Raw genomic sequence first — 56733 nt, 5'->3', positions numbered from 1 at the left:
GGCCCGCCCGGTCGACCTCCAGCACATCAGCGCGGCCCTGGTCGCCCGCCGCTCGGTGTGAGGGGAACGGCGGCGGGCGGGGCCGCGCGGGCCGGTCAGTGGACCGTGCTGAAGCTGCGCCAGGGCAGGACGCTGGGGGGATTGAAGTCGCTGAGGCCGGTCGCGAGGTACGTCGTGCCCGGGCCGGTGCAGTCGAAGGTGCGGTACAGGACGATGTCGATCAGGGTCTCGTTGAACACGGCCTTGGCGCCCGAGGGGGCGAGGCGGTGGCAGCCCTTCACCGGCGGGCTGTTCACCGCGATGTCGACGTTCCGCTGGGTCGTGTAGATGACCGGCCCGACCGCGGTCCGGCCGAGGCCGGAGCAGCCTGCGACGGTGAGGGTCAGGAGCGCGGCCCCTGCGGCGACGCCGAGGCGGCGGCGTCGGTGATCGGTCACGGGCATGGGCGGGTCCTCGTCTGTCTCGTCCGGGCTGGTCCGTCGGCACCGGTGCCGCGTGTGCCACGGAGCTGCGTGCACCACGGGGTACGTGCTGACGCTGGTCACCCTGCCCGCTCCCCGGGGGCCCGGCACCCGGTGCGCGGCCGGGCGGGCGACAGCCGCGACGACGAGGACCCACACCGTGTTCATATCGGTTGATATTGGGCATACCGTGGTAATAGCGGCTGACTCGCTCGGGTCGGATCGTTCCGTCCTTCAGGGGGCCGTCATGGTCCAGGATCTCGTAATCGCGCTGGTGGCGGCGGCCTCGGCGGGCACGCTCTACATGGCGGCGGCCGCCAAGATCGTCAAGCAGTACGAACGGGGCGTCGTGCTGCGGCTGGGCAGGCTGCGCGACGAGGTGCGCGGGCCCGGTTTCACCATGGTGGTCCCCGGTGTCGACCGGCTGCGCAAGGTCAACATGCAGATCGTGACGATGCCGGTGCCCGCCCAGGACGGGATCACCCGGGACAACGTGACGGTACGGGTGGACGCCGTCATCTACTTCAAGGTCGTCGACGCGGCGAGTGCCGTGATCCAGGTGGAGGACTACCGGTTCGCGGTGTCGCAGATGGCGCAGACCTCGCTGCGGTCGATCATCGGCAAGAGCGATCTGGACGACCTGCTGTCCAACCGGGAGAAGCTGAACCAGGGGCTCGAGCTGATGATCGACAGCCCTGCGGTCGGCTGGGGCGTGCAGATCGACCGGGTGGAGATCAAGGACGTCTCGCTCCCGGAGACGATGAAGCGCTCCATGGCGCGCCAGGCCGAGGCCGACCGTGAGCGGCGGGCCCGGGTCATCAACGCGGACGCCGAGCTCCAGGCGTCGAAGAAGCTCGCCGAGGCGGCGGGGGAGATGTCCGCCCAGCCGGCCGCGCTCCAGCTGCGCCTGTTGCAGACGGTGGTGGCGGTGGCGGCGGAGAAGAACTCCACGCTGGTGCTGCCGTTCCCGGTGGAGCTGCTCCGCTTCCTGGAACGGGCGCAGCAGTCCGCGCCGCAGCAGCCCGCACCGGAGCAGTCCGCGCCGCGGCAGGTGTCGCCGCCGCAGCAGGAGCGGCAACAGTCGCAGCCGCAGCAATCACAGCAGTCGCAGCCGCGGCCGTCGGCCGTTCCCGCGCGTCCCACTCGTTCGGAGCCGTTGGCCCGGCACTGAGCGCCGAGGCGTCGATCCGCCGGACGGCCATGTTCCGCTTCCCCTTTTCCCGGTCCTCGTTCCGCTCCGGGACGGGCCGGACCGTTGCGAGCCGTGTGGCTCTTGACCTGCTGAAACATGGGTGCGCGATCGGTTGTCACACCCCCCGCCTAGACTCGGCGGAGTTGTAAGGATCAAGGTGCCCACGGGGGCCGGAGCGGGAGGGGAGGGAACGGATGGCCACGCCACGAAACCGGCAGGACGCCGCCGTCCGTCTCCTGCGGTGCGCCGCGGTGTTCCTGCCCGCCTCGATGCCGAGGGACGGACGCGTCGCCTTCTGGGATCCGGACGGCGGGCCGCTCCCGGAGCCGGGCGACGTCTGCGGACCTCCCGCGGAGCCCGGAGCCCCGGCGCCCGCCCCGAGCACGTCCGAGATCGCCGTCGTCCGCAGGGACGGCCCGCAGGACGACGTCCGCCGGCACACGGTGCCCGCGGTCCTGCTGTCCGTGGCCGACGCCCTGCCCCTGCTGGTCCGGGGCCGGCACCAGGAATCCGCCCACGCCGCCACGCGGTGCTGGGGCGCCGCCGCGCTCCAGGCGCTCAACCTGGTGGCGCGCGGCAGACTGCTCCCCGGTCTGACGGGCGACGACCACGACGCCTGGAGGGCCGGCCCGCGCGACGCCGAGGACATCGCCCACCTCCGGGCGATCGCCGCCGCGCTGCCGCCCGAGGGGCACTCCGTACCGCTCCCGGACCGCACACCGCTCCGGGTCCCCGACCCCGAGTGGCTGATCGGGGCGTTCCTCGACGCGGTCGCCGACACCCTGCCCCGCACGCCCGCCGCGGCGCACGCGATGGGGGCGCCCTTCGCGGCCCGCGAGGCCCAGCACCTGCCGGATGCGCGGGACTGGGCGGTCGAGGTCGCGTCCGGACTCGACGCGGGGGTGCGGATCTCGCTGCGCCTGGACCTCTCGGCGTACGAACTCTTCGACACGCACGCCCCGGCCGACGCGCACGCCCCGGCCGACGCGCACGCCCCGGCCGACGCGCACGACCGCTCCAGCGGCGCGCGGCGGGCCGCCGCGGCCGTCGTCCAGGTGCACAGCCTCGCCGACCCCACGCACGTCACCGACGCCGCCGCGCTGTGGAACGGCGGGGCGGGCGAGCCGTTCGGTCCGCGGGCCAGGGTCGACGCCGTGCTGGCCCTGCGCCGCGCCGCCCGGGTCTGGGCGCCGCTGGAGCGCCTGCTGGACCAGCCCGTGCCCGATGTCCTGGCCATCGGGGAGGACGAGCTGTACGAACTGCTCGGCGACGCCGGGCCCCGGCTGGCGGCGGCCGGGGTCGGCGTCCACTGGCCCAGGGAGCTGGTCCGTTCCCTCACCGCCTCCGCCGTCGTACGGCCCGCCCCAGGGTCGGCCACCGACGGCACCTCGTTCTTCGACGCAGAGCACCTCTTCTCGTTCGACTGGCAGCTGGCGCTGGGCGGCGAGCAGCTCACCGAGAAGGAGATGGACCTGCTCGCGGAGGCCCACCGCCCGGTGGTGCGCCTGCGGGACCGGTGGGTCGTCGTCGACCCCGCGCTCGTGCGCAAGGCGCGCAAGCGTGAGCTCGGACTGCTCGACCCGGTCGACGCCCTCGCCGTTGCCCTGACCGGCAGCGCCGAGGTCGACGGCGAACGGGTCGAGGCGGTGCCCGTGGGGGCGCTCGCCGCGCTCCGGGAACGCATCACCGCCGACGCCGCCGCGGTCGCCCCGCCGCCCGGCCTCGACGCCACGCTCCGCGACTACCAGCTGCGCGGCCTCGCCTGGCTGGACCGGATGACCTCGCTCGGCCTCGGCGGCTGTCTCGCCGACGACATGGGCCTGGGCAAGACGGTCACCCTCATCGCCCTCCACCTGCGCCGTGCCCACCCCTCGCCCACCCTGGTGATCTGCCCCGCCTCCCTGCTGGGCAACTGGCACCGGGAGATCAGCCGGTTCGCCCCCGGCGTCCCCGTACGCCGCTTCCACGGCACCGACCGCACGCTCACCGGGACCGACGGCGGCTTCGTCCTCACCACGTACGGCACGATGCGGTCGAGCGCCGCCCGGCTCGCCGGCCACGGCTGGGGGATGATCGTCGCCGACGAGGCCCAGCACGTGAAGAACCCGCACTCCTCCACGGCGAAGGCGCTGCGCACCATCCCGGCCCCCGCCCGGGTCGCGCTCACCGGCACCCCCGTGGAGAACAACCTCTCCGAGCTGTGGGCCCTGCTCGACTGGACCACCCCCGGGCTGCTCGGCCCCCTCAAGGCGTTCCGGGCCCGGTACGCCCGCACCGTCGAGAACACCGGTACGGCCGCCGGGCCCGACGACGACGAAGCGGTCGAACGGCTCGCCCGGCTGGTGCGCCCCTTCCTGCTGCGTCGCAGGAAGTCCGACCCGGGGATCGCCCCCGAGCTGCCGTCCAAGACGGAGACCGACCACCCCGTCTTCCTCACCCGCGAGCAGGCCACGCTCTACGAGGCGACGGTCCGCGAGACGATGGCGTTCATCGAGGCGTCGGAGGGCATCGCCCGGCGCGGCCTGATCATGAAGCTGCTGGCCTCGCTCAAGCAGATCTGCAACCACCCGGCGCAGTATCTGAAGGAGGAGCCGACCCGCCTCGTCGACCGGTCGGGGAAGCTCGCCCTGCTCGACGAACTCCTCGACACGATCCTCGCCGAGAACGGCTCCGTCCTCGTCTTCACCCAGTACGTGACCATGGCCCGGCTGCTCTCCGCCCACCTCACCTCGCGCGCCGTCCCCTCCCAGCTCCTGCACGGCGGCACACCGGTCGCCGAGCGGGAACGGATGGTGGACCGCTTCCAGTCCGGCGAGGTCCCGGTCTTCCTGCTCTCCCTCAAGGCGGCGGGCACCGGGCTGAACCTCACCAGGGCCGCCCACGTCATCCACTACGACCGCTGGTGGAACCCGGCCGTCGAGGAACAGGCCACGGACCGGGCGTACCGCATCGGCCAGACGCAGCCCGTGCAGGTGCACCGGCTGATCGCGGAAGGCACCGTCGAGGACCGGATCGGTGAACTGCTGGAGGCGAAGCGGGCCCTGGCCGACACGGTCCTCGGCACCGGCGAGGCCGCGCTCACCGAGCTCAGCGACCGCGAGCTGGCCGACCTCGTCTCGCTCCGGAGGCCGGCATGAGTCCCCGGCCGGAGAACCCTCCGCGCGCCGTTCGCCCCCCGCGCACCGGCCGGGCCGAGCGCACCGCTGCCCGCGGACCCGTCGCCCCCGCCGCCTCCCGGACCGCCGTGCGCCCGCGCCCCGGCCCCGACGACCTGCGGCGCACCTTCGAGGCCGTGCCGCCCCGCACCTGCGACGGTGACCAGCCCTTCGCGGACAGCTGGTGGGGCCGCGCCTGGGTGGCCGCGCTGGAGTCCCTGTCGATGGACGAGGGACGGCTCTCCCGGGGGCGGACGTACGCGGACAGCGGCAAGGTCGCCGCCATCACCGTCACCCCCGGCCGGGTCGTCGCCTACGTCCATGGCAGCCGCCCCCGCCCCTACCGCTGCGAACTGCGGCTGCGGACCCTCACCGACCCCGACTGGGACACCTTCCTCGACGAGGTCGCCGCCCGGCCCGGCCACCTCTCCGCGCTGCTCGCCAAGGAGATGCCGCACTCGCTGGTCGACACCGCGGCCGCCGCGGGCATCGGGCTGCTGCCCGCCGCCGACGACCTCGACCCCGGCTGCACCTGCCCCGACCACGGCTGGCCCTGCAAACACGTGGCCGCCCTCTGCTACCAGATGGCCCGGCTCCTGGACGCCGACCCGTTCGTTCTCCTGCTGCTGCGCGGCCGGGGCGAGCGGGAGCTCCTCGAAGAGCTGGGCCGCCGCAACGCCGCGCACTCCGCCAAGGAGCGTCCGGTGAGACCCGACACCCCCTCCGTGCCGGCCGACGAGGTCCTGAACGGGCGCTTCCTCCCGCCGCTCCCCGCCCCGCTGCCGGTCCTGCCGCATCCCGCGCAGACGCCGTCGTACCCCGGCCCGCCCGGTGCCCGCGATCCGCTGGCCCTGGACCATCTCGCCACGGACGCGGCGGCCCGCGCGCACGCGCTCCTCACCACCGGCCTCGACCCGCTCGCCGGACTCACGCCCTGGCAGGACGCGGTACGGCTGGCCGCGTCCCGTCACACCGCCGGACTCACCGCGACCACGCGCGCCCTCTACCGCGAGCTCGCCTACGCCACCGGCCGGACCACCACCGACCTGGCCCGGGCGGTCGCCGCCTGGCGCCAGGGCGGGGCCGAGGGGCTGGCCGTCCTGGAAACCCCCTGGGACCCTCCGGCCGGCCCCTTCGACCGGGCCCGCCCCGCACTCGCGGCCGCCGGCTTCCCCCGCTTCCAGCCCTGGCACAACCACCTCACGCACCCCGGCGGCACGCTCCAGCTCCGCTTCGGCCACGACGGACGCTGGTACGGCTACGAGTCCGAACCCGAGGAGGACGACTGGTGGCCCCGTGCCGCCCCGGACTCCGACCCGGTGAGCGCGCTCATGGAACTCGGCGGCTGACCCCGCCGCACGGTACGAAGCGGAACGGTACGGCGCGGCAGGGCGCGGCGCGGCACGGAACGGCGCGGCGACCCGGCCGGTCCCGTTCCCGGTCCCGTCAGCGGGGCAGTACGGCGTCGACGACGTCCCGGGCGAAGTCCGGTGGCACCGGCTCGCGGCGGAGCAGCACCCGCATCCAGACGGCCCCGGCGATCAGGTCCAGCAGCAGCATCGGGTCGGTGCCCGCGGGGAGTTCGCCGCGGGCCAGGGCGCGGGCGAAGACCGGCTGCTCGCGGGAGAACCGGTCGGCGAAGAAGTCGCGGGTGAGGGCGGCGAGTTCGTCGTCGGGCAGGCCGGTGCCCGAGGTCAGCGCGCGGGCGACGGGTTCCGTGCGCCCGTTGGTGAGCAGACCGATGATCTGTTCCACGAGGGCGATCAGATCCCCGCGGAGACCGCCGGTGTCGGGGATGTCGACGTCGAGCACCCGGGCGTGGATGAGCGCCGCCCTCAGCAGGGCCGGCTTCGAGGGCCACCAGCGGTAGATCGTCGTCTTGTTGACCCCGGCGTCCTGGGCGACGGCCTCGATGGTGAGCCGGGCGTACCCGCGCTCCGCGAGATGGCGCAACGTGGTGTCGAAGATCGCTTCGGCGGCGCGGGGCCCCTTGCCCGGACGGCGGTTCACGATCGGGTCGGGCATGAGCACTCCAGAGAAAAGCAACGCAACGTTGCGTTGCATTGTAGGGTGGGGTCACTTCACTGCGACGTTACGGGGGTCCGGCATGGCGGAGGCGGCGGTTTCCAAGACGGTGACCTGGGGGCTGTTCGCCGCCTGGGTGGTCAATGACCTGGAGGAGCTGGCCACCATGGCCCGCTGGGCGCGGTCCGCCCGGCCGCGGCTCCAGGAGCGGTTCCCGGCGGTGCCCGAACGGGTCTGGGAGCGGATGGAGCTCTCGCAGCGCGATGCCGCCGTCGCGATCGGGCTCATGGGCGGGCTCATGGCGGCGGCGTCGGCGGACGGGGCGCGCACCGGCGGCCGCAGCCCGTTCTTCCGGTCGGTGCTGGTCGGCTTCGGGTGGCACGGCGCCGTGCACATGGCGCAGGCGCTGGCGTACCGCGGCTACACGCCGGGGGTCCTCACGGCGCCGACGGTCGTCGTCCCGTACTCGGTCTGGGCCGTGCGGAAGCTGAAGGAGGCCGGCATCCGGACCGACGGCGGCGGCAGGGCGGCCGCGGCGACCGCGGTGCTCTTCCCGGCGGCCGTCATGGGCGTCCACACGCTGGCGCACCGGATCAACCGGCCGCGCGGCCGGGACCGGGCACGGCGGCGCGCCCCGCTGTTCCGGGGGCGGTTGCCCCGGACCGGCCGGCCGGGTGCGTGAGGGGCCGGGGCGGCAAGGTGCTTGAGGAACGACCGGGTATTTGAGGGGCGACCAAGTGCTTGAGGGGCGGTCGCCCGGCCGAAGGGATCGGCCGGGCGACCGGGAGGAGGGGCGGGGGCTCGGGAGGGGCGGGGCCGCCGGGTCAGAAGTCGGCGGTCATGCGCTCTTCGAGCCGGGCCACCGAGTCCTGCGCGTAGGCCTTCTCGTAGGCGTCGCGGATCCGCTCGATCTGGGAGTCGCGCACCCGGGCCTCGGACGAGGGGTAGAGCAGGGTCAGTTCGTAGCTGCGCTCCCGCTCGATGACCCCGTTGGAGTCCCGCCACTGTCCCCGGCCGTCCTGAACGGTCAGCCCGTTCGGGAAGCGCGGGGTGACCTCCTCGTCGATGAACGCCATGAACTGGCCGTCGGTCACGTCCGGTCCGCCGTCGGGCCGTTCGGTGCCGAAGAAGAGCCGGGTCTCGATGTAGTCCTTCCCCCGCGTGGCACCGGCCGCCGCGGAACGCGCGGCCGAGGAGGGGTCGCCGCCGAGGGTGGCGTAGGCGACGGGGGTTCCCACGACCAGTACGGCCATCGTGACGGCCACCGCGGTGAGCGCGCCGCGCCGCTTCGGACCGGTGTGCCGATCGGTCCCGACGTGCGGGGCGGGGGCGGTGGGCCGTTCGGGGACGACGGACCGTTCGGGGGCGGCGGGCCGCTCAAGGGTGAGGTGCTGTCCGGAGCCGGTGTGCGGCGCAGGGGCATCGGGGCGGTTCGTGCCGGTGGGGCGGGGGAGGCGGGACAAGGCGGGCCCTTCGTTCGGCGCCCGTGAGGGCGGTGTCCGTACGGGAACGGGGGAGCCGTGCCCGGCCGGGAGGCGGCGGGCGCGGTGCGCGGGGGCCGGCGTCGCGGACGCGCGGGCCCACTGTGGCAAGCGGTCCCCGCGGGGCGGCGGCAGGACATGGACATCCGGCGGAAACCACCCGTACGGGTCGGCCGGGCGGCCCTGCCGGAATCCCGTCGCACTCCGGTGCGCGGCCGGGCAGAATCGCCCCCATGACCGAGAGGATCAGCCGGATCAATCCGGACGGAATGCACACCACCCCCGGCTACCACCACATCACCGTGGTGGAGGCGGGCCGGACCGCCCACCTGGCCGGGCAGTGCCCCCTCGACGGCTCCGGCACCCTGGTGGGTCCGGGCGACATCGACGCCCAGATCGACCAGGTCGCGGCCAACGCCCTCGTCGCGCTCACGGCCGTGGGGGCCGAACCGGACCATGTCGTCCGGTCGGTGATCTACGTGGTCAGCGACGGCACCACGGCCCTGGGGGCGGCCTGGCGACGGCTCACCGGCTCGGCCATCGGGCCCGCGTTCACCACCGCGAGCACTCTGCTCGGCGTCACACAGCTGGGTTTTGCCGGGCAGTTGGTCGAGGTCGACCTCACCGTGGCACTGCCCGGCTGACTCCGCAGGCCCTTCCGCCGTGCGGCCGGAGGGCATCAAAACCGTTGGCCAAGGCCAGGACGGCACTGTTAGGTTCCTCGACGTGGCGAAACTCAATCAGATCATCGCAGTGGAGAAGGGCGTCAAGTCCAAGGCCCATCAGGACCTGACGGCGGCGCATCACGGCCTCCAGAAGACCGGGCTGCTCGCCGGTATCTCCCGGACGTACCAGCCGAAGGACGAGGAGGGCGAGCAGCTGCCGCCCGAGTCGACGCTGGTGCAGATCAAGGCCGAGGACGTGCTGCGGGACACCGCGGTGACCCTGACCCGGCTCTTCGATGTGACCGCCACGAAGGACTGGGCGAACTGCTCGGCCCGCGCGGACGTGAAGGTCGACGGCCGGGTGATCGTGAGCGACGTGCCGGTCTCGTACCTGCTCTTCCTGGAGAAGCAGCTCACGGACCTCAACACCTTCGTCCGCAAGCTGCCGGTGCTCGACGCCTCCGAGGCATGGGTCCAGGACCCGTCGACGGACTCCTGGAAGACCGAGCCGGTACGGACCCTCCGTACGAAGAAGGTGCCCCGCAACCACGTGAAGGCGGAGGCCACCGACAAGCACCCGGCGCAGGTCGAGGTGTACTACGAGGACGTCCCGATCGGGTACTGGACGACGGTGAAGTTCTCCGGGGCCCTTCCCGCGCGCCGCGTCAACGAACTGCTGGACCGGGTCGAGAAGCTCCAGCAAGCCGTGAAGTTCGCCCGCGAGGAGGCCAACGGCGTGGACGTCACCGACCAGCGGGTGGGTGATGCGGTATTCGGTTACCTCTTCGGGTGACCGACCATTGACTCCCCGGCCGTCACTTACGGCCGGGGTGCGCGAGGAGCGCAAGCTGAAACTGAAGCTTGTCGTGAACGACGCGGTTCCGGTGGAGGTTCGAGTCCTCCCCCCGGCACTCGGGGTGCTTCCCGGCACCCCCACGGGCCGGGGTGGCCCAAATGGTAGAGGCGACCGCGATCAATCTCAGACTCTTGCTCCAGACTCAGCATTCGCCACCGATCGCCGAATCAAACGGGCCCGTGCCCATGGGCGTCGAGATGCCGGTTCGACTCCGGCCCGCGGAGCTTCGATCTGCGGTGGTCTAAAGGCAGGACGCGGCGACATAAACCTGACACGGATCCTTAAAAGTGTCGGCGTGCCGAATGGGTGGCATCCACAGGGCTCGGGGGTCGGCTACACCCCCGGGCCCGCTCCCGCTTCTCCGGCCCGGTCCCGTTCTCCCGCTCCCCACGCCGTCCGACGGGGAAGCCCGAGCGGGACACTTCACCCGGGGCCGCGGGTCACTGGCGGTACCCGGTCAGGAAGCGGCCGATGCGGCTGATCGCCGCGTCGAGGTCGTCGGCGTGCGGAAGCGTCAGGATCCGGAAGTGGTCGGGGCGCGGCCAGTTGAAACCGGTGCCCTGCACGACCTGGATCTTCTCCCGCAGCAGCAGGTCGAGGACGAACTTCTCGTCGTCGACGATGCGGTGCACCTTCGGGTCGAGGCGCGGGAACGCGTACAGCGCGCCCTTCGGCTTCACGCACGACACCCCCGGGATCTCGTTCAGCCGCTCCCAGGCCCGGTTGCGCTGCTCGTGCAGCCTGCCGCCCGGCGCGACCAGATCCCGGATCGACTGCCGGCCGCCGAGCGCGGCCTGGATGGCGTACTGCGCGGGCGCGTTGGGGCACAGCCGCATGGAGGCGAGCGTGGTCAGCCCCTCCAGGTAGCTCCGGGCGTGCTGCTGCGGGCCGGAGACCACCAGCCAGCCGGAACGGAAGCCCGCCACGCGGTACGTCTTCGACAGCCCGCTGAACGTGAGGCACAGCAGGTCGGGGGCGAGGGCCGCCACGCTGTGGTGCTCGGCGTCGTCGTACAGCACCTGGTCGTAGATCTCGTCGGCGAACACCATCAGGCCGTGCCGGCGCGCCAGGGCGAGGATGCCTTCGAGGACCTCGCGCGGATAGACGGCACCGGTCGGGTTGTTGGGGTTGATGATCACGACGGCCCTGGTCCGGTCGGTGATCTTCGACGCCATGTCCGCGAGGTCCGGATTCCAGTCCGCGGCCTCGTCGCAGACGTAGTGCACGGCCCTGCCGCCCGCCAGCGTCGTCACCGCGGTCCACAACGGGTAGTCGGGGGACGGGACGAGCACCTCGTCGCCGTCCTCCAGCAGCGCCTGTACGGCCATCGAGATCAGCTCGGAGACGCCGTTGCCGAGGAAGATGTCGTCGACCCCGACGTCGGTCAGCCCCATCGCCTGGTAGCGCTGCGCGACGGCCCGCCGGGCGGAGAGGACGCCGCGCGAATCGGTGTAGCCGTGGGCCTGCGGGAGCATCCGGATCATGTCCTGGACGATCTCCTCCGGCGCCTCGAAACCGAAGAGCGCGGGGTTGCCCGTGTTGAGGCGGAGCACGCTGTGGCCCGCCTCCTCCAGGGCGTTGGCGTGCTCGATGACCGGGCCCCGGATCTCGTAACAGACCTCGTCGAGCTTGCTGGACTGCCGGAACTCCATGCGTGGCCTCCCCGACCTGATTGCGATACTTGGTTTTACCAAGTTCGAGCTTGGAAAGTCCAACAACATGTCTAGACTGCGTCGCATGCCACGTCAGCAACAGCCCGCAACGCGCCCGGCCCGCCGCCGGAGCTACGACCAGTTCTGCGCCACCGCGCGCGCCCTCGACTCCGTCGGCGACCGGTGGACCCTGCTGATCGTCCGTGAACTGCTGGCGGGTCCCCGCCGCTACACCGACCTCCATGCCGACCTGCCGGGGGTCAGCACGGATGTCCTCGCCTCCCGGCTCAAGGACATGGAGCAGGGCGGCCTCGTCACCCGCCGCCGGATCCCGCCGCCCGCCGCGGCCTCGGTGTACGAACTGACCGGGCGCGGACGCGGGTTGCTGCCGGTGCTCGCGGCGCTCGCCGAATGGGGCGCGCCCGCCCTGGCCGAGCGACGGCCCACCGACGCGGTGCGGGCGCACTGGTTCGCGCTCGTGCTGCTGCGTGCGCTGGAGGGGACGACCCATGAGGGGATCGTGGAAGTCCGCCTGGACGAGGGCGAGTTCCACGTGCGCGCCGGAGGAGCGAAGGGCGACGAGGTCGTCTACGGGGACGGCCCCGCCGCCCGTGCCGACGCGCGCCTCGTGCTCGACGCCGAGGTCTGCCTCGCGCTGGGGCGGGGGGAGTCGACGCTTGCCGAGGCGGTCGGGGACGGACGCGTCGAGGTGTCGGGCGACGGGCCGCTCGCCGCCGAGCTGCGCGGCGAGTGACCACGTCCCCGCGACGGCCGTGAACGGTGGCGGTCGCGGCCGGGCTCGGTGCTTCGTGCTTCGGTCGGCAGGTCAGTTGGCGAGCTTCTCGCCGTACGCCCCGAAGCCGGAGATCACCAGGCCGTCGCGGAAGGTCAGCACCTCGCTGACCCGGCCGCCGATCTGGTTGCGGTAGTCGATCACCAGGGCGTGCACGCTCACCCGGACGTCCATCAGTTCGAACCTCAGCTCGGGGATGCGTTCCAGGCCCGCCGCCCAGTAGGCGCGCAGCGCCTCCTTGCCGTGCACCGTGCCGGACGTGTCGCCGGTGATCTGCGCGATGATGGGCGAGCTGAACGTCACGTCGTCGTGATAGTGCGTCAGAATGCGTTCCAGATCATGGGTGTTCCAGCCGTCCAGCCACTCCGCTGCGAATGTTCGGGCGAATTCGAGGTCCATGGGGAAGAGCGTAGGACGGACCCGCCCCGGGCGGGGCGCCGCGTTCGTACGGGCGTCGCATCGCGTCGCCGCGGGGCGATGATGGTCGGGTGCGTTTCGAAGCGATCACCTGGGAACGGCTGGCCGATGCCTTCGCCGTACGTGCGGACGCCCTGGAGCCGGCCGACGGCGGCCCCTGGCTGAAGGCCGCCGTCGACGGCGCCCCGGCGGCCCGTACCGGGGAGTTCGCCGAGCGGGTCGCCCAGGCCCTGCGGGTCCGGGGCCGCGCGGTGCTCGTCGTGTCCACCGAGGGATTCCTGCGGCCGGCCAGTCTCCGGTACGAGTACGGCAAGGAGGACCCCGACTCGTACTACGGCAGCTGGTTCGACACGGGCGCGCTGTGGCGCGAGGTCTTCGGGCCGCTGGAGCCCGGCGGAAGCGGCCGGGTGCTGCCGGACCTCTGGGACCCGGTGACCGACCGGGCCACCCGCAGCCCGTACCGGCTCCTGCCCGGGGGCGGGGTGCTGGTGGTGCACGGCCCGCTGCTGTTCGGGCACTGGTTCCCGTTCGACCTGAGCGTCCACCTGCGGCTTTCGCCGGGCGCGCTGCGCCGGCGCACCGAGGACAGCGGGCACTGGACGCTGCCCGCCTTCGCGCGGTACGAGGAGGAGGCGGAGCCCGCGAGCCGCGCGGACGCGGTCGTGCGCGCCGACGATCCACTGCATCCGGCGTGGACGGGGTGGGACCGGGACGGGTAGCGGGCCGGTCCGACCCGAAGCCGGCCCGGACCGGCGCCGCTGTCCTCGTCCCGGTGCGGTCGGCGCGGCCGGTGCGTCACGGGTCCGGGCGACCGCCCACGGTCGTGACCGCCTCCGCCCCCGCCCGGCAGCCCGCGGCCACGGCCGATGCGTCGTCCGCCCCGGACAGGTACGCCGCCAGGTAACCGCCGGTGAACGCGTCGCCCGCGCCCGTCGAGTCCACGGCACCGCCCGCCCGAACGCCCGGGACGTGCCGGACCACCGCACCGGCGGCGGCCAGCAGCGCCCCGTCCGCGCCGAGCGTGACGACCACCCGGCCGGCCAGGAGGCTCAACTTGGCCGCGGCGTCGGCCGGTTCGGGCAGGCCGGTGAGGATCCGGGCCTCGTCCGCGTTGGGCAGCAGCAGATCGACGCCCTCCACCGCCGTCAGGAACCGGTCGGCGCCCAGCTCGGCCAGGAAACCCGCCGAGGCCGGGTCGACGCTCACCGGAATCCGGCGCCGCCGGGCCTCCCGCAGGGCGAGCAGCGCCGTCGACCGGCTCGTCGCGGCGAAGAGGAGGTACCCGGAGAGGTGGAGGTGGGCGACGCCGTCCAGCAGCGACGGCGACCAGTCGTCGGGGGAGAGACGGAGCACCGCGCCGCTGTCGGTGAGGAAGGTGCGTTCGGCGGCGGAATCGACGAGGGCGACGACGGTGGCGGTCGGCTCCTCGTCGTCCACGGCCAACAGGCAGCGCACCCCCGCCCGTTGCAGCGCACCCCGGTGCCAGTCCGCACTGTCCGCGCCGACCCGGGCCAGCAACCGTACGTCGCGGCAGCCCGAACGGGCCGCCCAGCACGCGACGTTGGCCCCCGCGCCACCGGGGAGGGTGCGGATACGGGCCGGGGTGTCCGTGCCGTGGACCAGCGCCGTTGCGTGCCGGGCCACCACATCCGTGACCACGTCCCCGATGACGAGCAGCCCGCGGTCGGTCACCGGCCGGCCGCCGGGTCCGGGCGCGGCGAGGAGTCCCGGTGCGACGCCTGGTCCGGGTGCGGCGCAGGGTCCTGGTGCGACGCCGGGTTCCGTACGGTGGCCGTCCACGCGCCGGAGATCCGTGCGGCGAGCGCGACGTTCCCCCGTACGGCCGCCAGATTGGCCTCCAGCGAGGCACCCCCGGTCCCGCGCACCAGGCGCTCCAGCAGGAACGGGGTGACGGCCTGTCCCTCGATGCCTCGCTCCCGGCACTCCTCCAGGGCCTCGGCCAGCACGCGGTCGTGGAGCGCCGGGTCCAGCTGTTCCGCCACGGGCACGGGGTTGGCGACCACGAGCGCGGTCCCGGGGCCGCCGAGCGCGTCCTGCGCCCGCATCACGTCCGCGACCTCCTCGGGCGACCGCACCGTCCAGTCGACCGGCTCGCCCGAGCTGTTGAGGTAGAAGCCGGGGAAGCGGTCGGTGCCGTAACCGAGCACCGGGACGCCGAGCGTCTCCAGGCGCTGCAGTGTCGCCGGGACGTCCAGGATCGACTTCACCCCCGCGCACACCACGGTGATGCCGGTCCGGGCGAGGAGCCGGAGGTCGGCGGACTCGTCCTGGGTCCGGGTCCACTCCCGGTGCACGCCGCCGAGGCCGCCCGTCGCGAAGACGCGCAACCCCGCGCGGGCGGCCAGGAACGCCGTCGCGGACACGGTCGTGGCCCCGCTCGCACCCGTCGCCAGGGCGGGGGCGAGGTCGCGGTGCCCCAGCTTCCGCATCGCCGGGTCCGTGGCGACCCGTTCCAACTGGGCCTTGTCCAGGCCGATGTGGGCCCTTCCGTCGAGCACGGCGATCGTGGCGGGAACCGCCCCGGCGGACCGTACGAGTCCTTCGAGCTCCTCGGCCACCCGCAGGTTGCGGGGGCGCGGCAGACCGTGGGCGATGATCGTCGACTCCAGGGCCACGACGGGGTGGTGCGTGGCGAGGGCCGCCCGTACCTCGGTGGAGAGGGCGGGGGCGTGGGAATCTGCGCTGTGCGACGCATTCGATGACATGTCCACATCCCTGTCGCGGAGGTGCCCGCCTCAAACGTGGGAAAGGGGCAACGGGCCCGCGCGACGCGGCCGGTGCGGACGGTGCGCGCGGCGGGCACCGCGCGGCGCGGGTGGTGCGAGGGACGGACCCGACGAAGGGCGGCCCCGGTGAGGGACGGACCCGGTGAAGGGCGGGCGGGTGCTGTACGAGTGTCGCGCGGTTCGCCGATGCGGCTTCCGCTACGGTGCCGTGGCCGACGGGCCCGCCGACAGGGGTACTAGGGTGACCGGGCATGACCACTATTGATCAGTCCCCTGCCTCGTTCGTCGTGCACATTCCGGATGCCGAACTCGAACCCGAACCGCTCGACCCCGCGCAGATCGTCTCGGGCGAGCCCGTGGTGACCGGCAAGGTGCTCTGGGAGTCGCCCGACGGGAAGCAGACTCGCGGGATCTGGCAGATCACCCCCGGGGTGGTCACCGACACCGAGGCCAACGAACTCTTCGTGGTCGTCAGCGGGCGCGCGACCGTGGCAGTCGACGGCGGGGCGACGATGGAGATCGGTCCGGGCGACGCCTGTGTGCTGCGCGAGGGCGACCGCACGACATGGACCGTGCACGAGACGCTGCGCAAGGCGTACCACATCAGCTCCTGAGACCCCTGGTCCACCGGGCCCCACGCGTCACACCGTCACGGGCACTTACCTTCCGTCCCCGTCCCCGCCCCCGCCCCGTACGACATTCCTCGGGCCTTCGCCCCGCACGTCACTGCTTCCCGGTCGTGTCGGCCGGGGCCGGCTCCGGGGCCGTGGCGGTGGGGCGGGTGAGCGCCCGGCGCAGTGTCAGCGCCGCCATCGGCAGCAGCAGGCACACCCCCACCACGTTCAGCCAGCCGTAGCTCGCCCGCGCGACGATGACCCCGGCGACCGCTCCGCCGATGCCCGCCGCCGTGTTCATGGTCAGGTCCGACAGGCCCTGCACGGCGGCGCGGGCCGCCTGGGGCACGGAGTCGGTGAGCAGTGCCGAACCGGCGACGAGCCCCGCCGACCAGCCCAGTCCGAGCGTGAAGAGACCGGCCGCCGTCTGCCCGTGGCTGGGGCCCGCGGTACCGGCCAGGAGCGCGGCGCAACAGAGCAGCCCGGCCGCCAGGCCGATCACGGCGAGCCGGCCGAAGCGGTCCGACAGCCAGCCCATCACGGGGGAGAACGCGTACATGCCCATGATGTGACCGCTGATGACCAGGCCGATCAGCTGGAGCCCGGCGCCGTGGTGACCCAGGTCCACCGGGGTCATCACCATGATCGAGACCATCGTGGTGTGCGAGACGGCCACGGTCACCAGCGCCAGCCGCGCCATCGGCGAGGCCCGGACCGCCGCGATGCCCGCCCGCAGCGAACGGCCCGCCGGTGACCCGTCGTCCTGCGGGGCCAGGGCCCGCGCGGTGAGCAGGGGGTCGGGCCGCAGCAGTGCCCCGACCACCACGGCGGCCAGCAGGAAGATCCCGGCCGCGAAGAAGAACGGACCCGCTTCCTCGGATATCGCGGTGCCGCGGAAGAGGTGGCCCACCGGGGCGGCGATGTTCGGCCCGAGGACGGAACCGATCGTGGTGGCCCAGATGACGGTGGAGATCGCCCGGGCCCGCCGGTCCGGCTCGGCCAGGTCCGCGGCGGCGAACCGGGCCTGCAGATTGGCCGAGGAACCGGCACCGAACGCGGCCATGCCGAGCAGCAGCAGGGGGAAGCTCTCCACGAGGGTGGACACGACCACGAGCCCCGCGCCGAGCGCGCCGATCAGATAGGCCAGCACGAGACCGGGGCGTCGGCCGCGCGAGGTCATCAGCGCCGCCAGCGGCAGCGAGAGCAGGGCGGTCCCCGCCACCGAGGAGGTGGGGGCCAGCCCGGACAGGGCCTCGGATCCGCCCACCTCCGTGGCCAGCACGGGGGCCAGTGCGATGCCGATCGGCACGCCGAGGCCGCCGAGTATCTGGCTGGCTATGAGCACCACGGACGTTCTGCGTTGCAGCGCGGGCAACTCTGCTGCCGTGACCCGGGCGGCTTCGGGGCGGCCGGACCCGGTGGAGGTGTCAGGTGCGTCAAGGGGGTTGGTCACTGACGCAGTGTGCCAGCCCGTACGAAGGTGCGAAACAGGGTTCCGGTCGATCCGGGCGACCCGGGCCGGTATCGAAGGGCGCTCGGAACCCGGCGGCGAGGGGGATCTCGGAACCCGGCAGCGAGAGGATCTCGGAACCGGCATTGAAGGAAGCCCGAAGCCCGGTACGGGGAGAGGTGCCCGAAGCCCGATGCCGGGGAAGGCGCTCAGAACAGCGGCTGCGGCAGCACGCCCTCCAGGGCCAGCAGCTTCCGCTTCGTTTCGAGTCCGCCGCCGAACCCGCCGAGTCCGCCGCCGCTCTCCACCACCCGGTGGCACGGCACCACCACCGGAAGCGGATTGGAGCCCATCGCCGCCCCGACCGCCTGCGCGGCCCCCGGCTGCCCGACCCGCTCGGCGAGGTCCCCGTACCCGACGACCGTCCCGTACGGCACCCCCGCCGCCAGCTCACGGAGCACCTGGCGATTGAAACCGGAGGTCAGCGACCAGTCCAGGGCGAGCGAGAACTCCCGCGACGAGCCCGCGAAATACGCCGCGAACTGTCGTATCGGCTCGGCGAGCCGGGCGGAACCGGGACTCTCCACCGGCTCCGCGCCCAGTCGCGCCCGCAGCTGCCCGACGGCCTTCTCGCGCACCTCGGGACGGGCGTGGAACACCACGCTCACCAGGCCCGTGCCGGTCGCGGCAAGGAGCAGCGGACCGATGTCGCTCCCGACGACGGCCCACTCGACGACCCCGTTGCTGTTCATGGGAACCACGGTACGACCGGCCACTGACAACCGGCCGCGGCGCCGGGACCGGCCGACGGGCCGGACCCGGTACCGGGGCGGGACAGGGACGTCAGCCCCGGCCCGTGGCCTCGCGCACCACGTCGGGGTTGTTGGTGATGATCCCGTCCACGCCGAGGCCCGCCAGCCGCTTCGCGGTCGCCGCGTCGTTGACCGTCCAGGTGTTGACCCGGAGCCGCTTGTCGTGAGCGCCCTTCAGCGCGTGCACCGCGGTCACGTAGTCGGCCGTGACCGAGGAGTGGGCGGGGTTGATCTGGTCGGTGAAGGCCGCGTACGAGGGAAGGTCGGCCACCGCGGGGGTGCCGAGGAAACCGGTCGTGACGTCGGGGCGCTGCTGGTGCACCTTCTTCACGCTGTCGGCGCCGAAGCTCTGGATGACGAGCCGGTTCTTCACGTGGTCGCGGTCGAGCCACCCCTGCTGACGCAGTACCCGCAGGGTCGCCTTCTCGATGCCCGGGTAGATCTCGGGGCTCTTGATCTCCAGCAGCAGCTTCTGCCGGTTGCGCTCGACCCGGTTCAGGTACTGCTTGAGCGTGGGCACCCGGGCCCCGACGAACTCCGGCCCGAACCAGCTGCCCGCGTCCAGCCGGGCGATCTCCGCGGCCGTGAAGTCCTTCACCGCCCACGAGGTCCGGTCGGGGAAGACCTCCTCGACGTTCGTGGTCCGCTTCAGATCGGTGTCGTGCATGACCACCAGCACGCCGTCCTTGGAGAACTGGACATCGTTCTCCACCCAGTCGATGCCCAGGTCGTCGGCCTTGTCGACGGCGGCCAGGGTGTTCTCCGGCGCGTACGCCGAGGCGCCCCGGTGGGCGAAGACGACGGGGGCGTTCCGCTTCGGACCCCCGGTCCGGGCGCTGACGGTCCGGACGTCCGCGACCGTGGTCGTGTGCCCCGCGGTCGTGGTCCTGCCCGTGTTCCGGGTGTCGGTGGACGACATCAGCAGCGCGCCGGCCCCCATCACGGCTGCGGCGGTGAGGACGGCGGTTGCGGTACGTGCGTACACGTGGACTCCTTGCGTCAGAGTTGCGGCAGGGCCGAGAGTGACAGCCGTGCCCCAACGGGGGACAGGCGAAGGATGGCCACAACGTGAACGCCGCCGTCGACACCGGGTCACGGGCCGATTTCCATGTCTATAAGATGCAGCTCTTCTGTTTGTCTGCCGGGCCTCGCGCTTTAGGGTCACCTCCGGACCCGGGCTTCCGCGAAGGGCGTACGAGCATGCAGGGCACGATCGACGGTTTCAGCTACGGGGCGGTGACGCCCGTCGCGGCCTTCCTCATGGCCTGCCTCGGCGCGGCTCTCGGACTGCGCTGCACGACCCGCTCGCTGCGCACCGAACGCTCCTTCAAGGCCGGCTGGCTGGCCCTCGGCGCGACCTCCATCGGCTCCGGCATCTGGACGATGCACTTCATCGCGATGATGGGCTTCTCCGTCGAAGGAGTGGTGATCGGCTACGACAAGCCGATCACCTTCGCCAGCCTCGCGGTCGCGATCGGCATGGTCGGCGTCGGGATCTTCCTCGTCGGATACCGCGGCGCCACCCGCATGGCACTGGTGACGGGCGGCACCATCACCGGACTCGGCGTGGCCACCATGCACTACCTGGGCATGGCCGGAATACGTCTGGACGGGCAGCTGGAGTACGACACGGTCACCGTGGCCCTCTCCGTGGTCATCGCCGTGGTGGCCGCCACCACGGCGCTCTGGGCGGCCGTGTCCATCCACGGTTTCCTGCCCAGCCTCGGGGCCAGCGTCGTGATGGGCGTGGCGGTGAGCGGCATGCACTACACCGGCATGGCGGCGCTCAGCGTCCACCTGCACCCCGGCTCCGGCAACGTGTCCGGCACCACGGCCGCCCCGCTCGTCCCGCTGCTGATCGGCCCCGGCTGCTTCCTGGTCATCGCCGCGGTGGTCGTGATGTTCGACCCCCTGATGGTGCTGGGCACCCCGGACTGGAACGACTCCAAGGCCGCGAACGGAGCGGTACGCCCGCCCGGGACACCGGCCCGGCGGCAGGTGCCGCGGTTCGGGACGCACGCCGACCCGGCGTCGTTCCACTCCCGTCCGCGCGACCCCGCACCGCCCGGGGAGTGGTGACCGCGGGCCGGTGGAACGGCCGGACGGACCCGGTTGTCAGTGGGGGGTCGTACGGTGGTCCCATGCGGCCCGTTTCGAAGATCGAACGTTCGGTGGCGCCTTTCGAGGTCGTCAGTCCCTACCAGCCCAGCGGCGACCAGCCCGCGGCCATCGCCGAGCTGGAACGGCGCATCCGCGCGAACGAGAAGGACGTCGTCCTGCTCGGCGCGACCGGCACCGGAAAGTCCGCGACCACCGCGTGGATGATCGAGAAGCTGCAGCGCCCCACCCTCGTGATGGCACCGAACAAGACGCTCGCGGCCCAGCTGGCGAACGAGTTCCGTGAGCTGCTGCCCAACAACGCCGTCGAGTACTTCGTCTCGTACTACGACTACTACCAGCCCGAGGCGTACGTCCCGCAGTCGGACACCTACATCGAGAAGGACTCCTCGATCAACGAGGAGGTCGAGCGGCTGCGCCACTCCGCGACGAATTCGCTGCTCACCCGGCGCGACGTCGTCGTGGTCGCCTCCGTCTCCTGCATCTACGGCCTCGGCACACCCCAGGAGTACGTGGACCGGATGGTCCAACTCAAGGTGGGCGACGAGATCGACCGCGACCAGTTGCTGCGCCGCTTCGTCGAGATCCAGTACACCCGCAACGACCTCGCGTTCACCCGGGGCACCTTCCGGGTCCGCGGCGACACCATCGAGATCTTCCCGGTCTACGAGGAGCTCGCCGTCCGCATCGAGATGTTCGGCGACGAGATCGAGGCGCTCTCCACCCTCCACCCGCTCACCGGCGAGGTGATCAGCGAGGACCGGTCCCTCCACGTCTTCCCCGCCAGCCACTACGTCGCGGGCCCCGAGCGCATGGAGAAGGCGGTCGACGGCATCGAGCGGGAGCTGGAGCAGCGCCTCGCCGAGCTGGAGAAGCAGGGCAAGATGCTGGAGGCCCAGCGGCTGCGGATGCGCACCACGTACGACATCGAGATGCTCCGGCAGATCGGCACCTGCTCCGGCGTCGAGAACTACTCGATGCACTTCGACGGCCGCTCGCCCGGCACCGCCCCGCACACCCTCCTCGACTACTTCCCCGAGGACTTCCTCCTCGTCCTCGACGAGTCGCACGTCACCGTGCCGCAGATCGGCGCGATGTACGAGGGCGACGCCTCCCGCAAGCGGACCCTCGTCGACCACGGCTTCCGGCTGCCCTCCGCGCTCGACAACCGCCCGCTGAAGTGGGAGGAGTTCCAGGAGCGGATCGGCCAGACCGTCTACCTCTCCGCCACCCCCGGCACGTACGAGCTGTCCCGGGGCGACGGCTTCGTGGAACAGATCATCCGCCCCACCGGCCTCGTCGACCCGGAGGTCGTCGTCAAGCCCACCGAGGGCCAGATCGACGACCTGGTGCACGAGATCCGCATCCGCGCCGAGAAGGACGAGCGGGTCCTGGTCACCACCCTCACCAAGAAGATGGCCGAGGACCTCACCGACTACTTCCTGGAGCTCGGCATCCGGGTCCGCTACCTGCACAGCGACGTGGACACGCTGCGCCGCATCGAGCTGCTGCGCGAACTGCGCTCCGGCGAGTACGACGTACTGGTCGGCATCAACCTCCTGCGCGAGGGTCTCGACCTGCCCGAGGTGTCGCTCGTCGCCATCCTCGACGCGGACAAGCAGGGCTTCCTGCGCTCGGGGACGTCCCTGATCCAGACCATCGGGCGCGCCGCCCGCAACGTCTCGGGCCAGGTCCACATGTACGCCGACACGATCACCCCGGCGATGGCCCGGGCCATCGACGAGACCAACCGCCGCCGCGAGAAGCAGATCGCCTACAACACCGAGCGCGGTCTCGACCCGCAGCCCCTGCGGAAGAAGATCAACGACATCGTCGCGACGATCGCCCGCGAGGAGGTCGACACCGAGCAGCTGCTCGGCACCGGCTACCGCCAGACGAAGGGCGCCAAGGCACCCGTGCCCGCACTGGCCAAGCAGACCGGCGCCAAGCGGGCCGGGGACGGCGCCGGGACGGTCACCGACCGGCCCGCCGCCGAACTCGCCGGGATCATCGAGGAGATGACCGACCGGATGCGGGCGGCCGCCGCGGACCTCCAGTTCGAGGTGGCCGCGAGACTGCGCGACGAGGTGGGGGAGTTGAAGAAGGAGTTGCGCCAGATGCGCGAGGCGGGTCTCGCCTGACCGCGTTGCGTTCGGTGTGTTGCAGGACCGACACAAAATGGCCCCGAACGGTCGCACTGTCGGTGTGACTGCGTAGGGTGCTGGGAAACCGCGCACGGATGGTTGCGGGGAAAGCGGAGAGGGGACAGCGCGTGACGGTCAATATGACCAAGGGTCAGGCCATCAGCCTGCAGAAGGGCGACGGAGGGACCCTGACCGCGGTGCGGATGGGGCTGGGCTGGCAGGCCGCGCCGCGCCGTGGTCTGTTCGGTTCGCGTACACGGGAGATCGACCTCGACGCCTCGGCGGTGCTCTTCGCCGACAAGCAGCCGGTCGACGTGGTCTTCTTCCGTCACCTCGTCAGCGACGACGGCTCGGTCCGGCACACCGGGGACAACCTGGTCGGCGGCGCCGGTTCCGGCGGCGACGACGAGGCGATCCTCGTCGACCTGCAGCGGGTGCCGGTCCACATCGACCAGATCGTCTTCACGGTGAACTCCTTCACCGGCCAGACGTTCCAGGAGGTGCAGAACGCCTTCTGCCGCATCGTCGACGAGACCAACGGCCAGGAACTCGCCCGCTACACGCTGGACGGCGGAGGCCAGTACACCGCTCAGATCATGGCGAAGGTGCACCGCGCGGGGAGCGGCTGGCAGATGACCGCCCTCGGCAACCCGGCCAACGGCCGGACCTTCCAGGACCTGATGCCGTCGATCCTGCCGCACCTGTGAGCAGGGCCTGATCGGACCGGTACACACCGGTAACCGCAGCTCCCGGCGGCATCGGCCGCCGGGAGCTGCACCGCATGGCGCCGTACCGCACACGGCGCACCGCAGGGCGCCGCGGAGCCCTGCGGCACATCGCACGGCAGTGAAGCGAATCGTCGAGGGGACAGGGCAATGACGGCCGAGCTGGTCCGGGGGCAGAACCACACCTTGCCCCAGACCCGTCTGGAGATCCGGGTATCGGCCGGCACGCCCGTCGTGGCCGGTGCCACGCTCGGCGACGAGAACGGCACGGTGCACGGCACCGAGTGGGTCGTCCACCCGGGATCGCCCCAGCTGCCCGGCCTGGAGGTGTCCCGCCAGGCCGCCGCCGACCACCGGCTCGCCGTCGACCTCGACGCCCTGCCGGACGCGGTGCACCGGGTCACCGTGCTGCTGGCCCTGCCCACGGGCGTCGGCGGCCCGAGCCGGTTCGGCGCGGTCGCCTCGCCGTTCGTCGCGGTCACCGGACTCGACGGCACCGAGATCGCCACGTTCACCCTCACCGGCCTGGACACCGAGTCCGCGGTCGCGGCCCTGGAGCTCTACCGCCGCCAGGGCGCCTGGAAGGTCCGCGCCGTCGGCCAGGGCTACGCGGGCGGCCTCGCCGCCATGCTCGCCGACCAGGGCCTGTCCCGGGCGGCCGACCTGGCCCACTCGATCCAGGAAGCGGTCACCCGCGCGACGGCCCGCGCCGTCACCCCGCCCCCGCCGCGCACCCCGGACACCGGCCGCGCCGGCCACGGCACGGGCCCGGTACCGCCCCCGCACGACCCCCGGCCGGCCGAACCGCTCACGGAGCCCGCCGCCCCGCCGGCCCCGCCCGCCACGGGCGGCGGCCGCATCGACTACGCGCACCCCCGCCGCCAGGCCGCCGCTCCGCCGCCGCCCCCGCCCACCGCCCCGCCCGCGCAGCCTGGCCGGCCGGCCCAGCCCGTCGCGGGGGACGCGACCGGCTGGTCCATGGACGAGCGCCTCTACAACCAGATCTGGGGCATGTTCGAGGACCTGGCCCGCACCGCCGCCGCGTACCGCAGCGCCGTGGAGTTCGCCGAGTCCCGCATGGAGCAGGAGCTCGACCGGACCCTGTCCGACCCGCGCAGCCGCATCGGGGGCACGGGCGACCGGGCCCGCGAGGAGGCCCGCGCCAAGCGCGACGAGCTGACCGCCCGCGCCCGCGAGACCCTCGACCGCGACCTCGCCCAGCTCGCCGCGGAGTCCGACGTCGTGGAACCCGCGCTCCCCGCCGCGTTCGCGCGCTGGGACAACCCCGTCTGGCACGCCTACCGCGTCCCGATGGAGATCCCCATGGCGCTGCGCATCGGCGACCTCCACCTCCCCGAGAAGCCCGACCTGCACATCCCGCTGCTGGTCCGGCTGCCGCTGGAGCGGGGGATCTGGATCGACAGCGGCCGTACGGCTTCCGACGCCGCGGCCCTGATGGACACCACCCGGCTGCGCACCCTGGCCATGGAGAGCGCGGTCGCCCACGCGGCACGCCTGCTGGCCGTCTACCCGGCCGACGAGTTCTCCGTCCACGTCATCGACGCCGCGGGCTCCGGGGCCGGGGCGCTCGCCCCACTGGTGCACTCCGGGGCGCTCGCCGGGCCGCCCGCCGCCGGGGCCCAGGGGGTCGCCTCGGTCCTCGCCCACCTCACCCGGCGCGTCGACCTGGTGCAGATGGCGATCCGGGCGGGCGCCGCCGACTCGCTCCCGCCGGATCTCGACACGGGCGAGCAGCTGCTGATCGTCAACGACTTCCCGCACGGCTTCGACGACCGCGCCGTCACCCAGCTGCGCTACCTCGCCGACGAGGGCCCCTCGGTCGGCGTCCACCTCCTGATGGTCGCGGACCGGGAGGACGCCGCCGGGTACGGGCCGGTGCTCGACCCGCTGTGGCGCTCGCTGCTCCGGCTCACCCCGGTCCCCGACGACCACCTCGCCGACCCCTGGGTGGGGCACGCCTGGACGTACGAGCCGCCGGTGATGCCGCCCGGGAGCCGGGTCCTGGAGCAGGTGCTCGCCGCGGTGGCCGCCGCCCGCCGGCCCCGGCAGTACTGACCCGCGGACCGTTCCGGCCTTTCCCGTACCGCCCTGACCAGTGCTTTTGAAGGAGCTTTACCTTTCTCTTTACCTTTCCTTGGGATTACCTGTACTGTTCTTTGGGCGGAGGGGAGTACTCCCGTACGCGGCGTTCCCGTCAGTACGGACCGTGACCGGTCCCGGGGCGCCGGCCCGTGGCGCAGCCCGCGCCCCCGGGTGGAAGAGACCTCCGGCAGCGACGACGCTGATCAGTAGCCGTAGCGAACTGCCGGAGGCGCAGTGGACGTTTCATGGACCCTCTGGGCGCTGACCATTCTTGGTCTGTCAGCCCTCATCGCCGTCGACTTCTTCATCGGGCGCAAGCCCCATGACGTGACGACCAAGGAAGCCGGGATCTGGACGGTCATCTGGATCGCGCTGGCCGTCCTCTTCGGGCTCGGCCTGCTGGTCTTCGGTGAGAGCCAGGCGTCGGGCGAGTTCTTCGCCGGCTTCATCACCGAGAAGTCGCTCAGCGTCGACAACCTCTTCGTCTTCGTCCTGATCATGGCGAAGTTCTCGGTGCCCTCGCACCTCCAGCAGCGGGTGCTGCTCGTCGGGGTGCTGATCGCGCTGGTGCTGCGAGCCGTCTTCATCGCCGCCGGTGCCGCCGTGATCGCCAACTTCTCGTGGGTCTTCTACATCTTCGGCGCGTTCCTGATCTACACCGCCTGGAAGCTCATCCAGGAGGCGCGGGCCGGCGAGGAAGAGGAGGAGTTCGAGGAGAACCGTCTCCTCAAGACGGTCGAGCGCCGCTTCGGGGTCGCCGACCGCTACCACGGCACCAAGCTCTTCATCCGGAACAACGGCAAGCGCGTCCTGACCCCGCTGATGGTCGTCATGCTCGCCATCGGCACCACCGACGTGCTGTTCGCCCTGGACTCCATTCCCGCGATCTTCGGCCTGACCCAGGACCCGTACATCGTCTTCACCGCCAACGCCTTCGCCCTGATGGGGCTGCGGCAGCTGTACTTCCTGATCGGCGGGCTGCTGAAGAAGCTCGTCCACCTCAGCTACGGCCTCTCGGTCATCCTCGGCTTCATCGGCGTGAAGCTGGTACTGCACGCGCTGCACGAGTCCGGGGTGAACGTCCCCGAGATCTCCATCCCGGTGTCGCTCGGCGTCATCTGCGGCGTGCTGGTGATCACCACGATCACCAGCCTCGTCGCCGGCCGGAAGCGGGAGCGGGCCGAGGCCGCCGCGCGGACGGACGGGATCACGGACGAGACCGTGGACAAGAAGGGGGCCGACGTCGACGCCTGAGCCCGCGGGCCGGCCCGGCATCCGCCCGGCCGGCCCGACGGGAGACGGCACCGGCCGGGGCGCGCAACACTTCGTTGCCCGCCCCGGCCGGTGTTTCTCGGTCGGAGGGTGTCCCCGGTGCGGGGAGCGGCGGTCCGCCGGTGGCGTCCGCGACTCGGATCACCAGCCGCGGGCGCGCCACTGCGGCAGCTGCGGACGCTCGTCGCCGAGCGTGGTGTCGTGCCCGTGCCCCGGGTAGACCCACGTCTCGTCGGGCAGCCGGTCGAAGAGCTTGGTCTCCACGTCGTGGAGCAGGCTCGCGAAGGCCTCGGGGTCCTTGTGGGTGTTGCCGACCCCGCCCGGGAAGAGGCAGTCCCCGGTGAACAGGTGCGGGGCGCCGTGCGGGTCGTCGTAGACCAGCGCGATGGAACCCGGGGTGTGACCGACGAGGTGGCGGGCGGTCAGGGCGACCCGGCCCACCCGGACCGTGTCGCCGTCGTCGACCAGGACGTCGGTCGGGACCGGGATGCCCTCGGCGTCGTACCGTCCGGCGTGGGTCCGCGCCCCGGTGGCCGCGACGACCTCGCCGAGTGCCTGCCAGTGGTCGCCGTGCCGGTGGGTGGTGACGACGGACGCGATGCCGTCGTCACCGATCAACCGCAGCAGCGTCCCGGCCTCGGCGGCCGCGTCGATCAGCAGTTGCTCGCCGGTGGCCCGGCAGCGCAGCAGGTACGCGTTGTTGTTCATCGCGCCGACGGCGACCTTGGAGATCATCAGGTCCGTCAGCTCGTGCACGTCGGCGGGCCCGCCGACCCTGACCGCTCCGCTGTACGTCATGCGACTCAGCCTATAGCGGGGGGAGCGCGGGGAGGGGGCCTCCCTCGACGGTCAGCGCCGACCCGTCGCGACGCCCGCAGAGCCAGCCGAGCAGCTCGGGAGCGGTGCCGCGGACGGTGACGGGGGAGCCTGCCGCGCCGCCGCCGGTCGTCCGGGTCCGGCCCGCCCCGTCGACCACGCCCGTGGCCACGACGTCGGGGTGCCCGTCGAACCGCTCGACGAGGAAGTCGATCTCCTTGGAGACGAACTCCTCCGGCAGGTCCTCCAGCTCGTAGCCGATGCCCAGGTCGACGTGGTGCAGCTCGACCTCGACGCGGCGCCGGAAGGGAACCCGGGAGGCCGAGTCCGTCACGCCGTTGCGCAGCGTGACCGTGCGGGACCAGTCGGCCGGGGCCGAGGCGGCCTCCGCGAAGCGGGCCGCGCTCCCGGCCAGGTCGGCCAGCTGTTCGTCCTGCGGCCGGGGCGCGTCGCGCTCGATGTCGCGGTCGCGGGTTTCGCTGTCTGCGTACATGGGCCGGGCGTGGAGAACGTTCACGAGCGCGTCGGCGTTACGGGAGAGGTGCGCGAGGACGTGTCCCCGGCTCCAGCCCGGCAGCCGGGACGGCAGGGCGAGCGCGGCGTCGTCCAGCTTTCCGGCCGCGTCGAGCAGCCGATCGGTGGCCTCGCGAAGGGCTTCCAGGTCGTGCACATGATCGTTCATGGGGCCGAGCCTAGCCCCGCCACTCGTTCGGGTGAAGGAGACCGAGGGCGTCCATAAATCGAATGCGCGTGCTATACGCTCGGAGTCGAAAGCTTCGTACAACGCTGTGGCGCCCCCCATACCCTGGGACGGGGGCTCAGTTCCCCCATTTCTCTCCAGAAAGGTGCGGACCGGCGTGGCCGACCGTCTCATCGTCCGTGGCGCTCGCGAGCACAACCTCAAGAACGTCTCGCTCGACCTCCCCCGCGACTCCCTCATCGTCTTCACCGGGCTCTCCGGGTCGGGCAAGTCGTCCCTCGCGTTCGACACGATCTTCGCCGAGGGCCAGCGGCGCTACGTGGAGTCCCTCTCCTCGTACGCCCGCCAGTTCCTCGGCCAGATGGACAAGCCGGACGTCGACTTCATCGAGGGACTCTCGCCCGCCGTCTCCATCGACCAGAAGTCGACCTCGCGCAACCCGCGCTCGACGGTCGGCACCATCACCGAGGTCTACGACTACCTCCGCCTGCTCTTCGCCCGGATCGGCAAGCCGCACTGCCCCGAGTGCTCCAGGCCCATCTCGCGCCAGTCCCCGCAGGCCATCGTCGACAAGGTGCTCGGCCTCCCCGAGGGCAGCCGCTTCCAGGTGCTCTCGCCGCTGGTGCGCGAGCGCAAGGGCGAGTTCGTCGACCTCTTCTCGGACCTGCAGACCAAGGGCTACAGCCGGGCCCGGGTCGACGGCGCGACCATCCAGCTCTCCGAGCCGCCCAAGCTCAAGAAGCAGGAGAAGCACACCATCGAGGTGGTCGTCGACCGGCTCACGGTCAAGGACGGCGCCAAGCGCCGGCTGACCGACTCGGTCGAGACCGCGCTCGGGCTCTCCGGCGGCATGGTCGTGCTCGACTTCGTCGACCTCCCCGAGGACGATCCCGAGCGTGAGCGGATGTACTCCGAGCACCTCTACTGCCCGTACGACGACCTCTCCTTCGAGGAGCTGGAGCCGCGCTCCTTCTCGTTCAACTCGCCCTTCGGCGCCTGCCCCGACTGCACGGGCATCGGTACGCGGATGGAGGTCGACCCGGAGCTGATCGTCCCCGACGAGGAGAAGTCGCTCGACGAGGGCGCGATCCACCCCTGGTCGCACGGCCACACCAAGGAGTACTTCGGCCGGCAGATCAACGCGCTCGCCGAGGCACTCGGATTCCGTACGGACATTCCCTGGGCCGGGTTGCCGCAGCGCGCCAGGAAGGCCCTGCTCTTCGGCCACAAGATCCAGACCGAAGTCCGCTACCGCAACCGCTACGGGCGGGAGCGCGCGTACACCACCCCCTCGTTCGAAGGGGCGGTGCAGTTCGTCAAGCGGCGGCATTCCGAGGCCGAGAGCGACTCCAGCCGGGAGCGCTTCGAGGGCTACATGCGCGAGGTGCCCTGCCCGACCTGCGAGGGCACCAGGCTCAAGCCGATCGTGCTCGCCGTGACGGTGATGGAGAAGTCCATCGCCGAGGTCTCCGCGATGTCGATCAGCGAGTGCGCCGAATTCCTCGGCCGCCTGAAGCTGAACGCCCGCGACAAGAAGATCGCCGAACGGGTCCTCAAGGAGGTCAACGAGCGACTGAAGTTCCTGGTCGACGTCGGCCTCGACTACCTCTCGCTCAACCGTGCCGCGGGCACCCTGTCCGGCGGCGAGGCCCAGCGCATCCGGCTGGCCACCCAGATCGGCTCCGGCCTGGTCGGCGTGCTGTACGTGCTGGACGAGCCGTCCATCGGCCTGCACCAGCGGGACAACCACCGGCTGATCGAGACCCTGGTCCGGCTCCGCGACATGGGCAACACGCTCATCGTCGTCGAGCACGACGAGGACACGATCAAGGTCGCCGACTGGGTCGTCGACATCGGCCCCGGCGCCGGTGAGCACGGCGGCAAGGTGGTCCACTCCGGGTCGCTCAAGGAACTGCTCGGCAACGACGAGTCGATCACCGGCCAGTACCTGAACGGCAGGAAGTCGATCCCGACGCCCGAGATCCGCCGCCCGGTGGACCCGGAGCGCACGCTCACGGTGCACGGCGCCCGGGAGAACAACCTCCAGGACATCGACGTCTCCTTCCCGCTCGGCGTGCTCACCGCCGTCACCGGCGTCTCGGGCTCCGGGAAGTCGACGCTGGTCAACGACATCCTCTACACCCACCTGGCCCGGGAGCTGAACGGCGCCAAGTCGGTCCCCGGCCGTCACACCCGGGTCGACGGGGACGACCTGGTCGACAAGGTGGTGCACGTCGACCAGTCGCCCATCGGCCGTACGCCCCGGTCCAACCCGGCCACGTACACCGGTGTCTTCGACCACGTCCGCAAGCTGTTCGCGGAGACGATGGAGGCGAAGGTGCGCGGCTACCTGCCGGGCCGCTTCTCCTTCAACGTCAAGGGCGGCCGCTGCGAGAACTGCTCCGGCGACGGCACGATCAAGATCGAGATGAACTTCCTGCCGGACGTCTACGTCCCGTGCGAGGTCTGCCACGGGGCGCGCTACAACCGGGAGACCCTGGAGGTCCACTACAAGGGCAAGTCCATCGCCGAGGTGCTGGACATGCCGATCGAGGAGGGCCTGGAGTTCTTCGAGGCCGTCCCGACGATCGCCCGTCACCTCCGCACGCTCAACGAGGTCGGTCTCGGGTACGTGCGGCTCGGCCAGTCGGCGCCGACGCTCTCCGGCGGCGAGGCGCAGCGGGTGAAGCTCGCCAGCGAGCTGCAGAAGCGCTCCACCGGCCGTACGGTCTACGTCCTGGACGAGCCGACCACGGGGCTGCACTTCGAGGACATCAGCAAGCTCATCAAGGTGCTCTCCGGGCTGGTCGACAAGGGCAACTCGGTGATCGTCATCGAGCACAACCTCGATGTGATCAAGACCGCGGACTGGGTCGTCGACATGGGCCCCGAAGGGGGCAGCGGCGGCGGTCTGGTCGTCGCCGAGGGCACCCCGGAGCAGGTCGCCTCGGCCCCCGCCAGCCACACCGGGAAGTTCCTCCAGGAGATCCTGGACCCGGACCGGGTGAGCGAGGCCGCGGTGCCCGCCGCCCGCAAGCCGCTGCGGAAGACGGCCGCGAAGAAGAAGACGGTCGCCGCGAAGTCGGCCCCGGCCAGACGGACGGCCACGGCCCGGACGGGCACGGGCAGGGCCGCCAAGTCCGCCGAGGCCGGGACGGACGGGGCGGCGAGGAAGCCGGCCGCGAAGAAGCCCGCGGCGAAGCGGACGACCCGCGCCCGCGAGGCCTGAGCCGGGAAGCACTCGGCACACGGGCGGGGCGTCGGGGACGACCCGCCCGTACCGAGCCCCGGCCTCGACCGGGAAGGACCGGGAACGGACGGTGCCGGGCCGGGGACGGCGGGGCTCGGGTGGGCCGGGCGCGGGGGCTGTCGGGGGCGCCGGTATCGTCGGTTCCGTCACCGATGGCGCTGATGCCCAGGTACTCCCGGTGCCTCAGCCGTCCCCGTTGTCCCTCCGTCCCTCCGACCAGTGGAGACCGCATGCCCGGCCAGCCCGCCGCCCGCCGTACCGTGCTGAAGGGCGCCGCTCTCGCCGGCGCCGCCGGGCTGGGAGTGGCCGCCTGCTCGACCGAATCGAAGCTCGGCCACGCCGAGACGCCGACGCCGACCGCCCCCGTGACGCTCGGCGCGCCGGAGGAGGTCCCGGTCGGCGGCTCCAAGCTCTACCGCGAGCAGCGGCTCGTCGTCACCTGCCCGGCCAAGGGCCAGTACAAGGCGTTCAGCGCCCAGTGCACCCACGGCGGCTGCCTGCTGGACAAGGTCGAGGACAACGTGGGCAACTGCCCCTGTCACGGCAGCCACTTCGACACCACGACCGGCAAGGCGACGCGCGGCCCGGCCACCGCGCCGCTGCCCGCGGTCCCGGTCCGGATCGAGGGCGGAAAGCTGATCGCGGGCCCCGAGGTCTGACCGACCGGCGCACACGCCCCGCACCGGCCGGGGGCCGGACGCCGGTCCCCGCGCCGTGCCGCGCCTGCCTCGCCTTGCCGCACCTGCCGTGCCTCGCCGGGGCCGGGGTCACTCCCAGTCCCAGTCGATGCCGACCAGGCCGGGCCGCACCCCCTGTTCCACCAGGTGAACGGTCCGGTGCCGGCCGGTGAGCGTGAGGTCCGTACGGGCGCCGCGCGGCGCCCCCGCCGAGATCTGGGCGAAGCGCCGGCACCGTACCGGAAGCGCCGCCTCGTCGAACCCCACCTGCAGCACGTACTGCCCGCCGCCGAAGCTGAAGCCGCGCACGTACTCGCCGCACGGGCCTCCCGTGCCGTCGTCGAAGCCGTAGCCGAAGAGGTACGTGTCGCCCGACCTGAGCCGGGTGTCGAAGAGCAGCTCGGCGACGAGGACCCCCGTACCGCCGTCCCAGCGGATCCGCCCCGTCCGGCAGTTCTCCCGGGCCGCCACCGCCACCCGCGCCGGATCGCAGCCCGGGTCGCCCCGGTAGACGGCGAGGTAGCGGTCGATGTCGTCCCGGTGCGCCCGCACCACGTGCTGCGACTCGCGCTGCCGCAGCTCCCGGCCGGGGCCGATCCGCACCCGCTCGTGGTGCCCCACCGTGTGCAGCCCGCCGTCCACCGGTGAGCCCAGCTCCGTGAGCAGCCGTTCCACCGCACCGGACGACTCCAGCAGCGAACGGTACGACCGCGCGGCCGGGCGGTCGGTCTCCGGGCGGCCGTTCCCGGTGTCCAGCAGCCGGAGCAGCGAGTTGCCCGGCAGCTCCAGCACCTCCTCCAGCGCCTTCACGGCCCGCAGGGACTCGGCGCGCTGCGGGCGCCTGGCCCCCTGCTGCCAGTAACTCAGGCTGGTCACCCCGACCTTGACCCCGCGGTGCGCGAGATGGTGCTGCACCCGCTGGAGCGGCAGCCCGCGCACCGCGAGCGCGGTCCGCAGCGCCAGATGGAACGGGCCGGTGTGCAGCACCTGCGACAGTTCGGCCTCGGTGTGCCGCATGGGTCCTCCAGATGACCGGGTGAACGTTCACGACGCGGCGTGGGAGGACCGCGTCGACGGGGGCGGTTGCGCAGGTGGCCGGGGGAGGGCCGTTCACGTGTCCGCCACGCCGTTCACACCGCGATGTTCCCCCGCATTGAAGCGTGTTGACCCGGTCCCGACAACGGTTGATGCTCCTCGGGCAGCGTCCGGACGCGCTCCCGCGATCACCCATCCCCCGCATCGGGAGGAACGTCATGCGCAACCGAAGAATCCGACCGGGCCGGTTCCCCGCCGCGGCCGTCCTGGCCGCCGTGCTCCTCGCACTGCCGACGGCGACGGCCTCGGCGGCCAGGCTCCCCGCCACGACCGCCCCCGCCCCGCACGCCACCGTCGCCGCGGCGCCGGCGGACCCGGCCGCCACCGCGGACGGCATCGCCGCGACCCGGCGCCTGGACATCACCATGCAGGCCCAGCAGAAGACCAACTGGTGCTGGGCGGCGTCCGGCAACACCATCGCCACCTGGTTCGGCCGGAACTACTCGCAGAACCAGTTCTGCAACGCCGCCTTCGGCCGTGCTCAGGGCTACGAGTGCCCCAACTCGCAGGCCACGCTCGGCAACGTCCAGGACGGGCTGTACTGGGCCGGGGTCAACCCCGGTTCGTACGTCACCGGCTGGCTGCGCTACCCCACCGTCCAGGCCGAGATCGCCGCGGGACGCCCCGTGGAGACCCGCATCCAGTGGTCCTCGGGCGGCGGGCACATGCACGTCCTGTACGGGTACGACGACTCGGGCAGCTGGGTCTACTGGGGCGACCCCTGGCCCTCCAGCAACCGCTACAACTGGGCCTCGCACGCCTGGTACGTCAACAACGCCGAGTTCTCCTGGACCCACTCGCTCTACCGGATCGGGGCGTGACGAGATGAGCCGCACGACCGCCCGTACCACCGCCCGCTCCACTGCGCGCACCGCCCGGTCCACGGCTGCCGCCCTGGCCGCCGTCGGCGTCCTGACCGGCGCCGCCCTGCTCACCGTCGCCGCTCCCGGGGCGAGCGCCGCACCAGGCCCCGGCACCGGACCCGCGGTCGGCCCGGCCGCGCTGAGCGCCGCCCGGCACGCGGCGGCCGACGCCGGGACGCTGGACACCCTGTCCCGGTTCTTCGCCCGCGAGGGCGCCGTCACGAGGTCCGCGGCGGCTCCCCGCCTCGTCGGCGCGACCGTGCCCGTGTACACCCTCGCCCCGGACTTCGTCGCCGGGAAACCGGGCGCACCGGTGGCCGGACTGGACTACCTCGCCACCACGGCCGTCTCCTCGGACGGGCAGAAGGCGTCCCTGTGGACCCTTCCGAAGGAAGGGAAGGACGGCGGCTGGCAGGTGGTGAACATAGCCACCGGCGACGACGAGGCGCGGTACGCCGCCGCGGGCGCCCGCGAACTCCCCGGCGGGACGGTCTTCCGCGAACCGCAGACGGACGCCTGGTTCGTGCAGAAGGGGACCAGGGTGCTCCCGCTGGACCGGGACGCGGTCCGCGCGGTCGGCGCCCGCGGCACCACGCTGGCCGCCTATCGTGCCCGGGTACGGAAGGCGTACGGCGACAAGCTCCCCGGTTCCGGGTACGCGCGCTCCGGGAAGGCGGGCGGCTACGCACCGTCCGCACCCGCCACCGGCTCCGGGCCCGCGCCCGCCGGCAAGGAGTCCCGGGTCGTCGCCGCGAGCGCGGTGCCCGGCCCGGCGCTGACCGCCACCTCGGCCGCCGCCGGGGCCGGTGCCCTCGCCGTACTGGCCCTCGGCGGCGCCGCGGCCCTGCGCGACCGGCGACGACGCCGGGCGCCCCGCTGACCGGCGGCATCCCAGGACCCGTGCTCCGGGGCGCGCTCCCACTGCCCGCGCCCCGGAGCACGGCACCGTTTCGGGACCGGCCGCGCTGTCACTGCCCGCAAGTAGGGTGGGGCACATGGCAGACCCCTCCAGCTACCGCCCCAAGCCGGGACAGATCCCCGACTCCCCGGGGGTCTACAAGTTCCGGGACGAGCACCGCCGGGTGATCTACGTCGGCAAGGCCAAGAACCTGCGCCAGCGCCTGGCCAACTACTTCCAGGACCTGGCCGCGCTCCATCCGCGTACGCGCACGATGGTCACCACCGCCGCCTCGGTGGAATGGACGGTCGTGTCCACGGAGGTCGAGGCCCTCCAGCTGGAGTACTCCTGGATCAAGGAGTTCGACCCCCGGTTCAACGTCAAGTACCGCGACGACAAGAGCTATCCGTACCTCGCGGTCACGCTCGACGAGGAGTTCCCGCGCGTGCAGGTCATGCGCGGGGCCAAGAAGAAGGGCGTGCGCTACTTCGGCCCGTACGGCCACGCCTGGGCGATCCGCGAGACGGTCGACCTGATGCTCCGGGTCTTCCCGGTCCGCACCTGCTCCGCCGGGGTGTTCAAGAACGCCGCCAGGACCGGCCGCCCCTGCCTCCTCGGCTACATCGGCAAGTGCTCGGCCCCCTGCGTCGGCCGCGTCACCGCCGAGGAGCACCGCGAACTGGCGGACGGTTTCTGCGACTTCATGGCCGGCCGTACCGGTACGTACATCCGCCGTCTGGAGAAGGACATGATGGCGGCGGCCGAGGAGATGGAGTACGAGCGTGCGGCCCGGCTCCGCGACGACGTGGAGGCCCTCAAGCGGGCCATGGAGAAGAGCGCCGTCGTCCTCGCCGACGCCACCGACGCCGACCTGATCGCGGTCGCCGAGGACGAGCTCGAAGCGGCGGTCCAGATCTTCCACGTGCGCGGCGGCCGGGTGCGCGGCCAGCGCGGCTGGGTCACCGACAGGGTGGAGAACGTCGACACCGCGGGCCTGGTCGAGCACGCCCTGCAGCAGCTGTACGGCGAGGAGGCGGGGGACTCCGTCCCCAAGGAGGTCCTCGTACCGGCCCTGCCCGAGGACCCGGACGCGGTCTCCCAGTGGCTCGCCGGACGGCGCGGCTCCCAGGTCAGCCTGCGCGTTCCGCAGCGCGGCGACAAGAAGGACCTGATGACGACGGTCCAGCGCAACGCCCAGCAGGCCCTCGCCCTGCACAAGACCAGGCGCGCCTCCGACCTCACGACCCGCTCCCGCGCCCTCGAGGAGATCGCCGGGGCGCTCGGCCTCGACTCGGCCCCGCTGCGCATCGAGTGCTTCGACATCTCGCACCTCCAGGGCGACGACGTGGTCGCCTCCATGGTCGTCTTCGAGGACGGGCTCGCCCGCAAGAGCGAGTACCGCCGCTTCCAGATCAAGGGCTTCGAGGGCCAGGACGACGTCCGGTCGATGCACGAGGTGATCGGCCGCCGGTTCAAGCGGTACCTCCAGGAGAAGGAGCGGACGGGGGAGTGGGAGGAGACCCCCGGGACCCCCGAGGCTTCCGGGACTCCTGAGACCCTCGGGGCCCCCGACGCCTCCGGGGCCCCCGATGCCCCCGGGATCTCGGGGATCTCGGGGATTCCCGGGACCTCCGACCCGGACGGCGAGGCACGCGAGGACGACGGCCGTCCCAAGCGGTTCGCCTACCCGCCGCAGCTCGTCGTGGTCGACGGCGGCCGGCCGCAGGTCGCGGCGGCCAAGCGGGCCCTCGACGAGCTGGGGATCGACGACGTCGCCGTCTGCGGCCTCGCCAAGCGCCTCGAAGAGGTCTGGCTGCCCGATGACGACGACCCCGTCGTCCTGCCCCGCTCCAGCGAGGGGCTCTACCTCCTCCAGCGCGTCCGCGACGAGGCCCACCGCTTCGCGATCACGTACCAGCGCGCCAAACGGGCCAAACGCATCCGCTCCAGCCCCCTGGACGCCGTCCCCGGCCTCGGTGAAACCCGGAAACAGTCGTTGATCAAGCATTTCGGCTCCGTGAAGAAGCTGAAGCAGGCGACAATCGACGAGATCTGCGAGGTTCCGGGGATAGGCCGCAGAACGGCGGAATCGGTGGCTGTCGCCCTCGCATCGGCCGCCCCGGCCACGCCTGCCGTGAACACGGCGACAGGAGAGATCATTGAAGAGGACGACGGGGGCAGCACGACATGACCGAGCGTGAGAACGAGCACGAAGCCGGCACCGGGAACGAAACCGGGGCCGGCGGCACCGACCGAGCAGACGGAGCAGGACACGTGAGTACGGGCACCACCATCGAGACCGGAGACGGGAACGCGGCCATTCCCGAGCTGGTGATCATCTCGGGGATGTCGGGCGCCGGGCGCAGCACCGCGGCCAAGTGTCTGGAGGACCTCGGCTGGTTCGTCGTCGACAACCTGCCGCCCGCCCTGATCCCCACCATGGTCGAGCTCGGCGCCCGCTCCCAGGGCAACGTGGCGCGGATCGCCGTCGTCGTCGACGTACGGGGCCGCCGTTTCTTCGACAACCTCCGCGAGTCCCTCGCCGACCTGGAGGCCAAGCACGTCACCCGGCGCATCGTCTTCCTGGAGTCCTCCGACGACGCCCTGGTCCGCCGCTTCGAGTCGGTCCGCCGCCCGCACCCCCTCCAGGGCGACGGCCGGATCGTCGACGGCATCGCCGCCGAGCGGGACCTGCTGCGCGAGCTGCGCGGCGACGCCGACCTGGTGATCGACACCTCCAGCCTCAACGTGCACGAACTGCGCGCCAAGATGGACGCCCAGTTCGCCGGCGAGGAGGAGCCGGAGCTGCGCGCCACGGTCATGTCGTTCGGCTTCAAGTACGGCCTGCCGGTCGACGCCGACCTGGTGGTCGACTGCCGCTTCCTGCCCAACCCGCACTGGGTCCCCGAGCTGCGCCCGTTCACCGGGCTCAACGAGGAGGTCTCCGCCTACGTCTTCGACCAGCCCGGCGCCAAGGAGTTCCTCAACCAGTACACCGAGCTGCTCCAGCTCATCGCCGCCGGATACCGCCGCGAGGGCAAGCGCTACGTGACGATCGCCGTCGGCTGCACGGGCGGCAAGCACCGCTCGGTCGCCATGTCCGAGAAGCTCGCCGCCCGGCTCGCCACCGAAGGCATCGAGACCGTCCTCGTGCACCGGGACATGGGGCGCGAGTGACCAGCCGCAACCTGCGCCTGCGGCGTCTGCGCAGAGCCACCCCCGCGCTGTCCGGCCGCAAGCGCGGCGCCCAGCCCAAGGTCGTCGCCCTCGGCGGCGGCATGGGGCTGTCCGCGTCGCTCGCCTCGCTCCGCCGGATCACCGGCGACCTCACCGCCGTGGTCACCGTCGCCGACGACGGGGGCTCCAGCGGACGGCTCCGCGAGGAGCTCGGTGTCCTGCCCCCCGGCGACCTGCGCAAGGCACTCGCCGCCCTGTGCGGGGACGACGACTGGGGCCAGACCTGGGCCAGGGTGATCCAGCACCGCTTCCAGTCCAAGGGCGACCTGCACGAGCACGCGGTCGGCAACCTGCTGATCGTCGCCCTCTGGGAGCAGCTGGGCGACCACGTCCAGGCCCTGGACCTGGTCGGCAGGCTGCTCGGCGCGCACGGCCGGGTGCTGCCCATGTCCGCCGTGCCGCTGGAGCTCCAGGCGCTGGTCCGGGGACACGACCCGGACCGTCCGGGCGACGTGGACACGGTGCGCGGCCAGGCCACCGTGGCGCTCACCCCCGGCGAGGTGCAGTCCGTCCACCTCGTCCCGCACGACCCGCCGGCCGTCCCCGAGGCGGTCGCCGCGGTGCTGGACGCCGACTGGGTGGTGCTCGGACCGGGATCCTGGTTCTCCTCCGTGATCCCGCACCTGCTCGTCCCCGAACTGCTCGACGCGCTCGTCGAGACCAAGGCCCGCAAGGTCCTCTCGCTCAACCTCGCACCGCAACCCGGTGAAACTGATGGCTTCTCCCCGCAGCGTCATTTGGAGGTTTTGGGACGACACGCCCCTAAACTCGCCCTGGACGTGGTGCTGGCCGACGAAGCCGCCGTGCCCGATCGCGAGTCCCTCGCCGATGCCGCCAAGCGGTTCGGTGCCGCGGTCGAGCTGGCGCCGGTGGCCTCACCCGACGGCGTTCCGATCCATGATCCGGAGCTGTTGGCCGCCGCGTACGACCGTATTTTTCGGATGCATGGAAGGATCGGCCCATGGCGATGACGCCGGCGGTGAAGGACGAAATCTCCCGGCTTCCCGTGACCCGGACCTGCTGCAGAAAAGCAGAGGTATCGGCGATTCTTCGGTTCGCGGGCGGACTGCACCTGGTGAGCGGCCGGATCGTGATCGAGGCGGAGCTGGACACCGCGATGGCGGCGCGCCGGCTGAAGCGGGACATCCTCGAGATCTTCGGGCACAGCTCCGAGCTGATCGTGATGGCGCCCGGTGGTCTGCGACGCGGTTCCCGTTACGTCGTACGGGTGGTGGCGGGCGGCGACCAGCTGGCCCGGCAGACCGGCCTGGTGGACGGCCGCGGCCGCCCCATCCGCGGACTGCCCCCGCAGGTGGTCTCGGGAGCCACCTGCGACGCCGAGGCCGCCTGGCGCGGAGCCTTCCTGGCCCACGGCTCGCTCACCGAGCCCGGCAGGTCCTCCTCCCTGGAGGTGACCTGCCCCGGCCCGGAGGCGGCGCTCGCCCTGGTCGGTGCCGCCCGCCGGCTCTCCATCGCGGCCAAGGCGCGCGAGGTGCGCGGGGTGGACCGGGTCGTCGTCCGCGACGGCGACGCGATCGGCGCCCTGCTCACCCGGCTGGGCGCCCACGAGTCGGTGCTGGCCTGGGAGGAGCGGCGGATGCGCCGCGAGGTCCGCGCCACCGCCAACCGGCTGGCCAACTTCGACGACGCCAACCTGCGTCGCTCCGCGCGCGCCGCGGTCGCCGCGGGTGCCCGGGTGGGGCGCGCCCTGGAGATCCTGGGCGAGGAGGTGCCCGAGCACCTCGCGGCGGCCGGCCGGCTGCGCATGGAGCACAAGCAGGCGTCCCTGGAGGAGCTGGGCGCGCTCGCCGACCCGCCGCTGACCAAGGACGCGGTCGCGGGCCGCATCCGCCGTCTGCTGGCCATGGCCGACAAGCGGGCCCAGGACCTGGGCATCCCGGGCACGGAATCCACCCTCAGCGAGGAGCTCGCCGACGGCCTGGTGGGCTGATCCGGAACCCCTGCGGAACCGGTCCCGACCGGAACGTGCAACACCCTTCGGAGTGTTGACGCTCCGTAATCGTCACTGCTGTGCGGACCACGCCCGGAGACCCGTACTCCTACCGGGGAGTACGGGTCTTCGTGGTTCTTTCCGCCGTTCTTACGGCCCTGCTCGATGTCACTCCGTAGCCCTCGGAGGGGTAGGGTCGGAGGCGGTCGGGGACATCTCATACAACTCGCCGGGGTGAAAATCCCGCGTATTCAACGAGGAGATCGGTTCGTGACGATCCGCGTAGGCATCAACGGCTTTGGCCGCATCGGGCGTAACTACTTCCGCGCGCTGCTGGAGCAGGGTGCGGACATCGAGATCGTGGCTGTCAACGACCTGGGCGACACTGCGACCACGGCCCACCTGCTGAAGTACGACACCATCCTCGGTCGTCTGAAGGCGGAGGTCAGCCACACCGACGACACCATCACCGTCGATGGTCACGTCATCAAGGTGCTCTCCGAGCGAAACCCCGCCGACATCCCCTGGGGCGACCTGGGCGTCGACATCGTGATCGAGTCGACCGGCATCTTCACCAAGAAGGCCGATGCCGAGAAGCACATCGCCGGCGGCGCCAAGAAGGTCCTCATCTCGGCCCCCGCCAAGGGTGAGGACATCACCATCGTCATGGGTGTCAACCAGGACAAGTACGACGCGGCCAGCCACCACGTCATCTCCAACGCGTCCTGCACGACCAACTGCGTCGCCCCGATGGCCAAGGTCCTGGACGAGAACTTCGGCATCGTCAAGGGCCTCATGACGACGGTTCACGCCTACACCAACGACCAGCGCATCCTGGACTTCCCGCACTCGGACCTGCGCCGCGCCCGCGCGGCCGCCGCGAACATCATCCCGACGACCACCGGTGCGGCCAAGGCCACGGCCCTGGTCCTCCCGCAGCTGAAGGGCAAGCTGGACGGCATCGCCATGCGCGTCCCGGTCCCGACCGGCTCGGCCACCGACCTGGTCGTCGAGCTCCAGCGCGAAGTCACCAAGGACGAGGTCAACGCCGCGTTCAAGAAGGCCTCCGAGGACGGCGACCTCAAGGGTTTCCTGTCCTACACCGAGGACGCGATCGTGTCCTCGGACATCGTCGGCGACCCGGCTTCCTGCACCTTCGACTCCTCGCTGACCATGGTCCAGGAGGGCGGGTCGGTGAAGATCCTCGGCTGGTACGACAATGAGTGGGGCTACTCCAACCGCCTCGTCGACCTGACCGTCTTCGTCGGCAGCCAGCTCTGACCGTCGAACCGGCAGGCACTTCGATGTGAGCACGGGGCTCGAACAGCGCAACGCCGCGCCGTTCGGGCCCCGTCGCATGCTCTCCCGCCTCCCAAGGAGTCCAGCAAGATGAAGACGATCGACCAACTTCTCGCCGAAGGGGTCACCGGAAAGCGCGTATTCGTGCGCGCCGACCTCAACGTGCCGCTCAGCGGCACCACCATCACCGACGACGGCCGCATCCGCGCCGTCCAGCCGACCGTGGAGAAGCTCGCCGCGGCCGGCGCGCGGGTCGTCGTCGCCTCGCACCTGGGACGCCCCAAGGGCGCCCCGGATCCCGCCTTCTCCCTGGCGCCCGCCGCCGCCCGCCTCGGCGAGCTGATCGGTGCCGACGTGGCCTTCGCGACCGACACGGTCGGCGAGTCCGCGCACGCCACGGTCGCCGCGCTCGCCGACGGCGGGGTCGCCGTCCTGGAGAACCTCCGCTTCAACCCCGGCGAGACCTCGAAGGACGACGCCGAGCGCGGCGCGTTCGCCGACCGGCTCGCCGAGCTCGCCGACCTGTACGTGGGCGACGGCTTCGGGGCCGTGCACCGCAAGCACGCCTCGGTCTTCGACCTCCCGGCCCGGCTGCCGCACGCCGCGGGCGACCTGATCGCCACCGAGGTCGGCGTCCTGAAGAAGCTCACCGAGAACGTCGAGCGCCCGTACGCCGTCGTGCTCGGCGGTTCCAAGGTCTCCGACAAGCTCGGTGTCATCGACCACCTGCTGGAGCGCGCCGACCGCATCCTCATCGGCGGCGGCATGGCGTACACCTTCCTCAAGGCCCAGGGCCACGAGGTCGGCAGCTCGCTCCTCCAGGAGGACCAGATCCCGGCGGTGCTGGAATACCTCCGGCGCGCCGAGGAGAAGGGCGTGGAGTTCGTGCTCCCCGTCGACGTCGTGGTCTCCGAGCAGTTCCCGGACCTCAAGGCCAAGGCACCGACCGAGCACCGCACCGTGCCCGCGGACGCCATGCCGGCCGGCTTCATCGGCCTGGACAACGGCCCCGAGACCAACAAGCTGTACGCCTCGAAGCTCGCCGACGCCGCCACCGTCTTCTGGAACGGCCCCATGGGCGTCTTCGAACACCCCGACTACGCCGAGGGCACCCGGGCCGTCGCCCAGGCCCTCGTCGACTCCCCGGGCTTCACGGTCGTCGGAGGTGGCGACTCCGCCGCCGCCGTCCGCACCCTGGGCTTCGACGAGAACGCATTCGGACACATCTCGACCGGTGGCGGTGCCAGCCTCGAATACCTCGAGGGCAAGACGCTCCCCGGCCTCGCCGCACTGGAGGACTGACCTTTCATGACCACCCGTACCCCGCTGATGGCGGGCAACTGGAAGATGAACCTCAACCACCTGGAGGCCATCGCCCACACCCAGAAGCTCGCCTTCGCCCTCACCGACAAGGACTACGACGCCGTCGAGGTGGCCGTCCTGCCGCCCTTCACCGACCTGCGTTCCGTCCAGACCCTCGTCGAGGGCGACAAGCTGAAGATCAAGTACGGCGCCCAGGACATCTCGGCGCACGACTCCGGCGCATACACCGGCGAGGTCTCCGGCCCGATGCTCGCCAAGCTCCGGTGCACCTACGTGGCCGTCGGCCACAGCGAGCGCCGGCAGTACCACGGCGAGACCGACGAGGTCTGCAACGCCAAGGTGAAGGCCGCCTACCGGCACGGACTGACGCCGATCCTCTGCGTCGGCGAGGGCCTGGACGTCCGCAAGGCCGGTGACCAGGTCTCCCACACCCTCGCGCAGCTCGACGGCGCCCTGAAGGACGTCCCGGCCGAGCAGGCCGAGTCCATCGTGATCGCCTACGAGCCGGTCTGGGCCATCGGCACCGGCGAGGTCGCCACCCCGGAGGACGCCCAGGAGGTCTGCGGAGCGATCCGCGGCCGGCTGGCCGAGCTGTACTCGCAGGAGCTGGCCGACGCGGTCCGCATCCAGTACGGCGGCTCGGTGAAGGCCGGAAACGTCGCCGCGATCATGGCGCAGCCCGACGTGGACGGCGCGCTGGTCGGCGGTGCCGCACTGGACGCCGACGAGTTCGTCAGGATCGTGCGCTTCCGCGACCAGTGAGTATGCGGTAGCGCGGATCCGTCGTACCCTTGCGGGGGCCGAGGAGGGTACAGCCTCCCGGCCCCCGTTGTTCGCACATGCAGTCCAGAGGATTCCGGAAAGTAGGGACCAGCCGTGGTTTTGGCGTTCGAGATCGCCCTGATCGTCTTCAGCCTGCTGCTGATGCTGCTGGTGCTGATGCACAAGGGGAAGGGTGGCGGCCTCTCCGACATGTTCGGCGGCGGCATGCAGTCGTCCGTCGGTGGTTCCTCGGTCGCCGAGCGGAACCTCGACCGGATCACCGTGGTCGTCGGCCTGGGCTGGTTCGCGTGCATCGTCGTACTCGGTCTGCTGATCAAGCTGGACAGCTGACCCTCGTACGCGATTCCCGGTGAGGGTGTAACTCCTTTCACTGGACGCGCGTTGGGCCTTACGTAGACTGGGGCATCTTCGAGCACCATCACGCAGGGAGTTACGCCGTGGCAAGTGGCAACGCGATCCGGGGGAGCCGGGTCGGAGCGGGGCCGATGGGGGAGGCCGAGCGGGGCGAGTCCGCGCCACGCCTCCGCATCTCCTTCTGGTGCTCGAACGGGCACGAGACGCAGCCGAGCTTCGCCAGTGACGCGCAGGTACCGGAGACCTGGGACTGTCCGCGCTGCGGCTTCCCGGCCGGCCAGGACCAGGACAGTCCGCCGGACCCGCCGCGCACCGAGCCGTACAAGACGCACCTCGCGTACGTGCGCGAACGGCGCAGCGACGCGGACGGCGAGGCCATCCTCGCCGAGGCCCTGGCGAAACTCCGGGGCGAGATCTAGCGGTTCACCGGCCGGGCACCCACAGGGTGCCCGGCCGGACTGTTTCGCCCCTCGTGCCGCGGCTTCGCCGTGCCTCGTACACCGGTCCGATCAATTAGGTTGGAAGGGCAGCGGGGCAACTGCAGGCACGAGAAGAATTGGGCTGATATCCCGGATGAACACACCAAGCCGAACCAGGCTCAACCAGACGCCCGAGTGGACCGCTCTGGGCAAGCACCGCGAGCAGTTCGGAACGACCCATCTGCGCCGGCTCTTCGCGGACGATCCGCAGCGCGGCACCGGATACGCCCTCAGGGTCGGCGACCTGTACATCGACTACTCCAAGCACCTGGTCACCGACGAGACGCTCCGGCTGCTGCGCGAGCTCGCCGCGGCCACCGACGTGGCCGGACTGCGGGACGCCATGTTCCGCGGCGAGAAGATCAACACGACCGAGGACCGCGCCGTCCTGCACACCGCGCTGCGCGCCCCGCGCGACGCGGTGATCGAGGTCGACGGCGAGAACGTGGTGCCCGGCGTGCACGCCGTGCTCGACCGGATGGCGGCCTTCTCCGACCGCGTCAGGTCGGGGGAGTGGACCGGCCACACCGGCAAGCGCATCAGGAACGTCGTCAACATCGGCATCGGCGGCTCCGACCTCGGCCCCGCCATGGCGTACGAGGTGCTGCGCTCCTTCACCGACCGCTCGCTCACGGTCCGCTTCGTGTCGAACGTCGACGGCGCCGACCTCCACGAGGCCGTGCGCGACCTTGACCCGGCCGAGACGCTCTTCGTCATCGCGTCGAAGACCTTCACCACGATCGAGACCATCACCAACGCCACCTCCGCCCGCGACTGGCTGCTGACCGGTCTGAGGGCCGGTCAGGAAGCGGTCGCCAAGCACTTCGTGGCCCTGTCCACGAACGCCGGCAAGGTCGCGGACTTCGGCATCGACACGGCCAACATGTTCGAGTTCTGGGACTGGGTCGGCGGCCGCTACTCCTACGACTCGGCCATCGGCCTCTCGCTGATGATCGCCATCGGCCCCGACCGGTTCCGCGAGATGCTCGACGGCTTCCACCTGGTCGACGAACACTTCCGCACCGCCCCCGCCGAGGACAACGCCCCGCTGCTGATGGGGCTGTTGGGCATCTGGTACGGCGCCTTCTTCGACGCCCAGTCGCACGCCGTGCTGCCGTACAGCCACTACCTGTCCAGGTTCACCGCGTACCTGCAGCAGCTGGACATGGAGTCCAACGGCAAGTCCGTGGACCGGGACGGCAATCCGGTGGACTGGCAGACCGGCCCGGTCGTCTGGGGCACCCCGGGCACCAACGGCCAGCACGCCTACTACCAGCTGATCCACCAGGGCACCAAGGTCATCCCGGCCGACTTCATCGGCTTCGCCGAACCGGTCGCCGACCTGCTGCCCGGCCTGGTCGCCCAGCACGACCTGCTGATGGCCAACTTCTTCGCCCAGACCCAGGCACTGGCCTTCGGCAAGACGCCGGACGAGGTCCGCGCCGAGGGCGTTCCCGAGGAGCTGGTGGCGCACAAGACGTTCCACGGCAACCACCCCACGACGACGATCCTGGCAGACCGGCTGACCCCGTCCGTCCTCGGCCAGCTCATCGCGCTGTACGAGCACAAGGTCTTCGTCCAGGGAGCCGTCTGGAACATCGACTCCTTCGACCAGTGGGGCGTGGAACTGGGCAAGGTCCTCGCCAAGCGGATCGAGCCGGTGCTGACCGGCGGCGAGGGCGGCGAACAGCTGGACAGCTCGACCGCCGCGCTCGCCGGGGCGTACCGCGCCCGCAGGGGGCGCTGAACCCATGACCAGGGGGGAGGGGACGGGGACGGTACGGCTGAGGCCGCCGAACAACACGCTGGACGCGAGAGCCGTCGGGTGGTGGCGGACCCAGTGGCTGCTGCTGACCGCGGCACCCGTGGTGGTCCTGGTGGTCCTGGGCGTGCTCATCGAGCCCGCCCGGTTCTGGCTGCTGATGCCCGCCGCGGTGCTGGCGGTCCTCGGCACCGGCTGTGCGCTGCTCCTCCCCGCCTGGTGGTACCGCACCCACCGCTGGGAGGTCACGGACGAGGCGGTGTACGTCAGGACCGGGGTCTTCCGGCAGGAGTGGCGGATCGCGCCGATGTCCCGGATCCAGACCGTGGACACCGTGCGCGGCCCGCTGGAGCAGCTCTACCGGCTCGCCACGGTCACCGTGACCACGGCGTCGGCCAAGGGCGAAGTGCGGATCGAGGGCCTGGACCACGAGGCGGCGGCCGAACTGGCCGAACGGCTGACCCGGATCACCCAGGCCACACCCGGGGACGCCACATGAGCGCCGGGGCGGCCGTCCCCCCGGCCGCGGCGGACGACGACCACCGCGCCGACGGCCCCGGCGGTCCCGGCGCGGCCACCGTCGTCGGCTGGCGGCGGCTGGACCGGCGCACGGTCCTCGTCAACGCGCTCGTCGTGGCCGGGGTGGCGGCCGGCGCGGCCGTGCCCACCACGCTCGGACTGTCCGGCCGGTTCGGGTTCGCGACGGCGATCGCCTGGGTCCTGGCCGGCTCCGTCCTGCTGATCGGCTGCGCCGCGGTCGGCGACTACGTCCGGTGGCGCCGCACCCGCTACCGCATCGGCACAGCACGGGTCGAACTCCACACCGGGCTGTTCCTGGTCAAGAAGCGGTCCCTGGCCCGCGAACGGATCCGGAGCGTCGACCTCACCGCCCATCCGCTGCAACGGGTCCTGGGCCTGGTCACCGTCCGCATCGGCACCGGGGAGCACACCGGCGGCGACTCCACCCTGGAGCTCGACCCGGTGTCCGGGGCGGAGGGCGAACGACTCCGCCGCGAACTGCTGGCCAGGGCGGCCGCCGACACTCCCGGCGCCCACCGCGAGGGCGAACTCGTCGCCCTCGACCCGCGCTGGATCCGCTACGCCCCGGTGTCGTTCGTCGCCCCGGCGCTCGGCGGCGCGGCGGCCGGAGCGGTGATGCAGGTCAGTGAATGGTTCGGGGCCCAGGGCCGGGTGATCGCCTGGATCGGCGACCGCTTCCGGGACACCTCGCTGCTCACCATGATCGTGACCCTCGCCGTCGGCGCGGTGGTCGTCGGCGCCGTCGGCGCGCTCGGCCTGTGGATCGAGATGTGGTGGGGCTACCGGCTGGAACGCGAACCGGGCGGCACCCTGCGCGTCCGGCGGGGACTGCTGACCTCCCGGTCGATATCCATCGAGGAGCGGCGGCTGCGCGGCGTGGACCTCGTCGAGCCGCTCGGCGTCCGGATGTGCGGCGCGGCCCGGGTCGACGCGATCACCACCGGACTCGCCAAGGACGACGAGGAGCAGCACGGCGACCACAACACCCTGCTGCCCCCGGCGCCCCGGTCCCTCGCCGACACGGTGGCCGCCGAGGTGCTGCGCGAGGCGACGTCCCCGACCGGCGCCCCGCTCGTCCGTCACCCCGTGGCGGCCCGCGGCCGTCGGCTGCGCCGGGCGCTGTGGGCGGTGCTCGTCCCGGTGGCCGTCCTGGCCCTGCTGGGCGCGCTGCTGACCCCCGTGCTGCTCTGGATCGCGCTCGCCTGCGCGGCCCTCGGGCTGCCCGTCGGACTGCTCCTGGCCCGCGACGCGTACCGCAACCTCGGACACGCCGTCAGCGGCGACTACCTGGTGGTCAGGTCCGGCACGGTGCGGCGCTCGACCGCCGCGCTGGAACGGGCCGGGGTCATCGGCTGGACGATCGGGCAGACGTACTTCCAGCGGCGGGCCGGGGTGCTGAGCGTCACCGCGACGACGGCCGCCGGTTCGGGCGCGTACACGGCGCACGACGTGGACCGGAGCGAGGGCCTCGACTTCGCCGCCGGGGCCGTCCCGGGCCTGCTGGAGCCCTTCCTGGAGCGCACCCCGCCCACCGGCTGACCCCCCGCGCGACGCGCTCCGTACGCCGAGGGGCCCGGCCCGCTCCGAGGAGCGGGCCGGGCCCCTGGCCGATGCGGCGCCGACGGCCGCCGGGGTCAGGCCGAGGCCGGCGGGTACAGGGCGCGCGGCAGCCGGGAGGCGGCCGCCGCGTCCATCAGCCACAGGGTGCGGCTGCGTCCGTACGCACCGGCCGCCGGGGCCTGGATCTCCCCGGCACCCGAGAGCGCGATCTCCGCGGCCTCCGCCTTGTCCTCGCCCGCAGCGAGCAGCCACACCTCGCGCGCCATCCGGATCGCGGGCAGCGTGAGCGAGACGCGGGTGGGCGGCGGCTTGGGGGCGCCGTGCACACCGATGACGGTGCGCTCGGTCTCCCGGACCGCGGGCAGCTCCGGGAAGAGCGACGCGACGTGCGTGTCCGGGCCGACGCCCAGCATCAGCACGTCGAACGTCGGCACCGGGCCGTGGTCCTCCGGACCGGCCGCGGCGGCCAGCTCGGCGGCGTACCCGGCCGCCGCAGCGTCGGCGTCGTTGCCGAACGGGCCGTCCGACGCGGGCATCGCGTGCACCCGGGACGGGTCCAGCGGCACCGAGTCCAGCAGGGCCGCACGGGCCTGCGTGACATTGCGCTCCGGATCGCCCTCCGGCAGGAACCGCTCGTCGCCCCACCACAGGTCGAGCCGCGACCAGTCGATCGCGTCCCGGGCGGGCGCTTCGGCGAGCGCGGCCAACAGGCCGTTGCCGTTGCGCCCGCCGGTCAGCACCACCGAGGCGTGACCGCGCGCGGTCTGGGCGTCCACGACCCGGGTGATCAGCCGGGCCGCGGCGGCCCGGGCCATCAGCTCCTTGTCGCGGTGCACGACGAGTTGAGGGGTGCTCACTTCGACGCCGCCTTCTTGGCCGCCGACTTCTTCGCCGGAGCCGGGGCCGGGGCGGCGGCCGGAGCGGCGGCGGGAACGGGCTCGGCCCGCTCCGGCTCCGCCGCCCCGCCGAGCTTCTCCGTGCCGAACCGCACCGTCGACGCGTACGTGTTGTCCGGGTCCAGACGCCGCAGCTCCTCGGCGAGCAGCTCGGCGGTGTCCCGCCGCTTGAGCGCCACCGCGCGGTCCGGCTGGCCCTGCATCGAGAGCGTGGCCAGCGAACCGTCGGGACGGTCCAGGACGATGACGCCGTTCTTGGTCTCCATCCGCACGGCCGTCAGACCGGGACCGGCGGACACGGTGCGCTCCACCGGGACCCCGAGCCGGTCCGCGAGCCACATGGCGAGCAGCTCGCAGCTCGGGTTCTCAGACTCGCCCTCGACGGTCGCGGAGACGACCCGGGCGGACTGCTGGTCGAGGGAGGCGGCCAGCATCGAGCGCCACGGCGTGATGCGGGTCCAGGCCAGATCGGTGTCGCCCGGGGTGTAGGAGTCGGCGCGGACGGCCAGCTCCCGGCCCGGGTGCTCGGCCGCGTACGCGTCCGTGATCCGGCGCTGGGCGAGCGCGCCCAGCGGGTCCTTCGCCGGGTCGGCGGGCGCGTCCTGGGGCCACCAGACCACGACCGGGGCGTCCGGCAGCAGCAGCGGCAGGACCACCGACTGGGCGTGGTGGGCCAGCTCCCCGTGGAGACGCAGCACGACCGTCTCGCCGGTGCCCGCGTCGGAACCCACGCGCACCTCGGCGTCGAGCCGGGCGTCCCGGCGGCTGCGCGGCGAGCGGCTGACCCGCTTGATCACCGCGATGATCCGCGAGGGGTGCTCGCGCGAGGCGTCGCCGGCCGACTTGAGCGCGTCGTACGCGTTCTCCTCGTCGGTGACGATGACCAGGGTGAGCACCATGCCGATGGCCGGGGTGCCGATGGCGCGGCGGGCCGACACCAGCGCCTGGTTGATCTTGCTGGAAGTGGTCTCCGTGAGATCGATCTTCATGGCCGGCGCCAGCTCCGTCCGTCTCGTGCGAGCATCTCGTCGGCCTCGGCCGGACCCCAGGTGCCGGCCAAGTACTGCGCGGGCTTGCCGTGCTTGTCCCAGTACTCCTCGATCGGGTCGAGGATGTTCCAGGAGAGCTCGACCTCCTGGTGCCGGGGGAAGAGGTTGGCGTCGCCGAGCAGCACGTCGAGGATGAGCCGCTCGTACGCCTCCGGGCTGGACTCCGTGAAGGACTCGCCGTACGCGAAGTCCATCGTGACGTCCCGGACCTCCATCGAGGTGCCGGGCACCTTGGAGCCGAAGCGCACGGTCACGCCCTCGTCCGGCTGGACCCGGATGACCAGGGCGTTGCCGCCCAGCTCCTCGGTCGCGCCGGACTCGAAGGGCAGGTAGGGGGCCCGCTTGAAGACGACCGCGATCTCCGTGACCCGGCGGCCGAGCCGCTTGCCGGTACGGAGGTAGAACGGCACGCCCGCCCAGCGGCGGTTGTTGATCGTCAGCTTGATCGCGGCGAAGGTGTCGGTCGTCGACTTGGGGTCGATGCCGTCCTCCTCCAGATAGCCGAGGACCTCCTCGCCGCCCTGCCAGGCGTGCGCGTACTGGCCGCGCACCGTGTGCTTGCCCAGGTCCTCCGGCAGCTCCACCGCCGTGAGCACCTTGAGCTTCTCGGCGACCAGGGCCTTCGGGTGGAAGGAGCCGGGCTCCTCCATGGCGGTCAGCGCGAGCAGCTGGAGCAGGTGGTTCTGGATGACGTCACGGGCGGCGCCGATGCCGTCGTAGTACCCGGCACGACCGCCGATGCCGATGTCCTCGGCCATCGTGATCTGCACGTGGTCGACGTACGAGCGGTTCCAGATCGGCTCGAACATCGTGTTGGCGAACCGCAGCGCCAGGATGTTCTGGACCGTCTCCTTGCCCAGGTAGTGGTCGATCCGGAAGACCTCGTTGGGCGGGAACACGTCGTGCACGATCTGGTTGAGCTCCTGAGCGCTCGCCAGGTCGTGGCCGAAGGGCTTCTCGATGACGGCGCGCCGCCAGGAGCCCTCCTTCTGGTCGGCGAGTCCGTGCTTCTTGAGCTGCTGGACCACCTTGGGGAAGAACTTCGGCGGCACGGACAGGTAGAAGGCGAAGTTGCCGCCCGTGCCCTGTGCCTTGTCGAGCTCCTGGATCGTGGTCTTCAGCTGCTCGAAGGCCTCGTCGTCGTCGAAGTTGCCCTGGACGAAGCGCATCCCCTGGATGAGCTGCTGCCAGACCTCCTCGCGGAAGGGCGTGCGGGCGTGCTGCTTGACGGCGTCGTGGACCTCCTGTGCGAAGTCCTCGTCCTGCCACTCGCGGCGGGCGAAGCCGATGAGCGAGAAGCCCGGCGGCAGCAGGCCGCGGTTGGCCAGGTCATAGACGGCGGGCATCAGCTTTTTGCGGGACAAATCGCCCGTGACACCGAAGATCACCAGCCCCGACGGCCCCGCGATGCGCGGGAGCCGTCGGTCCTGGGGGTCACGAAGCGGGTTGGCTCCGGGAACACCGGACAAGGTGGTCAGCCCTCCGAAGGGGCGAGGCGCTTGAGCTCCGCCTCGGTCGAGTTGAGCAGGTCGATCCAGGACGCCTCGAACTTCTCCACGCCCTCGTCCTCCAGGAGCTGGACGACGTCGTCGTAGGAGATGCCGAGCGCCGCCACGGCGTCCAGCTCGGCGCGGGACTGCTCGTAGGTGCCGGTGACGGTGTCGCCGGCGACCTCCCCATGGTCGGCCGTGGCGTCCAGGGTGGCCTCGGGCATGGTGTTCACCGTGCCGGGGGCGACCAGGTCGACGACGTACAGGGTGTCCTTGTACGCGGGGTCCTTGACGCCGGTCGAGGCCCACAGCGGACGCTGCTTGTTGGCGTGCGCCCGGTCCAGGGCGGCCCAGCGCTCCGAGCCGAAGACCTCCTCGTACGCCTGGTAGGCGAGACGGGCGTTGGCGAGCGCCGCCTTGCCCTTGAGGGCCTTGGCCCCGTCGGTGCCGATCGCGTCGAGCCGCTTGTCGATCTCGGTGTCCACGCGGGACACGAAGAACGAGGCCACCGAGTGGATCTCGGACAGGTCCAGGCCCGCGGCCTTCGCCTTCTCCAGACCCGCCAGGTAGGCGTCCATGACCTCGCGGTAGCGCTCCAGCGAGAAGATCAGCGTGACGTTGACGCTGATGCCCTTGCCGATGACCTCGGTGATCGCCGGGAGGCCGGCCTTCGTCGCCGGGATCTTGATGAGCGTGTTGGGCCGGTCCACCAGCCAGGCCAGCTGCTTGGCCTCGGCGACGGTGGCGGCGGTGTGGTGGGCCAGCCGCGGGTCGACCTCGATGGAGACCCGGCCGTCCTGGCCGTCCGTGGCGTCGAAGACCGGACGCAGGATGTCGGCGGCGTCCCGCACGTCGGCCGTGGTGATCATGCGGATCGCCTCGTCGACGGTGACCTTGCGGGTGGCGAGGTCGGTGAGCTGCTGCTCGTAGCCGTCGCCCGAAGAGATGGCCTTCTGGAAGATCGACGGGTTGGTGGTGACGCCCACGACGTGCTGCTCGTCGATCAGCTCGGCCAGGTTGCCCGAGGTGATCCGCTTGCGCGACAGGTCATCGAGCCAGATCGCCACGCCCTCGTCGGAGAGGCGCTTGAGTGCGTCTGTCATGAGAATTGCATCTCCTACTAGTCGTATAACGGCGTCAGCGCGTGGCGGCGGCGAGAGATTCCCGCGCGGCGGCGGCGACGTGCTCGCCGGTGAAGCCGAACTCGCGGAAGAGGACCTTGGCGTCGGCCGAGGCGCCGAAGTGCTCCAGCGACACGATCCGGCCGGCGTCACCGACGTACCGGTACCAGGTCAGGCCGATGCCGGCCTCCACGGCGACACGCGCCTTCACCGACGGCGGCAGCACGCTGTCCTTGTACGCCTGGTCCTGCTCCTCGAACCACTCGACCGAGGGCATCGAGACCACCCGGGTCGGGATGCCGGCCGCCTGGAGCTCCTCGCGCGCCTCCACGGCGAGGTGCACCTCGGACCCCGTGCCGATCAGCAGGACCTGGGGCTCGCCGCCCTCGGCCTCGCGGAGCACGTAGCCGCCGCGCGCCGCGTCCTCGTTCGCCTCGTAGGTCGGCACGCCCTGACGGGTCAGCGCCAGGCCGTGCGGGGTGCCCCTGCCGAACTCCTTGGTGTACCGGCGCAGGATCTCGCGCCAGGCGATGGAGGTCTCGTTGGCGTCGGCCGGGCGGACGATGCTCAGGCCCGGGATGGCGCGCAGCGAGGCCAGGTGCTCCACCGGCTGGTGGGTCGGGCCGTCCTCGCCCAGACCGATCGAGTCGTGCGTCCACACGTAGGTCACCGGCAGGTGCATCAGCGCGGACAGGCGCACGGCGTTGCGCATGTAGTCGGAGAACACCAGGAAGGTGCCGCCGTAGATGCGGGTGTTGCCGTGCAGCGCGATGCCGTTCATGGCCGCGGCCATGGCGTGCTCGCGGATGCCGAAGTGGATCGTGCGGCCGTACGGGTCGGCCTCCGGCAGCGGGTTGCCCGCCGGGAGGAACGACGACGTCTTGTCGATCGTGGTGTTGTTCGAGCCCGCCAGGTCGGCGGAGCCGCCCCACAGCTCGGGCACGATGTCGCCGAGCGCCTGGAGCACCTTGCCGGAAGCCGCGCGGGTGGCGACGGACTTGCCCGGCTCGAAGACCGGGAGCCTGTCCTCCCAGCCCGCGGGCAGCTCACCGGCGGAGATCCGGTCGAACTCGGCGGCGCGCTCCGGGTTGGCGGTGCGCCACGCGGCGAAGCCCTTCTCCCACTCCGCCCGGGCCTCGCGGCCGCGGTCCAGCGCCTCACGGGTGTGGGCGATGACCTCGTCGGCGACCTCGAAGGTCTTCTCCGGGTCGAAGCCGAGGACCCGCTTCGTGGCGGCGATCTCCTCGTCGCCGAGGGCCGAGCCGTGCGAGGCCTCGGTGTTCTGGGCGTTCGGCGCGGGCCAGGCGATGATCGAGCGGGCCGCGATGAACGACGGGCGCTCGGTCTCGGCCTGGGCCGCCCGCAGCGCCGCGTACAGACCCGCCGGGTCCAGGTCGCCGTTGGGCAGCTGCTCCACGCGCTGGACGTGCCAGCCGTACGCCTCGTACCGCTTCAGGGTGTCCTCGGAGACCGCGGTCTCCGTGTCGCCCTCGATGGAGATGTGGTTGTCGTCCCACAGCAGCACCAGGTTGCCGAGCTTCTGGTGCCCGGCCAGCGAGGACGCCTCGGCCGAGATGCCCTCCTGGAGGCAGCCGTCACCGGCGACGACCCAGACCATGTGGTCGAAGGGGGAGGTGCCGGGGGCGGCGTCCGGGTCGAACAGACCGCGCTCGTAGCGGGCGGCCATCGCCATGCCCACGGCGTTGGCGACACCCTGGCCCAGCGGCCCGGTGGTCGTCTCGACACCGGTGGTGTGGCCGTACTCCGGGTGGCCGGGGGTCTTCGAGCCCCAGGTGCGGAAGGCCTTCAGGTCGTCGAGCTCCAGACCGTATCCGGCCAGGTAGAGCTGGATGTAGAGAGTCAGGCTGGTGTGGCCCGCCGAGAGCACGAAGCGGTCCCGGCCGACCCAGTCCGCGTCGGCGGGGTCGTGCCGCATCACCTTCTGGAAGAGGGTGTACGCGGCGGGAGCGAGGCTCATCGCCGTACCAGGGTGGCCGTTTCCGACCTTCTGTACGGCGTCCGCGGCCAGGACGCGGACGGTGTCCACGGCCCGCTGGTCCAATTCGGTCCACTGGAGGTCTGTGGTGGTCGGCTTGGTGCTCACCCTGAGTCAGGGCTCCTCTCCACTGTCGAAAACCGGTGACTGGTGACCGCACCGGGCGCTGTCGAGCCTACCCCTGACGGAACACGCAATTTCCGAGTGCTTTCAAGGGTGCGGGCGACCTGCGCAGTTCGCCTCCCGGCGAAGCCGCTCCTTCTTTCGAAGAGCCACCCCAACACGACCGCACCCCCGCGAAGAACGGCCTGTACCCAACGTCTACAGTGGTCTGGTTCGCGCAAGTCTTTACCGGGCCTTCACGCCCGGAGCTTGCTGGGATTTCTCTGTCAGGGGTGTGCGTGACGGCCGTCGAGTCCCGACCCGCAGGGGTCGCCTTGACTCCGAGCCCAGGGGGCCATCGCCCGTTCGGGGCCCGTGTCAAGGCATTCGTGGCACTGACCAAGCCTCGGATCATCGAGCTGCTGCTGATCACCACGGTCCCGGTGATGTTCCTCGCGGCCCAGGGCGTGCCCGATCTGTGGCTCGTTCTCGCTACCACCATCGGCGGATACCTCTCCGCGGGTGGTGCCAACGCGCTGAACATGTACATCGACCGCGACATCGACGCGCTGATGGACCGTACGGCGCAGCGTCCGCTGGTCACCGGCATGGTGAGCCCGCGCGAGTGTCTGGTCTTCGGGATCTCCCTCGCGGTGATCTCGACGGTCTGGTTCGGCCTGCTGGTGAACTGGCTCTCGGCCGCGCTGTCACTCGGCGCACTGCTGTTCTATGTCGTCGTCTACACGATGCTGCTCAAGCGCCGTACCTCGCAGAACATCGTCTGGGGCGGCATCGCCGGCTGCCTGCCGGTCCTCATCGGCTGGTCGGCGGTGACCAACTCGATGTCCTGGGCCGCGGTCATCCTGTTCGCCGTCATCTTCTTCTGGACGCCGCCGCACTACTGGCCGCTCTCCATGAAGGTCAAGGACGACTACGCCCGGGTCGGCGTCCCGATGCTCCCGGTCATCGCGTCCAATCGGGTGGTGGCCCGCCAGATCGTCGTCTACAGCTGGGTGATGGTGGCCGTCTCGCTGCTGCTCACCCCCCTGGGCTACACCGGCTGGTTCTACACGGTGGTGGCGCTGCTGACCGGCGGCTTCTGGCTCTGGGAGGCGCACGGCCTGCAGAACCGGGCCAAGGCCGGGGTGACCGGGGCCAAGCTCAAGGAGATGCGGCTGTTCCACTGGTCGATCACCTATGTGTCGCTGCTCTTCGTCGCCGTGGCGATCGACCCCTTCCTGAGGTAGTCCGCCCCCTCACAGCTCCTGCCGACGGGCGGGGTACGTGGCCCATGCCACGTACCCCGCCCGTCGCCGGTTGATCTACCCGTCGGTAGCATCCTGGACATGGCAGAGACGGCAGAGACCCAGGTTGAGAGCGGCAAGCAGGCGGCCCGCGCGGAGCGCAGGGCGGCGAAGCTCGCCAAGCAGATCGGCGCCTTCTCCAAGGCGCACGGCGGCGCGGAGGGACAGCTCGCCTACATCGGGGAGCACGGCACCCGCATCGTGCTGGTGGGCGAGGACGGCGGCTGGGGCGACCTGGTGGCCCCCTCGTACGCGGTCGCCGAGAGCGCCACGCGCAAGGCCGGGATCACGATGCACGAGGACTTCGACGGCGAGTTCGCCGCGAAGGTCCGCACCGGTCCGTACGAGTGGACGCGGATGGCCGGCATCCAGGTGGGCGGCCCCTCCGACAAGGCCTGACGAACGGACCCCCGTACGCCGATCGCCGGACGGACCCGAGTGCGGGGGGGGGCCGGGGTGGGGGGTGGGGGGGGGGGGCCGGGGGGCCCCGCGGGGGGTTAGCCCCC

The 56733-nt window shown here is 71.9% G+C and carries 51 protein-coding genes and 1 pseudogene (1 of these 52 only partly in view); 34 read left to right on the top strand and 18 right to left on the bottom strand.

Annotated features, from left to right (window positions below; all coding sequences use genetic code 11):
* Window positions 1–61: the 3' portion of a helix-turn-helix domain-containing protein gene (locus tag ABZZ04_RS26510; protein WP_356934762.1), read on the top strand. Its footprint begins 1154 nt before the window's first position; only the last 61 of its 1215 coding nucleotides appear in the window; the start codon falls outside the window, past its left edge; the stop codon is at window positions 59–61.
* Between the two features lie 34 nt (window positions 62–95).
* Here the strand turns inward: ABZZ04_RS26510 and ABZZ04_RS26505 are convergent, their stop codons facing one another.
* Window positions 96–443, bottom strand: a complete 348-nt coding sequence (locus tag ABZZ04_RS26505) for a hypothetical protein (RefSeq protein ID WP_356934717.1) — start codon at window positions 441–443, stop codon at window positions 96–98.
* A 265-nt stretch (window positions 444–708) separates the two neighbouring features.
* Between ABZZ04_RS26505 and ABZZ04_RS26500 the strand changes: the two genes are divergently transcribed.
* The 3 genes from ABZZ04_RS26500 (at window position 709) to ABZZ04_RS26490 (ending at window position 6157) form a co-directional block, all read left to right on the top strand.
* A complete protein-coding gene (locus ABZZ04_RS26500; RefSeq protein WP_356934716.1) occupies window positions 709–1632 on the top strand; it encodes a slipin family protein in 924 nt (307 codons plus the stop codon).
* 215 nt (window positions 1633–1847) lie between these two features.
* Entirely contained in the window at window positions 1848–4790 is a 2943-nt protein-coding gene (locus ABZZ04_RS26495) for a DEAD/DEAH box helicase (protein WP_356934715.1), read from the top strand.
* Window positions 4787–6157 (top strand): SWIM zinc finger family protein, encoded by a 1371-nt coding sequence (locus tag ABZZ04_RS26490; protein WP_356934714.1) that lies wholly within the window; start codon window positions 4787–4789, stop codon window positions 6155–6157. Before ABZZ04_RS26495 ends, ABZZ04_RS26490 begins: the two co-directional genes overlap by 4 nt.
* A 97-nt stretch (window positions 6158–6254) precedes the next feature.
* Here ABZZ04_RS26490 and ABZZ04_RS26485 read toward each other — a convergent pair whose 3' ends face one another.
* Window positions 6255–6833, bottom strand: coding sequence for a TetR/AcrR family transcriptional regulator (locus ABZZ04_RS26485; protein ID WP_356934713.1), 579 nt, complete (start codon window positions 6831–6833; stop codon window positions 6255–6257).
* Window positions 6834–6915: 82 nt separating this feature from the next.
* Between ABZZ04_RS26485 and ABZZ04_RS26480 the strand changes: the two genes are divergently transcribed.
* Complete coding sequence (locus ABZZ04_RS26480; RefSeq protein WP_356934712.1) at window positions 6916–7515, top strand: HXXEE domain-containing protein; 600 nt, start codon at window positions 6916–6918, stop codon at window positions 7513–7515.
* A 142-nt stretch (window positions 7516–7657) separates the two neighbouring features.
* On the opposite strand, the gene ABZZ04_RS26475 is transcribed toward ABZZ04_RS26480, so the two are convergent.
* The gene (locus ABZZ04_RS26475) at window positions 7658–8086 is read right to left on the bottom strand and encodes a DUF3574 domain-containing protein (protein WP_356934761.1); all 429 of its coding nucleotides are present in this window, start codon (window positions 8084–8086) and stop codon (window positions 7658–7660) included.
* Window positions 8087–8547: 461 nt separating this feature from the next.
* Between ABZZ04_RS26475 and ABZZ04_RS26470 the strand changes: the two genes are divergently transcribed.
* The 3 genes and pseudogenes from ABZZ04_RS26470 (at window position 8548) to ABZZ04_RS26460 (ending at window position 9890) form a co-directional block, all read left to right on the top strand.
* Window positions 8548–8958, top strand: a complete 411-nt coding sequence (locus ABZZ04_RS26470) for a RidA family protein (protein WP_356934711.1) — start codon at window positions 8548–8550, stop codon at window positions 8956–8958.
* Window positions 8959–9040: 82 nt separating this feature from the next.
* On the top strand, window positions 9041–9772 hold the full coding sequence (locus ABZZ04_RS26465) for a hypothetical protein (RefSeq protein ID WP_148834215.1): 732 nt from the start codon (window positions 9041–9043) through the stop codon (window positions 9770–9772).
* Between the two features lie 31 nt (window positions 9773–9803).
* Window positions 9804–9890 (top strand): annotated as a pseudogene (locus tag ABZZ04_RS26460).
* A 385-nt stretch (window positions 9891–10275) separates the two neighbouring features.
* On the opposite strand, the gene ABZZ04_RS26455 reads toward ABZZ04_RS26460, so the two are convergent.
* Window positions 10276–11487 (bottom strand): pyridoxal phosphate-dependent aminotransferase, encoded by a 1212-nt coding sequence (locus ABZZ04_RS26455; RefSeq protein ID WP_356934710.1) that lies wholly within the window; start codon window positions 11485–11487, stop codon window positions 10276–10278.
* A gap of 85 nt (window positions 11488–11572) precedes the next feature.
* Between ABZZ04_RS26455 and ABZZ04_RS26450 the strand changes: the two genes are divergently transcribed.
* On the top strand, window positions 11573–12241 hold the full coding sequence (locus tag ABZZ04_RS26450; protein WP_356934709.1) for a helix-turn-helix domain-containing protein: 669 nt from the start codon (window positions 11573–11575) through the stop codon (window positions 12239–12241).
* Window positions 12242–12313: 72 nt separating this feature from the next.
* Here ABZZ04_RS26450 and ABZZ04_RS26445 read toward each other — a convergent pair whose 3' ends face one another.
* The gene (locus ABZZ04_RS26445; RefSeq protein ID WP_356934708.1) at window positions 12314–12679 is read right to left on the bottom strand and encodes a nuclear transport factor 2 family protein; all 366 of its coding nucleotides are present in this window, start codon (window positions 12677–12679) and stop codon (window positions 12314–12316) included.
* A gap of 89 nt (window positions 12680–12768) precedes the next feature.
* Here ABZZ04_RS26445 and ABZZ04_RS26440 point away from each other — a divergent pair, with 89 nt between their 5' ends.
* A complete protein-coding gene (locus ABZZ04_RS26440; RefSeq protein ID WP_356934707.1) occupies window positions 12769–13416 on the top strand; it encodes a uridine kinase in 648 nt (215 codons plus the stop codon).
* A gap of 76 nt (window positions 13417–13492) precedes the next feature.
* Here ABZZ04_RS26440 and ABZZ04_RS26435 read toward each other — a convergent pair whose 3' ends face one another.
* Together ABZZ04_RS26435 and ABZZ04_RS26430 are read right to left on the bottom strand one after the other, a co-directional pair.
* Complete coding sequence (locus ABZZ04_RS26435; protein ID WP_356934706.1) at window positions 13493–14389, bottom strand: PfkB family carbohydrate kinase; 897 nt, start codon at window positions 14387–14389, stop codon at window positions 13493–13495.
* Window positions 14386–15423: a pseudouridine-5'-phosphate glycosidase gene (locus ABZZ04_RS26430; RefSeq protein ID WP_356934705.1), complete on the bottom strand. Its 1038-nt coding sequence runs from the start codon at window positions 15421–15423 to the stop codon at window positions 14386–14388. The genes ABZZ04_RS26435 and ABZZ04_RS26430 overlap by 4 nt, the downstream gene beginning before the upstream one ends.
* A 272-nt stretch (window positions 15424–15695) precedes the next feature.
* On the opposite strand from ABZZ04_RS26430, the gene ABZZ04_RS26425 reads away from it, so the two are divergent.
* Window positions 15696–16058: a cupin domain-containing protein gene (locus ABZZ04_RS26425; RefSeq protein ID WP_356934704.1), complete on the top strand. Its 363-nt coding sequence runs from the start codon at window positions 15696–15698 to the stop codon at window positions 16056–16058.
* Between the two features lie 109 nt (window positions 16059–16167).
* On the opposite strand, the gene ABZZ04_RS26420 is transcribed toward ABZZ04_RS26425, so the two are convergent.
* The 3 genes from ABZZ04_RS26420 to ABZZ04_RS26410 all read right to left on the bottom strand — a co-directional run bounded on the left by ABZZ04_RS26420 (window position 16168) and on the right by ABZZ04_RS26410 (window position 19305).
* Window positions 16168–17511, bottom strand: coding sequence for an MFS transporter (locus ABZZ04_RS26420; protein ID WP_356934703.1), 1344 nt, complete (start codon window positions 17509–17511; stop codon window positions 16168–16170).
* Between the two features lie 206 nt (window positions 17512–17717).
* The gene (locus ABZZ04_RS26415; protein WP_356934702.1) at window positions 17718–18260 is read right to left on the bottom strand and encodes a methylated-DNA--[protein]-cysteine S-methyltransferase; all 543 of its coding nucleotides are present in this window, start codon (window positions 18258–18260) and stop codon (window positions 17718–17720) included.
* A 91-nt stretch (window positions 18261–18351) separates the two neighbouring features.
* Entirely contained in the window at window positions 18352–19305 is a 954-nt protein-coding gene (locus ABZZ04_RS26410) for a glycerophosphodiester phosphodiesterase family protein (RefSeq protein WP_356934701.1), read from the bottom strand.
* A 215-nt stretch (window positions 19306–19520) separates the two neighbouring features.
* Here ABZZ04_RS26410 and ABZZ04_RS26405 point away from each other — a divergent pair, with 215 nt between their 5' ends.
* The 5 genes from ABZZ04_RS26405 to ABZZ04_RS26385 all read left to right on the top strand — a co-directional run bounded on the left by ABZZ04_RS26405 (window position 19521) and on the right by ABZZ04_RS26385 (window position 26664).
* The gene (locus ABZZ04_RS26405; RefSeq protein WP_356934700.1) at window positions 19521–20399 is read left to right on the top strand and encodes an MHYT domain-containing protein; all 879 of its coding nucleotides are present in this window, start codon (window positions 19521–19523) and stop codon (window positions 20397–20399) included.
* 62 nt (window positions 20400–20461) lie between these two features.
* Window positions 20462–22579, top strand: a complete 2118-nt coding sequence (uvrB, locus tag ABZZ04_RS26400; protein ID WP_356934699.1) for an excinuclease ABC subunit UvrB — start codon at window positions 20462–20464, stop codon at window positions 22577–22579.
* A 131-nt stretch (window positions 22580–22710) separates the two neighbouring features.
* The gene (locus ABZZ04_RS26395; protein ID WP_283851043.1) at window positions 22711–23289 is read left to right on the top strand and encodes a TerD family protein; all 579 of its coding nucleotides are present in this window, start codon (window positions 22711–22713) and stop codon (window positions 23287–23289) included.
* Window positions 23290–23457: 168 nt separating this feature from the next.
* Window positions 23458–25383: a TerD family protein gene (locus ABZZ04_RS26390; protein WP_356934698.1), complete on the top strand. Its 1926-nt coding sequence runs from the start codon at window positions 23458–23460 to the stop codon at window positions 25381–25383.
* A 261-nt stretch (window positions 25384–25644) separates the two neighbouring features.
* Window positions 25645–26664 carry a TerC family protein gene (locus ABZZ04_RS26385; RefSeq protein WP_356934697.1) on the top strand — a complete coding sequence of 340 codons (1020 nt, stop codon included), beginning with the start codon at window positions 25645–25647 and terminating at the stop codon, window positions 26662–26664.
* Window positions 26665–26823: 159 nt separating this feature from the next.
* Here the strand turns inward: ABZZ04_RS26385 and ABZZ04_RS26380 are convergent, their stop codons facing one another.
* Both ABZZ04_RS26380 and ABZZ04_RS26375 read right to left on the bottom strand, forming a co-directional pair.
* Window positions 26824–27480, bottom strand: coding sequence for an MBL fold metallo-hydrolase (locus ABZZ04_RS26380; protein ID WP_356934696.1), 657 nt, complete (start codon window positions 27478–27480; stop codon window positions 26824–26826).
* Window positions 27481–27490: 10 nt separating this feature from the next.
* Complete coding sequence (locus tag ABZZ04_RS26375; RefSeq protein WP_356934695.1) at window positions 27491–28180, bottom strand: maleylpyruvate isomerase family mycothiol-dependent enzyme; 690 nt, start codon at window positions 28178–28180, stop codon at window positions 27491–27493.
* A 175-nt stretch (window positions 28181–28355) separates the two neighbouring features.
* On the opposite strand from ABZZ04_RS26375, the gene uvrA reads away from it, so the two are divergent.
* Both uvrA and ABZZ04_RS26365 read left to right on the top strand, forming a co-directional pair.
* Complete coding sequence (uvrA, locus tag ABZZ04_RS26370; protein WP_356934694.1) at window positions 28356–31427, top strand: excinuclease ABC subunit UvrA; 3072 nt, start codon at window positions 28356–28358, stop codon at window positions 31425–31427.
* A gap of 251 nt (window positions 31428–31678) precedes the next feature.
* The gene (locus tag ABZZ04_RS26365; protein ID WP_356934693.1) at window positions 31679–32107 is read left to right on the top strand and encodes a Rieske (2Fe-2S) protein; all 429 of its coding nucleotides are present in this window, start codon (window positions 31679–31681) and stop codon (window positions 32105–32107) included.
* Window positions 32108–32215: 108 nt separating this feature from the next.
* Here the strand turns inward: ABZZ04_RS26365 and ABZZ04_RS26360 are convergent, their stop codons facing one another.
* A complete protein-coding gene (locus ABZZ04_RS26360) occupies window positions 32216–33142 on the bottom strand; it encodes a hypothetical protein (RefSeq protein ID WP_356934692.1) in 927 nt (308 codons plus the stop codon).
* Window positions 33143–33378: 236 nt separating this feature from the next.
* Between ABZZ04_RS26360 and ABZZ04_RS26355 the strand changes: the two genes are divergently transcribed.
* The 14 genes from ABZZ04_RS26355 (at window position 33379) to ABZZ04_RS26290 (ending at window position 48248) form a co-directional block, all read left to right on the top strand.
* A complete protein-coding gene (locus ABZZ04_RS26355; RefSeq protein ID WP_356934691.1) occupies window positions 33379–34041 on the top strand; it encodes a papain-like cysteine protease family protein in 663 nt (220 codons plus the stop codon).
* A gap of 4 nt (window positions 34042–34045) precedes the next feature.
* Window positions 34046–34963, top strand: a complete 918-nt coding sequence (locus ABZZ04_RS26350; RefSeq protein WP_356934690.1) for a hypothetical protein — start codon at window positions 34046–34048, stop codon at window positions 34961–34963.
* Between the two features lie 115 nt (window positions 34964–35078).
* Entirely contained in the window at window positions 35079–37172 is a 2094-nt protein-coding gene (gene uvrC / locus ABZZ04_RS26345; protein WP_356934689.1) for an excinuclease ABC subunit UvrC, read from the top strand.
* Window positions 37169–38158 (top strand): RNase adapter RapZ, encoded by a 990-nt coding sequence (gene rapZ, locus ABZZ04_RS26340; RefSeq protein WP_356934688.1) that lies wholly within the window; start codon window positions 37169–37171, stop codon window positions 38156–38158. The genes uvrC and rapZ overlap by 4 nt, the downstream gene beginning before the upstream one ends.
* A complete protein-coding gene (gene yvcK / locus ABZZ04_RS26335) occupies window positions 38155–39189 on the top strand; it encodes a uridine diphosphate-N-acetylglucosamine-binding protein YvcK (RefSeq protein ID WP_356934687.1) in 1035 nt (344 codons plus the stop codon). Before rapZ ends, yvcK begins: the two co-directional genes overlap by 4 nt.
* Window positions 39180–40169 (top strand): DNA-binding protein WhiA, encoded by a 990-nt coding sequence (gene whiA, locus ABZZ04_RS26330; protein ID WP_030919772.1) that lies wholly within the window; start codon window positions 39180–39182, stop codon window positions 40167–40169. Before yvcK ends, whiA begins: the two co-directional genes overlap by 10 nt.
* 270 nt (window positions 40170–40439) lie before the next feature.
* Complete coding sequence (gap, locus tag ABZZ04_RS26325) at window positions 40440–41450, top strand: type I glyceraldehyde-3-phosphate dehydrogenase (RefSeq protein WP_356934686.1); 1011 nt, start codon at window positions 40440–40442, stop codon at window positions 41448–41450.
* Between the two features lie 108 nt (window positions 41451–41558).
* A complete protein-coding gene (locus ABZZ04_RS26320) occupies window positions 41559–42770 on the top strand; it encodes a phosphoglycerate kinase (protein ID WP_356934685.1) in 1212 nt (403 codons plus the stop codon).
* Window positions 42771–42776: 6 nt separating this feature from the next.
* Window positions 42777–43553: a triose-phosphate isomerase gene (tpiA, locus tag ABZZ04_RS26315; RefSeq protein WP_356934684.1), complete on the top strand. Its 777-nt coding sequence runs from the start codon at window positions 42777–42779 to the stop codon at window positions 43551–43553.
* Between the two features lie 114 nt (window positions 43554–43667).
* Window positions 43668–43904 (top strand): preprotein translocase subunit SecG, encoded by a 237-nt coding sequence (gene secG, locus ABZZ04_RS26310; protein ID WP_148834158.1) that lies wholly within the window; start codon window positions 43668–43670, stop codon window positions 43902–43904.
* Window positions 43905–44059: 155 nt separating this feature from the next.
* A complete protein-coding gene (locus tag ABZZ04_RS26305; protein WP_356934760.1) occupies window positions 44060–44347 on the top strand; it encodes an RNA polymerase-binding protein RbpA in 288 nt (95 codons plus the stop codon).
* 154 nt (window positions 44348–44501) lie between these two features.
* Window positions 44502–46154, top strand: coding sequence for a glucose-6-phosphate isomerase (gene pgi / locus ABZZ04_RS26300; protein WP_356934683.1), 1653 nt, complete (start codon window positions 44502–44504; stop codon window positions 46152–46154).
* Between the two features lie 4 nt (window positions 46155–46158).
* Window positions 46159–46668, top strand: coding sequence for a PH domain-containing protein (locus ABZZ04_RS26295; RefSeq protein WP_356934682.1), 510 nt, complete (start codon window positions 46159–46161; stop codon window positions 46666–46668).
* Window positions 46665–48248: a PH domain-containing protein gene (locus ABZZ04_RS26290; RefSeq protein ID WP_356934681.1), complete on the top strand. Its 1584-nt coding sequence runs from the start codon at window positions 46665–46667 to the stop codon at window positions 48246–48248. Before ABZZ04_RS26295 ends, ABZZ04_RS26290 begins: the two co-directional genes overlap by 4 nt.
* A 95-nt stretch (window positions 48249–48343) precedes the next feature.
* Here ABZZ04_RS26290 and pgl read toward each other — a convergent pair whose 3' ends face one another.
* From pgl to tkt, 5 genes are read right to left on the bottom strand one after another with little or no spacing between them, the layout of a single operon-like run.
* Window positions 48344–49126 (bottom strand): 6-phosphogluconolactonase, encoded by a 783-nt coding sequence (gene pgl / locus ABZZ04_RS26285; RefSeq protein ID WP_356934680.1) that lies wholly within the window; start codon window positions 49124–49126, stop codon window positions 48344–48346.
* A complete protein-coding gene (gene opcA, locus ABZZ04_RS26280; protein ID WP_356934679.1) occupies window positions 49123–50154 on the bottom strand; it encodes a glucose-6-phosphate dehydrogenase assembly protein OpcA in 1032 nt (343 codons plus the stop codon). Before opcA ends, pgl begins: the two co-directional genes overlap by 4 nt.
* Complete coding sequence (zwf, locus tag ABZZ04_RS26275) at window positions 50151–51683, bottom strand: glucose-6-phosphate dehydrogenase (RefSeq protein ID WP_356934678.1); 1533 nt, start codon at window positions 51681–51683, stop codon at window positions 50151–50153. Before zwf ends, opcA begins: the two co-directional genes overlap by 4 nt.
* A gap of 5 nt (window positions 51684–51688) precedes the next feature.
* Window positions 51689–52807 carry a transaldolase gene (tal, locus tag ABZZ04_RS26270; protein WP_356934677.1) on the bottom strand — a complete coding sequence of 373 codons (1119 nt, stop codon included), beginning with the start codon at window positions 52805–52807 and terminating at the stop codon, window positions 51689–51691.
* A gap of 34 nt (window positions 52808–52841) precedes the next feature.
* Window positions 52842–54929, bottom strand: coding sequence for a transketolase (gene tkt / locus ABZZ04_RS26265; protein WP_356934676.1), 2088 nt, complete (start codon window positions 54927–54929; stop codon window positions 52842–52844).
* A 287-nt stretch (window positions 54930–55216) separates the two neighbouring features.
* On the opposite strand from tkt, the gene ABZZ04_RS26260 reads away from it, so the two are divergent.
* Entirely contained in the window at window positions 55217–56170 is a 954-nt protein-coding gene (locus ABZZ04_RS26260; protein ID WP_356934675.1) for a heme o synthase, read from the top strand.
* Window positions 56171–56269: 99 nt separating this feature from the next.
* Window positions 56270–56626, top strand: coding sequence for a hypothetical protein (locus ABZZ04_RS26255; protein ID WP_148834141.1), 357 nt, complete (start codon window positions 56270–56272; stop codon window positions 56624–56626).
* The last annotated feature ends 107 nt before the right edge of the window (window positions 56627–56733 follow it).

The sequence above is a fragment of the Streptomyces sp. NPDC006435 genome (assembly GCF_040612315.1).
In the GTDB taxonomy this organism is placed as follows: Bacteria; Actinomycetota; Actinomycetes; order Streptomycetales; family Streptomycetaceae; genus Streptomyces.
The sequence above is the reverse complement of the archived record's forward strand: the minus strand, read 5'-3'. Positions and strand labels throughout refer to the sequence as shown.

Excerpts from the sequence above, each read along its gene's own strand:
- ABZZ04_RS26505 (WP_356934717.1), bottom strand. The coding sequence starts at position 443 with ATGCCCGTGACCGATCACCGACGCCGCCGCCTCGGCGTCGCCGCAGGG.
- ABZZ04_RS26500 (WP_356934716.1), top strand. The coding sequence starts at position 709 with ATGGTCCAGGATCTCGTAATCGCGCTGGTGGCGGCGGCCTCGGCGGGC.
- ABZZ04_RS26495 (WP_356934715.1), top strand. The coding sequence starts at position 1,848 with ATGGCCACGCCACGAAACCGGCAGGACGCCGCCGTCCGTCTCCTGCGG.
- ABZZ04_RS26490 (WP_356934714.1), top strand. The coding sequence starts at position 4,787 with ATGAGTCCCCGGCCGGAGAACCCTCCGCGCGCCGTTCGCCCCCCGCGC.
- ABZZ04_RS26485 (WP_356934713.1), bottom strand. The coding sequence starts at position 6,833 with ATGCCCGACCCGATCGTGAACCGCCGTCCGGGCAAGGGGCCCCGCGCC.
- ABZZ04_RS26480 (WP_356934712.1), top strand. The coding sequence starts at position 6,916 with ATGGCGGAGGCGGCGGTTTCCAAGACGGTGACCTGGGGGCTGTTCGCC.
- ABZZ04_RS26475 (WP_356934761.1), bottom strand. The coding sequence starts at position 8,086 with ATGGCCGTACTGGTCGTGGGAACCCCCGTCGCCTACGCCACCCTCGGC.
- ABZZ04_RS26470 (WP_356934711.1), top strand. The coding sequence starts at position 8,548 with ATGACCGAGAGGATCAGCCGGATCAATCCGGACGGAATGCACACCACC.
- ABZZ04_RS26455 (WP_356934710.1), bottom strand. The coding sequence starts at position 11,487 with ATGGAGTTCCGGCAGTCCAGCAAGCTCGACGAGGTCTGTTACGAGATC.
- ABZZ04_RS26450 (WP_356934709.1), top strand. The coding sequence starts at position 11,573 with ATGCCACGTCAGCAACAGCCCGCAACGCGCCCGGCCCGCCGCCGGAGC.
- ABZZ04_RS26445 (WP_356934708.1), bottom strand. The coding sequence starts at position 12,679 with ATGGACCTCGAATTCGCCCGAACATTCGCAGCGGAGTGGCTGGACGGC.
- ABZZ04_RS26430 (WP_356934705.1), bottom strand. The coding sequence starts at position 15,423 with ATGTCATCGAATGCGTCGCACAGCGCAGATTCCCACGCCCCCGCCCTC.
- ABZZ04_RS26425 (WP_356934704.1), top strand. The coding sequence starts at position 15,696 with ATGACCACTATTGATCAGTCCCCTGCCTCGTTCGTCGTGCACATTCCG.
- ABZZ04_RS26415 (WP_356934702.1), bottom strand. The coding sequence starts at position 18,260 with ATGAACAGCAACGGGGTCGTCGAGTGGGCCGTCGTCGGGAGCGACATC.
- ABZZ04_RS26405 (WP_356934700.1), top strand. The coding sequence starts at position 19,521 with ATGCAGGGCACGATCGACGGTTTCAGCTACGGGGCGGTGACGCCCGTC.
- uvrB (WP_356934699.1), top strand. The coding sequence starts at position 20,462 with ATGCGGCCCGTTTCGAAGATCGAACGTTCGGTGGCGCCTTTCGAGGTC.
- ABZZ04_RS26390 (WP_356934698.1), top strand. The coding sequence starts at position 23,458 with ATGACGGCCGAGCTGGTCCGGGGGCAGAACCACACCTTGCCCCAGACC.
- ABZZ04_RS26380 (WP_356934696.1), bottom strand. The coding sequence starts at position 27,480 with ATGACGTACAGCGGAGCGGTCAGGGTCGGCGGGCCCGCCGACGTGCAC.
- ABZZ04_RS26375 (WP_356934695.1), bottom strand. The coding sequence starts at position 28,180 with ATGAACGATCATGTGCACGACCTGGAAGCCCTTCGCGAGGCCACCGAT.
- ABZZ04_RS26365 (WP_356934693.1), top strand. The coding sequence starts at position 31,679 with ATGCCCGGCCAGCCCGCCGCCCGCCGTACCGTGCTGAAGGGCGCCGCT.
- ABZZ04_RS26360 (WP_356934692.1), bottom strand. The coding sequence starts at position 33,142 with ATGCGGCACACCGAGGCCGAACTGTCGCAGGTGCTGCACACCGGCCCG.
- ABZZ04_RS26355 (WP_356934691.1), top strand. The coding sequence starts at position 33,379 with ATGCGCAACCGAAGAATCCGACCGGGCCGGTTCCCCGCCGCGGCCGTC.
- ABZZ04_RS26350 (WP_356934690.1), top strand. The coding sequence starts at position 34,046 with ATGAGCCGCACGACCGCCCGTACCACCGCCCGCTCCACTGCGCGCACC.
- uvrC (WP_356934689.1), top strand. The coding sequence starts at position 35,079 with ATGGCAGACCCCTCCAGCTACCGCCCCAAGCCGGGACAGATCCCCGAC.
- rapZ (WP_356934688.1), top strand. The coding sequence starts at position 37,169 with ATGACCGAGCGTGAGAACGAGCACGAAGCCGGCACCGGGAACGAAACC.
- whiA (WP_030919772.1), top strand. The coding sequence starts at position 39,180 with ATGGCGATGACGCCGGCGGTGAAGGACGAAATCTCCCGGCTTCCCGTG.
- ABZZ04_RS26320 (WP_356934685.1), top strand. The coding sequence starts at position 41,559 with ATGAAGACGATCGACCAACTTCTCGCCGAAGGGGTCACCGGAAAGCGC.
- tpiA (WP_356934684.1), top strand. The coding sequence starts at position 42,777 with ATGACCACCCGTACCCCGCTGATGGCGGGCAACTGGAAGATGAACCTC.
- ABZZ04_RS26305 (WP_356934760.1), top strand. The coding sequence starts at position 44,060 with ATGGGGGAGGCCGAGCGGGGCGAGTCCGCGCCACGCCTCCGCATCTCC.
- pgi (WP_356934683.1), top strand. The coding sequence starts at position 44,502 with ATGAACACACCAAGCCGAACCAGGCTCAACCAGACGCCCGAGTGGACC.
- ABZZ04_RS26295 (WP_356934682.1), top strand. The coding sequence starts at position 46,159 with ATGACCAGGGGGGAGGGGACGGGGACGGTACGGCTGAGGCCGCCGAAC.
- ABZZ04_RS26290 (WP_356934681.1), top strand. The coding sequence starts at position 46,665 with ATGAGCGCCGGGGCGGCCGTCCCCCCGGCCGCGGCGGACGACGACCAC.
- opcA (WP_356934679.1), bottom strand. The coding sequence starts at position 50,154 with ATGAAGATCGATCTCACGGAGACCACTTCCAGCAAGATCAACCAGGCG.
- tal (WP_356934677.1), bottom strand. The coding sequence starts at position 52,807 with ATGACAGACGCACTCAAGCGCCTCTCCGACGAGGGCGTGGCGATCTGG.
- ABZZ04_RS26255 (WP_148834141.1), top strand. The coding sequence starts at position 56,270 with ATGGCAGAGACGGCAGAGACCCAGGTTGAGAGCGGCAAGCAGGCGGCC.